This is a genomic window from Blastocatellia bacterium (genome assembly GCA_025055075.1).
GTDB lineage: Bacteria > Acidobacteriota > Blastocatellia > HR10 > HR10 > HR10.
Window position 1 is genome coordinate 1 of record JANWYV010000001.1, and the last position, 57,671, is coordinate 57,671.

Annotated in this window: 49 protein-coding genes and 1 tRNA gene (1 of these 50 running past the window's edge); 20 read left to right on the forward strand and 30 right to left on the reverse strand. The window is 61.2% G+C overall.

The genetic code is table 11. The features are described 5' to 3' along the window. The coding region (locus tag NZ746_00005; protein ID MCS6815741.1) for a hypothetical protein at positions 1-2,337 on the forward strand (2,337 nt) is incomplete at its 5' end. A 4-nt stretch (positions 2,338-2,341) separates the two neighbouring features. On the opposite strand, the gene NZ746_00010 is transcribed toward NZ746_00005, so the two are convergent. Together NZ746_00010 and NZ746_00015 are read right to left on the reverse strand one after the other, a co-directional pair. After that, the gene (locus NZ746_00010) at positions 2,342-3,088 is read right to left on the reverse strand and encodes a TlyA family RNA methyltransferase (protein MCS6815742.1); all 747 of its coding nucleotides are present in this window, start codon (positions 3,086-3,088) and stop codon (positions 2,342-2,344) included. Continuing rightward, positions 3,069-4,685 carry a M20/M25/M40 family metallo-hydrolase gene (locus NZ746_00015; protein MCS6815743.1) on the reverse strand — a complete coding sequence of 539 codons (1,617 nt, stop codon included), beginning with the start codon at positions 4,683-4,685 and terminating at the stop codon, positions 3,069-3,071. Before NZ746_00015 ends, NZ746_00010 begins: the two co-directional genes overlap by 20 nt. A gap of 244 nt (positions 4,686-4,929) precedes the next feature. Here NZ746_00015 and NZ746_00020 point away from each other — a divergent pair, with 244 nt between their 5' ends. The 3 genes from NZ746_00020 to NZ746_00030 all read left to right on the forward strand — a co-directional run bounded on the left by NZ746_00020 (position 4,930) and on the right by NZ746_00030 (position 6,806). Continuing rightward, positions 4,930-5,475 (forward strand): sigma-70 family RNA polymerase sigma factor, encoded by a 546-nt coding sequence (locus NZ746_00020; GenBank protein MCS6815744.1) that lies wholly within the window; start codon positions 4,930-4,932, stop codon positions 5,473-5,475. A gap of 17 nt (positions 5,476-5,492) precedes the next feature. Then, entirely contained in the window at positions 5,493-6,194 is a 702-nt protein-coding gene (locus NZ746_00025) for a zf-HC2 domain-containing protein (GenBank protein MCS6815745.1), read from the forward strand. A gap of 69 nt (positions 6,195-6,263) precedes the next feature. Then, positions 6,264-6,806, forward strand: a complete 543-nt coding sequence (locus NZ746_00030) for a Spy/CpxP family protein refolding chaperone (GenBank protein ID MCS6815746.1) — start codon at positions 6,264-6,266, stop codon at positions 6,804-6,806. 37 nt (positions 6,807-6,843) lie between these two features. Here the strand turns inward: NZ746_00030 and NZ746_00035 are convergent, their stop codons facing one another. Then, on the reverse strand, positions 6,844-7,665 hold the full coding sequence (locus NZ746_00035; protein MCS6815747.1) for a hypothetical protein: 822 nt from the start codon (positions 7,663-7,665) through the stop codon (positions 6,844-6,846). A gap of 264 nt (positions 7,666-7,929) precedes the next feature. Between NZ746_00035 and NZ746_00040 the strand changes: the two genes are divergently transcribed. From NZ746_00040 to NZ746_00050, 3 genes are all read left to right on the forward strand, one after another. Further along, a complete protein-coding gene (locus NZ746_00040) occupies positions 7,930-8,697 on the forward strand; it encodes an ABC transporter permease (protein MCS6815748.1) in 768 nt (255 codons plus the stop codon). 84 nt (positions 8,698-8,781) lie between these two features. Further along, on the forward strand, positions 8,782-9,894 hold the full coding sequence (locus NZ746_00045) for an MlaD family protein (GenBank protein MCS6815749.1): 1,113 nt from the start codon (positions 8,782-8,784) through the stop codon (positions 9,892-9,894). Positions 9,895-9,949: 55 nt separating this feature from the next. Continuing rightward, positions 9,950-10,990, forward strand: coding sequence for a c-type cytochrome (locus NZ746_00050; protein MCS6815750.1), 1,041 nt, complete (start codon positions 9,950-9,952; stop codon positions 10,988-10,990). 42 nt (positions 10,991-11,032) lie between these two features. Here the strand turns inward: NZ746_00050 and NZ746_00055 are convergent, their stop codons facing one another. Together NZ746_00055 and NZ746_00060 are read right to left on the reverse strand one after the other, a co-directional pair. Next, entirely contained in the window at positions 11,033-12,268 is a 1,236-nt protein-coding gene (locus NZ746_00055) for a glycine C-acetyltransferase (protein ID MCS6815751.1), read from the reverse strand. A 32-nt stretch (positions 12,269-12,300) separates the two neighbouring features. Beyond that, entirely contained in the window at positions 12,301-13,464 is a 1,164-nt protein-coding gene (locus NZ746_00060) for an alcohol dehydrogenase catalytic domain-containing protein (GenBank protein MCS6815752.1), read from the reverse strand. A 159-nt stretch (positions 13,465-13,623) separates the two neighbouring features. Between NZ746_00060 and NZ746_00065 the strand changes: the two genes are divergently transcribed. Beyond that, positions 13,624-15,216 carry an AarF/ABC1/UbiB kinase family protein gene (locus tag NZ746_00065; protein MCS6815753.1) on the forward strand — a complete coding sequence of 531 codons (1,593 nt, stop codon included), beginning with the start codon at positions 13,624-13,626 and terminating at the stop codon, positions 15,214-15,216. Here the strand turns inward: NZ746_00065 and NZ746_00070 are convergent, their stop codons facing one another. The 3 genes from NZ746_00070 to NZ746_00080 are packed head-to-tail and all read right to left on the reverse strand — an operon-like array spanning position 15,217 to position 18,833. Next, positions 15,217-17,661: a PBP1A family penicillin-binding protein gene (locus NZ746_00070; GenBank protein ID MCS6815754.1), complete on the reverse strand. Its 2,445-nt coding sequence runs from the start codon at positions 17,659-17,661 to the stop codon at positions 15,217-15,219. After that, complete coding sequence (locus tag NZ746_00075; protein MCS6815755.1) at positions 17,658-18,173, reverse strand: MogA/MoaB family molybdenum cofactor biosynthesis protein; 516 nt, start codon at positions 18,171-18,173, stop codon at positions 17,658-17,660. The genes NZ746_00070 and NZ746_00075 overlap by 4 nt, the downstream gene beginning before the upstream one ends. A gap of 15 nt (positions 18,174-18,188) precedes the next feature. Continuing rightward, positions 18,189-18,833, reverse strand: coding sequence for a hypothetical protein (locus NZ746_00080; GenBank protein ID MCS6815756.1), 645 nt, complete (start codon positions 18,831-18,833; stop codon positions 18,189-18,191). Positions 18,834-18,885: 52 nt separating this feature from the next. Between NZ746_00080 and nagA the strand changes: the two genes are divergently transcribed. Beyond that, positions 18,886-20,100: an N-acetylglucosamine-6-phosphate deacetylase gene (gene nagA / locus NZ746_00085; protein ID MCS6815757.1), complete on the forward strand. Its 1,215-nt coding sequence runs from the start codon at positions 18,886-18,888 to the stop codon at positions 20,098-20,100. Positions 20,101-20,128: 28 nt separating this feature from the next. On the opposite strand, the gene NZ746_00090 is transcribed toward nagA, so the two are convergent. Further along, entirely contained in the window at positions 20,129-20,809 is a 681-nt protein-coding gene (locus tag NZ746_00090) for a class I SAM-dependent methyltransferase (GenBank protein ID MCS6815758.1), read from the reverse strand. Continuing rightward, positions 20,784-22,298 (reverse strand): oligosaccharide flippase family protein, encoded by a 1,515-nt coding sequence (locus tag NZ746_00095; protein MCS6815759.1) that lies wholly within the window; start codon positions 22,296-22,298, stop codon positions 20,784-20,786. The genes NZ746_00090 and NZ746_00095 overlap by 26 nt, the downstream gene beginning before the upstream one ends. Positions 22,299-22,382: 84 nt before the next feature. On the opposite strand from NZ746_00095, the gene NZ746_00100 reads away from it, so the two are divergent. From NZ746_00100 to NZ746_00110, 3 genes are read left to right on the forward strand one after another with little or no spacing between them, the layout of a single operon-like run. Further along, positions 22,383-22,691 carry a non-heme iron oxygenase ferredoxin subunit gene (locus tag NZ746_00100; GenBank protein MCS6815760.1) on the forward strand — a complete coding sequence of 103 codons (309 nt, stop codon included), beginning with the start codon at positions 22,383-22,385 and terminating at the stop codon, positions 22,689-22,691. A 16-nt stretch (positions 22,692-22,707) separates the two neighbouring features. Then, on the forward strand, positions 22,708-23,385 hold the full coding sequence (gene tenA, locus NZ746_00105; protein ID MCS6815761.1) for a thiaminase II: 678 nt from the start codon (positions 22,708-22,710) through the stop codon (positions 23,383-23,385). A gap of 9 nt (positions 23,386-23,394) precedes the next feature. After that, positions 23,395-23,913 carry a hypothetical protein gene (locus tag NZ746_00110; GenBank protein ID MCS6815762.1) on the forward strand — a complete coding sequence of 173 codons (519 nt, stop codon included), beginning with the start codon at positions 23,395-23,397 and terminating at the stop codon, positions 23,911-23,913. A gap of 40 nt (positions 23,914-23,953) precedes the next feature. Here NZ746_00110 and gatB read toward each other — a convergent pair whose 3' ends face one another. Then, entirely contained in the window at positions 23,954-25,438 is a 1,485-nt protein-coding gene (gene gatB, locus NZ746_00115; GenBank protein MCS6815763.1) for an Asp-tRNA(Asn)/Glu-tRNA(Gln) amidotransferase subunit GatB, read from the reverse strand. A gap of 41 nt (positions 25,439-25,479) precedes the next feature. Further along, on the reverse strand, positions 25,480-29,088 hold the full coding sequence (gene dnaE, locus NZ746_00120) for a DNA polymerase III subunit alpha (GenBank protein ID MCS6815764.1): 3,609 nt from the start codon (positions 29,086-29,088) through the stop codon (positions 25,480-25,482). Positions 29,089-29,288: 200 nt separating this feature from the next. Between dnaE and NZ746_00125 the strand changes: the two genes are divergently transcribed. Further along, positions 29,289-29,627 carry a P-II family nitrogen regulator gene (locus NZ746_00125; protein ID MCS6815765.1) on the forward strand — a complete coding sequence of 113 codons (339 nt, stop codon included), beginning with the start codon at positions 29,289-29,291 and terminating at the stop codon, positions 29,625-29,627. Between the two features lie 49 nt (positions 29,628-29,676). On the opposite strand, the gene NZ746_00130 is transcribed toward NZ746_00125, so the two are convergent. The 4 genes from NZ746_00130 to NZ746_00145 all read right to left on the reverse strand — a co-directional run bounded on the left by NZ746_00130 (position 29,677) and on the right by NZ746_00145 (position 34,086). Next, positions 29,677-30,459, reverse strand: a complete 783-nt coding sequence (locus NZ746_00130) for an enoyl-CoA hydratase-related protein (protein MCS6815766.1) — start codon at positions 30,457-30,459, stop codon at positions 29,677-29,679. 83 nt (positions 30,460-30,542) lie between these two features. Continuing rightward, a complete protein-coding gene (locus NZ746_00135) occupies positions 30,543-31,433 on the reverse strand; it encodes a 3-hydroxybutyryl-CoA dehydrogenase (GenBank protein ID MCS6815767.1) in 891 nt (296 codons plus the stop codon). Positions 31,434-31,539: 106 nt separating this feature from the next. Next, positions 31,540-32,892 carry a carboxypeptidase-like regulatory domain-containing protein gene (locus NZ746_00140; GenBank protein ID MCS6815768.1) on the reverse strand — a complete coding sequence of 451 codons (1,353 nt, stop codon included), beginning with the start codon at positions 32,890-32,892 and terminating at the stop codon, positions 31,540-31,542. Between the two features lie 12 nt (positions 32,893-32,904). Continuing rightward, the gene (locus tag NZ746_00145; protein MCS6815769.1) at positions 32,905-34,086 is read right to left on the reverse strand and encodes an acetyl-CoA C-acetyltransferase; all 1,182 of its coding nucleotides are present in this window, start codon (positions 34,084-34,086) and stop codon (positions 32,905-32,907) included. 221 nt (positions 34,087-34,307) lie between these two features. On the opposite strand from NZ746_00145, the gene NZ746_00150 reads away from it, so the two are divergent. Together NZ746_00150 and NZ746_00155 are read left to right on the forward strand one after the other, a co-directional pair. Continuing rightward, positions 34,308-36,701, forward strand: a complete 2,394-nt coding sequence (locus tag NZ746_00150; protein ID MCS6815770.1) for a TonB-dependent receptor — start codon at positions 34,308-34,310, stop codon at positions 36,699-36,701. A 339-nt stretch (positions 36,702-37,040) separates the two neighbouring features. Further along, entirely contained in the window at positions 37,041-39,287 is a 2,247-nt protein-coding gene (locus tag NZ746_00155; protein ID MCS6815771.1) for a carbohydrate binding family 9 domain-containing protein, read from the forward strand. 402 nt (positions 39,288-39,689) lie between these two features. On the opposite strand, the gene NZ746_00160 is transcribed toward NZ746_00155, so the two are convergent. Next, a tRNA-Met gene (locus NZ746_00160) sits at positions 39,690-39,766 on the reverse strand. Positions 39,767-40,250: 484 nt separating this feature from the next. Here NZ746_00160 and NZ746_00165 point away from each other — a divergent pair. From NZ746_00165 to NZ746_00175, 3 genes are read left to right on the forward strand one after another with little or no spacing between them, the layout of a single operon-like run. Then, positions 40,251-41,057 (forward strand): hypothetical protein, encoded by an 807-nt coding sequence (locus NZ746_00165; protein MCS6815772.1) that lies wholly within the window; start codon positions 40,251-40,253, stop codon positions 41,055-41,057. Positions 41,058-41,100: 43 nt separating this feature from the next. Then, positions 41,101-42,162: a butyrate kinase gene (buk, locus tag NZ746_00170; protein MCS6815773.1), complete on the forward strand. Its 1,062-nt coding sequence runs from the start codon at positions 41,101-41,103 to the stop codon at positions 42,160-42,162. Then, on the forward strand, positions 42,159-43,118 hold the full coding sequence (locus NZ746_00175; GenBank protein MCS6815774.1) for a phosphate acyltransferase: 960 nt from the start codon (positions 42,159-42,161) through the stop codon (positions 43,116-43,118). The genes buk and NZ746_00175 overlap by 4 nt, the downstream gene beginning before the upstream one ends. A gap of 12 nt (positions 43,119-43,130) precedes the next feature. Here NZ746_00175 and NZ746_00180 read toward each other — a convergent pair whose 3' ends face one another. The 8 genes from NZ746_00180 to NZ746_00215 all read right to left on the reverse strand — a co-directional run bounded on the left by NZ746_00180 (position 43,131) and on the right by NZ746_00215 (position 51,664). Then, positions 43,131-43,508, reverse strand: coding sequence for a hydrogenase maturation nickel metallochaperone HypA (locus NZ746_00180; protein MCS6815775.1), 378 nt, complete (start codon positions 43,506-43,508; stop codon positions 43,131-43,133). A gap of 35 nt (positions 43,509-43,543) precedes the next feature. Next, positions 43,544-44,110, reverse strand: coding sequence for an archaemetzincin family Zn-dependent metalloprotease (locus NZ746_00185; GenBank protein ID MCS6815776.1), 567 nt, complete (start codon positions 44,108-44,110; stop codon positions 43,544-43,546). Positions 44,111-44,122: 12 nt separating this feature from the next. After that, complete coding sequence (locus tag NZ746_00190) at positions 44,123-45,484, reverse strand: sigma-54 dependent transcriptional regulator (GenBank protein ID MCS6815777.1); 1,362 nt, start codon at positions 45,482-45,484, stop codon at positions 44,123-44,125. Continuing rightward, a complete protein-coding gene (locus NZ746_00195) occupies positions 45,481-47,181 on the reverse strand; it encodes an ATP-binding protein (protein MCS6815778.1) in 1,701 nt (566 codons plus the stop codon). Before NZ746_00195 ends, NZ746_00190 begins: the two co-directional genes overlap by 4 nt. 8 nt (positions 47,182-47,189) lie before the next feature. After that, positions 47,190-48,782: a Ni/Fe-hydrogenase cytochrome b subunit gene (gene hybB / locus NZ746_00200; GenBank protein ID MCS6815779.1), complete on the reverse strand. Its 1,593-nt coding sequence runs from the start codon at positions 48,780-48,782 to the stop codon at positions 47,190-47,192. A gap of 54 nt (positions 48,783-48,836) precedes the next feature. Next, a complete protein-coding gene (locus NZ746_00205; protein MCS6815780.1) occupies positions 48,837-49,667 on the reverse strand; it encodes a 4Fe-4S dicluster domain-containing protein in 831 nt (276 codons plus the stop codon). 278 nt (positions 49,668-49,945) lie between these two features. After that, positions 49,946-50,644, reverse strand: a complete 699-nt coding sequence (locus tag NZ746_00210) for a hypothetical protein (protein MCS6815781.1) — start codon at positions 50,642-50,644, stop codon at positions 49,946-49,948. Between the two features lie 3 nt (positions 50,645-50,647). Continuing rightward, positions 50,648-51,664, reverse strand: coding sequence for a glycine cleavage system protein H (locus NZ746_00215; protein ID MCS6815782.1), 1,017 nt, complete (start codon positions 51,662-51,664; stop codon positions 50,648-50,650). 169 nt (positions 51,665-51,833) lie between these two features. On the opposite strand from NZ746_00215, the gene NZ746_00220 reads away from it, so the two are divergent. After that, positions 51,834-51,995, forward strand: a complete 162-nt coding sequence (locus tag NZ746_00220; protein MCS6815783.1) for a hypothetical protein — start codon at positions 51,834-51,836, stop codon at positions 51,993-51,995. Positions 51,996-52,019: 24 nt separating this feature from the next. After that, the gene (locus NZ746_00225; GenBank protein ID MCS6815784.1) at positions 52,020-52,826 is read left to right on the forward strand and encodes a C-GCAxxG-C-C family protein; all 807 of its coding nucleotides are present in this window, start codon (positions 52,020-52,022) and stop codon (positions 52,824-52,826) included. A 107-nt stretch (positions 52,827-52,933) separates the two neighbouring features. On the opposite strand, the gene NZ746_00230 is transcribed toward NZ746_00225, so the two are convergent. The 5 genes from NZ746_00230 to rapZ form a co-directional block, all read right to left on the reverse strand. Next, on the reverse strand, positions 52,934-54,226 hold the full coding sequence (locus NZ746_00230) for a glycosyltransferase family 4 protein (protein ID MCS6815785.1): 1,293 nt from the start codon (positions 54,224-54,226) through the stop codon (positions 52,934-52,936). A 10-nt stretch (positions 54,227-54,236) separates the two neighbouring features. Continuing rightward, positions 54,237-56,105 (reverse strand): PEP-utilizing enzyme, encoded by a 1,869-nt coding sequence (locus NZ746_00235; GenBank protein ID MCS6815786.1) that lies wholly within the window; start codon positions 56,103-56,105, stop codon positions 54,237-54,239. Next, on the reverse strand, positions 56,102-56,389 hold the full coding sequence (locus NZ746_00240) for an HPr family phosphocarrier protein (protein ID MCS6815787.1): 288 nt from the start codon (positions 56,387-56,389) through the stop codon (positions 56,102-56,104). Before NZ746_00240 ends, NZ746_00235 begins: the two co-directional genes overlap by 4 nt. A gap of 6 nt (positions 56,390-56,395) precedes the next feature. After that, entirely contained in the window at positions 56,396-56,809 is a 414-nt protein-coding gene (locus NZ746_00245; protein ID MCS6815788.1) for a PTS sugar transporter subunit IIA, read from the reverse strand. 135 nt (positions 56,810-56,944) lie between these two features. Continuing rightward, positions 56,945-57,671 carry the 3' portion of an RNase adapter RapZ gene (gene rapZ, locus NZ746_00250; protein MCS6815789.1) on the reverse strand. 149 nt of this gene lie beyond the right edge of the window, so 727 of the gene's 876 nt are visible here — the last part of the coding sequence; the start codon falls outside the window, past its right edge — the gene reads right to left on this strand; its stop codon occupies positions 56,945-56,947.

Consider the following 57,671-nt stretch of genomic DNA (forward strand, 5'->3'; position numbering starts at 1 on the left):
GAGAGCGCGCGATACGACCGCCCTTCAGAAGCGCAGCAGTTTTATGCGCGGAAGCGCCTGCCGCCGGGGATGACGGCCCTTCCCGTGGAGAAATATCTAGAAGCACTTCGGCGCATGGATGAAATGCCACGGTATGCGACGGCGCTGGGCGTGAGCTTGCCGTCGCGGCGCGAGATGGCGCTATGGGGCGAATATGTGGCGCTCTCGGTTCTCGGTTCGTGGGAACCCCTTGGGCCAGGGAATGTCGGTGGACGCACGCGCGCTTTGCTCATCCATCCCGCGAATCCGCGTATCATGTATGCCGCCGGTGTCTCGGGCGGCGTATGGAAGACGACCGATGGGGGGCAAATGTGGGTGCCCTTGAACGATCTCCTCCCGAATCTGGCCGTCTCGGCGCTCGCCATGGATCCACGGAATCCCGAGGTCATCTATGCCGGAACAGGCGAGGGGTATTTCAACTACGATGCCGTGCGCGGAGCGGGCATTTTCCTGACAACCGACGGTGGGCGTACGTGGGAGCATTTGGCGAGCACGAGGAACGTGAACTTCTATTATGTGAACGATCTCATCATCAGCCCGAACGATCCCCGACGCCTCTATGCGGCGACGCGCACGGGCGTGTGGCGTTCGACCGACGGTGGGCGAACCTGGCAGCGCGTTTTAGCGGCTGGAGGGAGCGATGGCTGCCTTGACCTGGCGCTTCGAACGGATCAACCGACGGACTATCTCTTTGCTTCCTGCGGGAATTTCTCCCGCGCGGCCGTCTATCGGAACGCGCGAGCCGAAGGAGGCCAGAATTGGACTTTGGTCCTCTCAGAACCAGGAATGGGACGCACTTCCCTTGCGATCGCGCCCTCGAATCCGAATGTCATCTATGCCCTGGCGGCCAGCCTCGTCGAGGGGAATTATCAGTACGGGCTGCACGCTATATATCGTTCGACGCGAAGCGGCGATCCCGGCACTTGGGAGGCGCGCGTGCGCCAGACGGATGCCAATAAGCTGCATACGGTCTTGCTCTCGAATCCGGTCTATGCGTTCTTGAGCGAATGTGGTTTCGGCTCCAGCGAATGGATCAATCAGGGGTGGTATGACAACGTGATCGCTGTTGATCCCCGCGATCCCGAGCGCGTGTGGGTGGGGGGGATTGATCTGTTCCGCTCGGATGATGGGGGGCGGACATGGGGACTGGCGTCGTATTGGTGGGTGGAGCCGAATCATCCGCAGTATGTGCACGCCGATCATCACGTCATCGTCTTTCATCCGCAGTACGATGGGGTGATAAATCGGACGATGTTCGTGGGAACGGATGGAGGGATCTTTCGCACCGAGGACGCGCGCGCGCCGGTCGCTCGGGGATCTACGGCTGCCTGTCGGCCAAGCAGTAGCGTCCGATGGCAATCGCTCAACAATAATTACGGCGTGACGCAGTTCTATCATGGCATGCCGCTGCCGGACGGGGAGACATACTTCGGAGGGACTCAGGATAATGGAACGCTTCTGGGCAGCGATTGGCGAGGCGCGAACGCGTGGGTGGAGATCCTCGGCGGCGATGGCGGATACGTGGCCGTGGATCCCCAGAATCCCAATGTCCTGTATGCGACGAATCCGTTTGGAGACATCGCGAAATCGGGCGACGGAGGTTTCTCCTTTCGCTCAGCGACGCGCGGGATCGAGGACGAAGGCTTTGAATTCATCGCGCCTCTGGCCATGGACCCCAGCAATCCACAACGGCTGTGGACGGGGGGATATTACCTCTGGCGCACGAACAATGGTGCGGAGACGTGGGAGCGCGCGAGTCGCTTGACGCCGGGCAATGGCTCGGTCACGGCGATCGCTATCGCGCCGACCAATCCGAACATCGTTGTCGCGGGCATGAGCGACGGCTATATCTTGCGTACCACGGATGCCCTCCGAGCGAAGGCGACGACGGCATGGGCCTCGGCGCGCCCACGCGCGGGGTTCGTCTCCTCCTTGGCGTTTGATCCCACGAATCCTCGTATCGTATACGCGACCTATTCGACCTTCGGTGGAACGCACGTGTGGAAGAGCACTGATGGTGGGGCGACCTGGCGCGATCTCGATGGACGGGGAGCTGGACGCTTGCCCGATCTCCCCGTGCACGTCCTCGTCGTGGATCCGGATGATCCGCAGCGGCTCTACATCGGAACAGATTTGGGCGTCTTCGTGTCCGCGAATGGCGGCCTCTCTTGGGCGGTCGAGAACACCGGTTTCGCCAACGTCGTGACCGAGGCGTTGGCGATCGGACGCGTCAGGGGCGCTCCGTACCTTTTCGCGTTCACGCATGGACGTGGAGCGTGGCGCGTTCGGCGCCGGTGAGCGCTCAGTCCTCGGTCACGCGCCGCAGGTAGATGAAGAATTCCTTGTTCCCCTCACTCCCGAGGAGCGGCGATTCGATCACGCCTAAGCAGCGAAGCGCCAACTCCTGCTCGGCGAAGCGACGTATTGCTTCGATGACGCGCTGATGCTTCGCTGGGTCTCTCACGATCCCCCCTCGGCCGACTTCCCTACGACCGACCTCAAACTGTGGTTTGATCAAGGCGAGGATGGCGCCCGAGGACTTCAGAAGGGGAACCATTGCCGGCAGGACCTTCGTTAGCGAGATGAACGAGACATCAATGGTGATGAGATCGAACCGCACAGGGAAATCCTCAGGCTTCAAATACCGCGCATTGACGCCCTCGCGAACGACGACGCGCGGGTCCTGACGCAGCTTCCAATCAAGTTGTCCCCGTCCGACGTCCACCGCGTAGACACAGCGAGCGCCATGCTGCAGGAGACAATCGGTGAATCCTCCGGTCGAAGCGCCAATATCCAAGCAGAGGAGTCCCGAGACATCCACCCCGAACGCGTGCAACGCGGCTTCGAGCTTCAGACCCCCGCGGCTGACATATCGAAGCGGAGGGCCGTGGACCTCGATGCGCGACTCTTCGGGGACGCATTTCCCCGGCTTATCCACGCATCGACCATCCACGAAGACTTGTCCGGCGAGGATGAGCGCTTGCGCGCGCTCGCGCGTCTCGGCGAGCCCTCGTCGGACCAAGAGGCGATCAATTCGTTCGCGCCCCATCCATGGGTTGATCTACTCGGAGCCGATGCTCCCGATTCGCGATGCGCCAGGCCGTCGCGAAGACGAGCCGCCCGATCCGAGCCATCTTCTCGAAATCGAGCTTCTCCGTGTCGTCCGTCGGCCGATGATAGTCCTCATGCAGGCCAGTGAAGTAGAAGATGACGGGGATGCCCTTCTGCGCATAGTTGTAGTGATCGCTCCGATAGTAAAGCCGCTGCGGATGATCCTCGCGATTGTATCGATAGTCGAGGATGAAACGTTCGGTGTCGCGATTCGTTTGCTCGCTCAACTCGTGCAGTTCTCGGCTGAGTTTGTCCGAACCGATCAGATAGATGGTATTGGCATCGGACAGCTCGCGATTTGCGGGATTCGTGTCGTTAGGCGCGCGACTGCGTCCCACCATGTCTAGGTTGAGATTGGCGACGATGGCAGTCAAGGGGACCGTGGGGTGCGTGACGAAATATTTCGACCCGAGCAGGCCCACTTCCTCAGCCGTGTGGAAGATGACGAGGATCGAGCGCTTGGGCCGTTCGCCGATCGTGAACGCTTGAGCGATTTCGAGCACAGTCGCCGTTCCGGAAGCATCGTCGTCGGCGCCATTGTAGATCTGTCCGTCGCGCGTCTGCAAATGATCGTAATGGGCGCTCAGCAGGACATATTCGTTCCGCCGCTCGGGATCGGCACCGTCTAAGATGCCGATGACATTGGCCGCCTGTTGGCGATGGGTCTCAAACGTGATTCGTACCGAAGCCGTGAGCCCCAGTGGCCGTGAAGCCGGGATCTCCGGAGACGTCGCGAGACGTTCGAGCGTGAGGCCGAGCGCGCCCAGCACATCCTCCGTCAGGCGGGTATCGGCCACGAGAACGGGGAAGGAGGACGCCATACGAGCATCCTCTTCTGCGAGCGCGATACGCGGTGCAAGACCTGCTCCCCGAAATCCCCGCACGCCGCCAGCGCCCGGCGTATCGCGGAGGAAGAGAAGACCAGCCGCTCCGCGCGCTCGCGCGGCTTCGATCTTGCGTTGGACGGGATAGTCTTGCGCAGTCAGGGCGCGTCCCTCTCGCGCGAGCGATGGAAGGCCGCCCAGTAGAGCGACAGCGATCTTCCCGCTCACGTTCACCTTCGCATAATCGTCGTATCCCCACTCGGGGAGCGAGACGCCGAATCGCACGAAGACCAATTCCGCCTGAAGGTCCACTGGCCCCGTTCCACCAAAGATGACGAAGTCCGTCCCGTACGCATACGTCCGTTTCCCCGCAGGCGTGGTCATCTCCAGCGCGGTTTGATCCGGGAGCAGGCGCCTCACGACGATGTCGAACGCTTGGAAGAACGAGCCGTCGGCAGCGCCGCCGCGAAAGCCATAGCTTCGCAATCGAGAGGCCAGATAGCGTGCGGCGATATGGATCGAGTCGCTCGCCACGTAGCGCCCGCCCAGTTCGTCCGAGGCCAGGAATTCCACGTGACTGCGTAATTCGGCCGGCGTGATGCTCTCCATCGCCGCCGCTGGTGGAAGCGGGAGGGTCGCCGATGGTCGAATCCCCGCTCCCAAACTGAGGAACACGAGCAGCAGGACAACGTGGCGCTTCCAGTGAGGCATAGCTTCGCTCCTTCCCACGAAAGTCCCTGTCGCCATGAAGACGATATTATAGGCGAGGATGGGAAGGGGATCGAGGCTTGGGCGAGCATATTTTTCAGGCTTTCTTCGTCGGCGTTCCGTCTAAGGAGATGTGGATCCAGTCGGAGATCGGCAAGTGGGAAGCGTCGTGAGAGCTAGGGATCACGCCATGGACTTTTCCATGCGAAATGCCTCGCGGATAATAGAGGGGAGCGGAGCCGAAGACGTGGAACTCAGCGATGAATGCATCGTCGAGCGAGTGCGCAATGGAGAGGCCGAGGCCTTCGAAGCGCTTGTGAAACGATGGGAAGATCGCATCTATCGCCTCGCCATGCGCTTGCTCGGGCATCCGGAGGACGCGCGCGAGGTGACGCAAGAGACGTTCCTGGCGGCGTTCCGAAAACTGCATCAATTTCGCGGGCGCGCGCGATTCTCGTCGTGGCTCTATCGCATCGCGCTCAATTGCTGTTACGATCGGCTTCGGGAACGTCGCGTTGAGCCCCTTCCTTTGGAGGAAGCTGATGGGGTCACCACAGAGGAGCGGGTGCTCGGCCAGATCCACAGAAAGCAAGTCGCCGAGCGTGTCCGCCGGGCTGTGCACGCCTTGCCCATCGAGATGCGGCAGGTCCTCATCCTGAAGGAGTACGAGGGGCTGACTTTCGAGGAGATCGCCGAGATCCTCGACATTCCGGTGAGCACGGCCAAGACGCGATTGTATGCTGGACTGGATCATTTGCGGAAACGATTGGAGTGGTTGAAGGATGCCTTGTGAACGAGGAGCAAGAGGCTATGAACGAGGAGAAGACACCATCCACCATGTGCGAGATGAGCGAAAAGCTCATTGGATATCTCTACCAGGAGTTGAGCGCTGAGGACGCCTCAGCGTTCGAGGCGCACGTGAAGACCTGCGCGCGGTGCGCGCGAGACCTGCGCGATTTCGGGCGCGTGCGTCGAGCGCTCGCCGAGTGGCGGATCGCATCGGCGCCGCACGCTTCAGTGGAATTGGAACGGGGAGCCGCGCGGCCTCGTTTCCGACAAGCCGTGCATCAGCTCTTGCTCACGATGCCAACTTGGGGGCGCGTGCTGCTGGGTGGCGCGACAGCCCTTCTGTTGCTGGCGCTCTTCAACATTCAGGTGGAATGGATGCCCGGAGGCGGCTTCCGGTTCAGCGCTAGTCTCTTCCCATCCCGCATTCTGGCACCCACGCCTTCCTCGGAGATGTCCTCGCGGGAGCGTCAACAGATAAGACAGCTTCTTGAGGCCGTCCTTCGCGACACCGAGCGGCGCCAACAGGAGGCGCTCGCCGTGAGTGTGCGCGAGTTAACTGAACACTTGCGCCGGGAACAACGCGCGGCCTTGGCCGAATTCCTCAGAGATTGGGAAGAGCGGCAACGAACCCAATGGGCTTCAATGCTGAACGAACTGGAACAGCGCCGGTATGGTGCATTGACGTTTGCCGATCTCTTCTTCCCCGGAAACGATGGGAACTGAAAAGATCCTCGCGGTCTCCAGCGCATTGGCCGCGCGCGCTCGGATCGCGGGGGAATCGGAGGTGAACGGATGAGATCGCAGGTTTTCGTCCTTCTCCTTCTCCTCGGGACATGGGGAGGAGCGATCGCGCAACAGAGCGATCAGCCGCCAGCTCCCCTACGGAGAGCAGGCGTTCCGAGTGCGGCGCCCGTCGTCGGCTCGCAGGAGCCGCTGAGACAGATCGTCCTGACCCGATTGGCGATCCTTCGCTTGCTCAACTTGAGCCAAGCGCAGCAGCAGCGCGTCCGCGAGATTCGTCGGCGTTATGCGGCGCAACTGCTGGAGCTGCGTCAAGCCGTCGAAGAGCGTCGGGATGCCCTGCGCGAAGCGATCTACGGCGAGACGCTCGATCCGCAACGCGTCGAGCACGCCTTGCGCGAGTTCTTGGAACGGCAAGCCGCTCTCCTCCGCTTGGAGACGCAAGTGGAGCTAGAATTCCGGCAGGTCCTGACTCCGGAGCAATTGGCGAAGTTCCGCGAAATTCAAAATGAAGAGCTGACCATCCGACGTATGCGGCGCGAGCTGCGTCAGCGCGAGGAACGACTCCGCGAGCGGCTCAGACGCGGATCGTGAGGCACGCAGCCTCGATGTCCGAAAATGGGCTCCTCCGTCACGGTGCGCTTTGTGCCCTGAAGCGATAGAGGCGCTCTACGAAATACGTGGTGGCCGGACTGTCGCTCTCGCGAGCAGCCATCCTGTACTCGAACTTTATGGCTCGCGTGTCGGGCTCATACCCAAAGGCTGTGGCACTGCCTGAAGTGAAACTCCGTCCTCCAGAACCCGAGGTATGCAGGTATCCGATCTCCACGATACCGTCTCCATCGAAATCATCCAAGAGCCGCCCGGGACTGAAAACTTGTCCCTGTGGTGGGAAGTGCGGTTGGGGTGGCGGGATGAGCGTCACGAGGTAGGGCTTGTTCGGAAACAACGGGCAAGGTAGAAAGTCTATAATCGGCTGGCCCCCTGCATCGGTGATCTCGCACCGATCGTTGACCCAAAACCGATTTGCCACCTGCCCTGAAGTCAGTTCGTACACTGTACTGAGATACAGGCCGTTGGGCTGCCGCTCGAGGGTATAGGCTAAAGCCGGAGGAAGCGGTCTTTCGCTCACGAGCACTCCAGTTTGGGGATCCCGATCTCTATGCCATCCTCCGGTAACCTCCACGCGATAACTTCGGGCGGTGAGCAGGCGTTGACCGGGAGCTGGGTATGGAGTCGTTGCCGCCGCCGTGCACCAGAGCCCGACGAGAAAGTCCGAAATGCCGGAGCAGTAATATGCAGCGAACTGCTGCAAGCACATTAGATAAGCGCGCGCATCTCCGCCCTGTAAATACTGAACGCAGTAGGCATGAGCGTGTTGCCTCACTTGCTCGTAGGGACCAAAGATAGGTGCCTGAGCGGCTGCCTTCGCATGTTGAACCGAGACCGACACCGAAGATCCCGTCAGGAGGATTGTGACAGCAAAACTTGCTGTTACGATGCGGGATAGAGCTTTTCGGAAGCAGTTCACGATCATCGCCTTTCCCTCCGCGACCAGTGCTCCGCACAATGATGGCGTGACACGCTGATTTTGTCAATCGAAACGCTCCTTCAAGGTGCGGACGCTGGGGAAGCTCTCTCCATCCCCGACGCCTCGAACTTCGATTCGCCGTCCTTGACGCTGCGCGCGGCCATCGGCGATATTTCTAAGTCGCTGATGAACGCGATCACGCTCATCCTGTACGAACTCCAGGAATCCACGCTCATGGCTTGGCGGGCGTTTCGCTCGCTCTTCACCCGTCCCCGCTATTTCCGCGAGATCATCAATCAGATGGATCTGATCGGCGTCGGGAGTCTCGTCATCGTATTGCTGACGGGATTCTTCACCGGGGCTGTGCTGGCGTTGCAGACGGGCACGACGATGGCTTCGCTTGGAGCCAAGGGGTTCACGGGGCGGCTGGTCGCGACGTCGCTGGTGCGAGAATTGGGGCCGGTGCTGACATCGCTCATGGTCGCCGGGCGCGTCGGATCTGGGATCGCCGCGGAGTTGGGCTCGATGCTCGTCAGCGATCAGATTGATGCCATGCGAGCGTTGGGGACGGATCCCATCCGCAAGCTCGTCATGCCGCGTATGGTCGCGCTACTGGTGATGGTCCCCGCGCTGACGGTGATCTCGATCATCGTGGGGACGGGAGGGGGATTGGTCGTCGCCATCTCGCTGCTTGGATTGCCGTACGCGCAGTACATCAGCTCGGCCAAGGAAGCCTTCAAGCTCAACGATCTAATCGGAAGCTTGATCAAGGCGCTCATCTTTGGCTTCATCATCGCCGTCGTCGGGTGCCGCAGTGGGCTGAAGACGAGGGGAGGGACGGTGGGCGTGGGGCGTTCGACGACGCAATCGGTCGTCGTGGCTTCGATCTTGATCTTGGTCGCTGATTTCTTCATCACGCGAGCTTTGCAGATCTTCTTGCCGCCGGGCCAGTGAGCGGGAGAGCAAGCTTCGGAGGTCTCGCGCGGCGTCTCCTCCTGTAGGGACGCTCGCGCCAGGCCTCGAACGAGGAGGCGTGCTATGGCCACACGGAAGAAAGTGACGCTCGCCGATCTGAAAGTGGGAATCCTCGTGCTCGCATCCCTGGTGTTCCTGATCTTCATGATCTTGACGGCCAGTGGAGGGATCGCGCTCTTCGAGGAGGAGTTCATCGTCAAGGCGCGCGTCGCGGAGGTGGACGGGCTCATCCCGGGGAACGAAGTCCGACTGGCCGGATACCGGATCGGAAATGTGAAGGAGGTTCGCTTTGCGCCGGAGCTTCCCGATCGGCCTGAAGATCCGAACACCATCGAGATCATCATGCGCGTGGATCCGAGGATCGCCCGCGAGCGCATCCGTTCGGACTCGGTCGTGACGTTGGGCTCGATCGGGCTTCTGGGCGATAAGGTCGTGGAGATCACTCCGGGGACCAAGCACGGGGCTCCGATTCAGAGCGGCGCCTACTTGCGAAGCACGCCGGGGACGAACATTCGGAAGATCATCTCCGGCGTGGATCCCCTCGTCGCCGACTTGGCCGATACAGCCGAGCAGATCAAGCGCTTGGTCGCGGGGATCAACGAGGGGCAGGGAACGCTCGGCAAGCTCATCCGCGACCCGAAGCTCTATCAGGACATTGATCGCACGGTCCTCGAAGCGCAGGAATTGGTTCGTCGCATTCGGGAAGGGGAAGGCACGATCGGGAAGCTCATCAACGATCCCACTCTCTACACCGACCTGAGGCGAACGTTGACGCGGCTGGAGCAGCTCACCCGCGATTTGCGCGAAGGGCAGGGGACGATTGCTCGACTCATTCGCGAGCCGGAGGTATATGAGAAACTGGATCGCACGATGACTCGCCTGGATGAAATTGCCGCGCGCATAGATGTGATCGCGGCGCGCATCGAGCGCGGCGAGGGGACGATCGGACGGTTGATCAATGATCCGACGCTGCACGAGGAGACCAAGGCGACGATCACCAATCTCAAGAACATCACTGAACGGATGGACAACGGCGAGGGGACGTTCGGCGCTCTGTTGCACGATCGTCAGCTCTACAACAACCTGAACGCGCTCTCGTCGGAGTTGGTCCGATTGATCTACGACTTCCGACAGAATCCGGGGCGATTCCTGCGCATCAAGGTCTCCCTCTTCTGAAGGGGGAAGGCCTCGCACGCACCGAGGAGCGCGGATCTCTCGGGGAGGAGGACGTATGGGACGAAAATGGATCGGTAGTCTGATCGCCGTCGTGGGGATCATCGTTGTCGGCGTGATCGTCTATCAATGGCGATCCGGAGAGGCGGAATTCGAGCCTGAGATTTTACCTCTGCCGGAGGGGCTTCAGGGCTACGAGGAGATGAAGATCCCGCCGGATAATCCGATGACGCCGGAGAAGGTGGCGCTCGGTCGCCAGCTCTTCTTCGACAAGCGATTGAGCGCTGATGAATCGCGCTCTTGCTACTCGTGCCATCTCAACGAGAAGGGATTGAGCGACGGATTGCCCACATCCCTCGGGGCGCTTGGCAAGCGGCTCCCGCGCAACAGTCCGACGCTTTGGAACATTGGCTACCATCATGAATTCTACTGGGACGGACGGGCGCCGACATTGGAGAGACAGATCTTTGCGGCGTGGACCGGAGGGAACATGAGCGCCAAGCCCGAAGAGGTGGCGGCCAAGTTGAATCAGATCGAGGGGTATCGGCGGCAATTCCGAAAAGTCTTCGGCACCGACGCTACGCCGGATGCCATCGTCAAAGCTCTGGCCGCTTATACGCGCACGATCATCGGCGGGAACACGGCCTGGGATCGTTGGCGCGCGGGCGATGAGAACGCGATCAGTGAGGAAGCGAAGCGCGGGTGGGAGATCTTCCAGCGGATCGGGTGCACGAATTGTCACGATGGTTTGCTCTTCACGGATCTGCAGTATCATAACGTGGGGATCGGCATGGATAAGCCGAATCCCGACCTCGGGCGGTACAACGTCACCAAGCAGGATCGAGATCGCGGCGCTTTCAAGACGCCCACCCTGCGGGATGTGGCTCGATCGGCCCCGTATTTTCACGATGGGAGCGTGGCGACGCTCGAAGAGGCCGTGGACATCATGTTGGCCGGCGGGAAACCAAATCCGTGGCTCGATCGCGCGAATTTGAAGCCGGCGAAGATCACTCCCGAGGAACGACAAGCGCTCTTGGCCTTCCTGCGTTCGTTGACCGAGGAGGGGGAGTTGAAGGAACCACGGCTCCCACAGAAATGAATCTTCGCGCGGAGGGCGCGTGCCCTCCGCGCCTTCCTGGCCTCACGGGATCACTCCAAAGCGCCGACCGACCTTTTGGAACGCCTCCAGCGCGCGGTCCAAATGCTCGCGCGTATGCGCGGCCGAGATCTGCGCCCGCAATCGCGCTTCCCCTTTCGGCACGACCGGATACCACAGCCCTTTGATGTACACGCCCTCCTTGAGCAATTCCACGCTCATGTCCATGGCGAGCGCCGCCTCGCCGAGCATGATCGGGACGATGGGATGCGTGCCCTCCAGGATCGTGTAGCCGAGGTTCTTGATCTCTCGGCGGAAATAGGCCGTGTTCTCATGCAAGCGCTCGACGAGCGAGGTATCGGTCATCAGGAGGTTCAGCGCTTCGATCGAGCCCATGACGACGGCCGGGGGCATTGTGTTGGAGAACGTGTAGGGGCGTGACTTCTGCCGCAGCAGCTCGATCAATTCGCGCTTGCCAGCAATGAATCCTCCACAAGCGCCGCCGAGCGCCTTACCGAACGTCCCCGTGATGACGTCTACCTGCCCGAAGACGCCCAGCTCTTCCGCCGTTCCTCGCCCACGTGGACCGAGCACGCCTGTCGCGTGAGAGTCATCCACGAAGAGGAGTGCATTGTGCTGCCGCGCGAGCGCAATCAATTCCGGGAGCGGTGCCAGATCACCTTCCATAGAGAAGACGCCATCGGTGGCGATGATCTTGATCCGGTACCCCGCTTTCTCATCGGCCTCCAGCATCTCTCGCAGCTGCGCGACATTGCGATGCGCATAGACCTTCGCCTCGGTCGTGCGAGTGATGATGCGGCAGAGGCGAATGCCGTCAATGATGCTCGCATGATTGAGCTGATCGCTGTAGATGACGTCTCGATAATCCGTGAGGCCGAAATCGTTCGCCAGCAATCCGGCGAAGAACGCTTCGTTCGCCGCGAAGCAGGAGGAATGCAGCACGGCATCCTCGCAACCGACGAATTCGGCGATCTTCTGCTCCAGCTCCAGGTGAATCTTCTGCGTGCCGCAGATGAAGCGAACCGAGGCCAACCCATAACCGTATTCGCAAAGGCCGCGCAACGCCGCTTCTTTGACCTTCGGGTGATTGGAGAGACCCAGATAATTGTTCGAGGCGAGCATCACGACCTCGCGCCCATCCACGCGCACGACGCCATCTTGCTCGCTCTCGATCGGGACCTCGAATTTGTACGTCTTGCTCATCTTGATCTGTTCGATCTCGCGGGCGATGAGTGCGTAGAGTTCGCGGATGGTGGCCATAGCTCCCTCCTCAGGATATTTCCGACGGCCGTTCACCCGGCGAAATCGCTCGGATTCGGCGTGAAGATGAGCTTCATGGCGTGGCCGGCGAGTAGTGTCTGAAACGCTTCCTCATATTCGCTCAAGCGATACGCGCGCGGGGCGACGAGCCATCCCAACTTCTCCTTGAGGCCCAACCGATCGCTCCGCAGCAGCTTCAGCATCGTCTCCCATGTATCAAATAGGCGCCGGCCGAAGATCCCCTTGATCGTGACGCCCTTCCACACGACGAAGTTAGCGAAATCGAAGAGGACGGGTTCCTTCGGAATCCCCAACAGGACGACCATCCCACCATTGCGCACCAGCTCGAACGCATCGCGATAGGCTGATGGAGCGCCGGACATCTCCAGAACGACGTCCACGCCCTGGGCTTCCTTCTCCAGACGGCGCACCTCGCGATACAGATCGGCTACCGAATGGGCGACGTCGAAGCAGAAATCCGCGCCGAAGGCTCGGGCCAGCTCGAAGCGATGCTCGACGTCCACCTTCTCCGTGACATAGATGCGCGTGGCGCCGTAGATGCGCGCCAACAGCGTCGCCATCAACCCGAGGGGCCCAAGCCCCAGGATCGCGACGCTTTTGCCGCTCACTTCAGCCATCTGAATCGTGTGCACGGCGTTCCCCAGAGCATCCAGGAACGCACCCAGCCGCGGCGGGATCTCCGAGAGATCGCCGCGCTTGCCAAGCAGGATCACATTCCGACGGGGCACGACGACATATTGCGCGTAGCAGCCGTCCAGATGCACGCCCTTCACGCGCACGTTCACGCAGATGTGCTCATTTCCCATTCGGCAGAGCGCGCAGTGACCGCAAGGAATGTGCATCTCCGCCGTAACGTAGTCGCCCCGTTCCACGACGAGGTCCGAACGCAGGCCGAGAGTCTGGAGCGCTTCCGCGTCCTCTCCGACTTCTTCGACGATGCCACAGAATTCGTGACCGATGATGATGGGGCGGTAAGCCTCCGGTCGATCCAGATACCGCTGCATCTCTTCGATGATGGCCGGATTCTGCGTGCTCAGATAAATGCTCTTATCGGTGCCGCAGACGGAGGCCGCCAGGACTTTGATCTTCACCTCCCCATGTCCGACCTCCGGTTCCGGCACCTCCGTCCAGGTCAGGCCGTCGGCGTGGAGATCATCTTTCCTCAAGCATTCCATGCGTCGTCATCTCTCCTTCCGCACGGCTTTTTCGCTCCCCCGCAGAATTATAGGGGGGAGTGCGCGAAAAGCCAATGGGATCGCCGATCGGGATGCTCGCCAGCGATTTTCAGGCTATACTTGAGAGCTTCTTTCAACGCATCAGGAGGACATGGCCGCGTGCTTCGAAGATGGTCGCGAACGGACGGGACGAGCCGGAAGGAACTCGCGCCGCGGGCGAGGGAAGAACCGACGCGCGCGTCGCGCGCTGAGGGGCCGAGCGTCGAACGAGGACATTCGCTCGGCTGGCGCGGATGGTGGCGCGCGGTGGAAATTCTGACGGTCGCCCTCTTCTTCGCCGCCTATCTCTATCTGGACGCCCTCGCGGCGTGTGATCCACACAAGGTGCGCGGTCGCTTTCGGCGCGTGTTGCGATGGCTCGCGCGCCGCTTCCTCGCGCAAGGGGTCCTTCAGCGCGAGGAACGCTTACGCGCGCAGGCCGTGTGGCTGCGGAATCGGCTGGTGAAGCTCGGCCCCACGTTCATTAAGATCGGCCAAGCCTTAGCCACCCGCGCCGATCTTCTGCCGCTGCCGTACATCCAGGAGCTGACGCGGTTGCAAGACGAGGTTCCGCCATTCCCCCAAGCGGAGGCGGCGCGCATCTTGGAGGAAGAACTCGGCGCCCCCGCCGAGCGACTCTTCGCCTTCATCAATTGGGAACCGATCGCTTCCGCCAGTCTCGGTCAGGTCTACTACGGACGGCTGCCTTCAGGCGAGGAGGTCGCCATCAAAGTCCAACGTCCCCGCTTGCGCGAGGCGATCCACGTGGACCTGATGATCCTTCGACGCATCGCCCGCTTCCTCAAGCGATACCCTCAGCTCTTTCGCGGCGTGGATTGGACGGGCGTGTTGGATGAGTTCGCCGTCACCATCTTCGAGGAGATGAATTATCGCCAGGAAGCGCGGCATGCCGAGCAATTCCGCGAGAATTTCCGACGATGGCGGGACGTCTACGTCCCGAAGATTTACTGGGCCTATACGACCGAGCGCGTCCTCACCATGGAGTACATTCACGGCGTGAAGGTGACCGACGTGGAGGAACTGCGGCGACGCGGATTCTCTCCCGCGCACCTCCATCGGCTCCTAGCGCGCACGTATCTCAAGCAATTCCTCGAGGACGGATTCTTTCACGCCGATCCGCATCCGGGGAATTTGCGCGTCATGCCGGATGGACGCTTGGCCTTCTTCGATTTCGGCATGACGGGGCGCATTGATGCGCGGCTGCAAAGCTTGATGATCGAGGCCTTCTTCCACATCGTGAACCGCGACGTCTCGGGCTTGGTGGAGGATCTCATCAAACTGGGCTTTCTCGATCCGAAGGTGGACCCGCGCCTCATTCGTCCCCTGGTCGAGGAGTTATTCCGCGAGTACCTCGGGCTGAAGCTGAGCGAGATCAAATTCAAGGAGCTGACCTACGACCTGGCCGAGGTGGTCTACGAATATCCCTTCCGCATCCCCACGCGCTTCACGTATATGATCCGCGCTCTGATGGAGCTGGAGGGGATCGGGATTGCCATTGATCCGGAATTCAACTTCATTGACGTGGCCCGCCCCTTCGCGCGGGAGTACTTCTTCAAGCGCGAGGCCCGCCAGCTTCGCGCGGCGCTATTGAACCGTCTGCTTCGAGGGGAGAACGGTGCGCTTCGCTTCGACCAACTCTGGCGTTTCGCCAAACTCGCCGTGCGCGTCTATCTCGATAAGCTGAAAGTTTGATCAAGGCCGCAATTCCCCAAATCGGCCCGGACGTCTCTTCTTCGGGTCTTCCGGTGGCGGTTCAACGGGTTCCTGCAGCGGCTTGAGAATGAGATCGGGGATCTTCTCCTTGAGGGTTGGTTCGCCTTGGCGATCGGGCGGACCGGTGGGCTCAGCTATCAGCGAGGGGAGAGGGGAAGGGGCGACTGCAGGAAGCTCGCGAATCCCCAGCGCCTCGCGCACCTCTCGCTCGGTCTGCTCTCGCGCTGCTCGAATCCATTCGGGCATTTCCATGATCAGCTCGAACGCTGTGGGCGTCTTGTCCTTGAGATACTCGCGCATGAAGTCAATCCAGATGGGCAATGCGGCGACCGAACCCGTCTCCTTCGGACCGAGGCTGCGCTTCCGATCGCTGAAGCCAATCCACACGCCCGTGCATACCGTCGGGGTGAAGCCGATGAACCATGCGTCGGTGAAGTCGTTCACCGTTCCGGTCTTGCCCGCAATAGGCCACTCTTGGAATTCTGCGTAGGCGCGGATGCGAGCCGCCGTGCCGCCGTTCACGACGCCTTGTAGCAAGCGCACCATCGTCGAAGCCACGTATGGATCGAGCACCTGTTCCGGCGGCGGCGCTTCCCATCGCTCCAATTCGCGCCCATCGCGATCCACGACGCGACGGATCATGTGAGGGACGACGCGTCGGCCTTGGTTGGCGAAGATCGCGTACGCGGCTGTCATGGCCAGCAAAGGTTCCTCAGTCGCGCCGAGAGCTGAGGGGAGGAAGGGCGCCATCGGGTTCGGGAGACCCAAGCGTTCGACCATGCGGACGGCCCGCGCGATGCCGATGCGTTGCAGGATGCGCACGGCGGGAACGTTGCGCGATTCCGCGACAGCTTGCGCGATGGTGATCGAGCCTTTGAACGTGTGATCGTAATTCGAGGGGGCCCACTCCCCAATCTGCAGCGGCGCATCCAAGACGCGATCGTCCGGCGTCAGTCCAGCCTCCACGGCCGCCGCATAGATGAACGGCTTGAACGCCGAGCCCGTCTGTCGTAGGCCCTGCGTGGCGTGATTGAAGCGCATGCGGGTGAAGTCATATCCGCCGACCATCGCTTTGATCTCGCCAGAAGGAATCTCCAGCGCGACCAATGCGCCCTGAACCTCGGGCATTTGCAAGAGGGTGACCCGCATCGTCTTCGTCTGCTCATCGAGGCTCTGCACCTGGACGATGGTGAGGTCTCCCGGACGCACGAGCTGTGACAGAGGGCGTCCCCACGGCGCATCGCGTTGGGTCACGCGCGCTGTATATGGCCCCACGCGCACCACTGCTTCTCCCGCGGCGACCGAGAGGACCAATCCCGGATAGTATTCGCCGATCTCGAATCCCCCCTCCCAATCCGGATGGCGATATGTGGTCAGATCCTTGCCTTGATCGAGGACATTCTCCGTCGGACCGCGCCAGCCATGACGGCGATCGTACGCATGCAGCCCGTTGCGCACAGCACGGACGGCTGCGCGTTGCGCGCGAGCGTCTAGCGTGGTGTAGACCTGCAATCCTCCGGCATGCGTGCGCCGCGTCCCATATTTCTCCTCCAGGTATCGCCGCACTTCTTCGACGAAATAGGCGTACGGCGAGCGGGCATTGGAGAAGCGATTGCCCTCGGCCAGCCGAATGGGACGAGCCATCGCCGCACGCGCCACCTCGCGGGAGATGTATCCCTCCTCGGCCATCTTCTCCAGGACGAGATTCCGGCGAGCGAGCGCCGCCTGTGGGCGCGTCACGGGCGAGTAGAGTTGTGGCGCTTTGGGGAGCGCCGCCAAAAGCGCTGCCTCTTCGAGCGTCAGCTCCCGGGCCGATTTCCCGAAATAGTACTGAGCCGCCGCTTCGACCCCATAGGCGTTGCCGCCGAGATAGATCTGGTTGCAATACAGCTCGATGATCTGCTCCTTCGTGTAATACCGCTCGATGAGGAGCGCCAGCAGCGCCTCCTTCAGTTTCCGCGAGTACGTCCGCTCCGGATTCAGGAAGAGCATCTTGGCCAATTGTTGCGTGATCGTCGAGCCGCCTTGCACGGTCTCACCGGCGCGGAGATTCGCGATGAAGGCACCGAGGATACGAATCGGATCAATCCCCGTGTGCTCATAGAAGCGCGCATCCTCGATGGCGATGAAGGCATGGCGGACGTGTGGAGGGATTTCGAAATAGGAGAGTGGCAGGCGGCGTTCCAGATAGAACTCGCCGATGACGGTCCGGCCATCATCGGCATAAACGCGCGAGAGGACGCTCGCTTGGTAATCGCTGAGCTGGGCGACCATGAGAGCGTATTCGGAGTGGTCGAGCGCGTAGGCGACAAGGGCGCCAGAGAGACCGCCGCTCAGCGCCGCCAGTAGCAGCAGCGAGATGATCGGACGGCGGCGCCAAAAAGCCCGCACGCGCGATGACGGCCAACCTTTCCGCTCGTTCATGCTCCTTCTCCCCTTCGATGCGGCGCGAGATCGTCGTGCGTGGCTTCTCCGGTCAACGTCTCCAAGGCGTGCCGAAGAACGCCACGGATCACGGCGAACCCTTCGCGCGCGCCGCGAACGCTCCCCGGCAAGTTGATGATGAGCGTGCCCGCGCGGATGCCCGCGATCCCTCGCGAGAGCATCGCGAACGGTGTGCTTTCGAGAACGCCTCTCAAGCGAATGGCTTCCGGAATCCCTGGGACCTCGCGCTCGATGACCTCGCGGGTCGCCTCCGGCGTCTGATCCCGCGGCGAAAGCCCTGTTCCGCCTGTCGTGAGGATGAGGTTCACGTCAGCGCGCTCGGCGTAGTCCACGAGGCGTCGGGCGATCATCGGCCGATCATCGGGCAAGATCTCAGCGGCGACGATCTCCGCGCCCAGACGTTGTAACTCTTCGACGAGCGCCGGGCCAGACTGATCCTCGCGCTCACCGCGTGCCGCGCTATCGCTGATCGTCAAAACGACGGCTCGAATCTTCACACACCCTCCTCACGCAAGGCTCGTGCGCTCGTGGCCCTCAGCAGCGAGAGCCACAGATTTCCCTTCGAGCGATCTTTCAGCGGCGACGGCTTCCCGTTGCGGCTCGGTCCATTCCAGACCGAATCGTCGCCGAAAATCGGGAGTCTGCTTCCTCAGCTCCACCCAAATCTCGAAGGTCTCCGGAGAGGAAGCCCAGAGCGCGAACCATTCGGCGATCTCCTCTTTGACGACGCGCGCTCGCTCTTCCTTCGCGCGGCGCGCAGCCGCACGGGCTCGTCGCCATCCAAGCCGCGCCAACGCTCGCGCATAGGCGATCCCTCTTCCGTCGCCGCGCTCCCTGAAATGGCGATAGAGACGACTCAGCTCTCGCAACGATTGCTCCGCACGTTCCAGCGTATCGAATTTCAAGACCCCCTCGAACTGGCGGGCATATTCCTCTTCAAACACGGGCGTGGTGAACGGCCCGCTCAGGGAGACCCGATATCCAGCATCGCGAAGGACCTCCACGATGTATCCGTCCGAAGGGCACTCCGCGTCGCCCAACTCTTGGCGCAGCCGCGCCTTCAGATGGACCAATTCCCTCTCGCCGATCTCTCTCCAGGCCATCTCCTGGCAGAGGCGCAAGATCGCTTCCTTCTTCTTCCCGCGGCTCATGGTGCTGCGTCCGAATAGCATTTTAGCGGAAACCGGCCTAAAATGGCACGCTATGCGGACGTCACGGCGCATCTTGCTTCACGGCGGTCGTCTCGTACTTCCGGATCGTCTTCTGGAGCCGGGATGGGTGTTGATTCAGGGAGATACGATCGTCGAAGTCTCTGCGGCTGAGGAGTTGCCTTCCGCGGACGAGCAATTCGATGTGAGTGGGCACTTTGTGGCACCGGGGATGGTGGATCTTCACATCCACGGTTCTGCGGGCGTGGATGTGCTCACGGCGACGGCCGATGATCTGCACCGGTGGGCGCGTTTCCTGCTGCGGCATGGCGTGACGCGATTCCTTCCCACGACTGTCCCGGCCGATCCCGCGCAGTATGCTCGCGCGCGTGAGACGCTGATCGAGTACGCGTCGGAACAGGATCGAGATCCCGCGGCGGCGCTCATCCTCGGCGTGCACTTCGAGGGGCCTTTCGTCAATCCGCGTCGGCCTGGCGCGCTGAATCCGCGCTACTTCCGGACGTTTCGGTCCCTTCGAGATGTGGAGGATTTGCTGGCGTGGGATATACCGGCGCGTCCCTTCGTCCGGATGATGACGCTCGCGCCCGAGATCGAAGGAGGGTTCCCGCTCATCGAGGAATTGCGACGGCGCGGGTTTCGTCTCGCAATCGGTCATAGCGAAGCGCCGTTCGAGGTGTGCGAAGCGGCTGCCAAGCTTGGGGTCACGCACATCACTCATTTTCCGAACGCGCTCGCGCCGTTGCATCATCGGCAGCTTGGCGTCGTTGGATGGGCTTTGCTCGACGAGAGCGTCACGCTCGATCTGATCGCTGATGGTCATCATCTCGATCGGCGCATGGTCGCGTTGGTGAGAAAGGTCGCGGGCGCGGAGCGCCTCGCCCTGATCAGCGACGCCATCGCGGCTGCCGGTTTAGGAGACGGCCAGTACGAGATTTGGGGAGAAACGATTCGCGTCGTGAACGGACGAACTGAAAATGCGGCCGGCGCTCTGGCCGGATCGGTCATCACACTGCTGGATGCCGTGCGTCATCTCGTGCAGTGGGGCGTCCCATTGCCGGATGCGATGCGCATGGCGACGCTCGTGCCGGCGCGCGTGCTCGGCGTGGCGGAGACCGTCGGCACTCTCCAGCCCGGAAAGAAAGCCGATGTGCTCGTCTTGGACGCGAACCTCTCACCTCGACTCGTCGTGCGCGAGGGGGAGATCGTCCATCTCTCGGAGGAGTCGTCTCCGTCGGTCGGGATCTCGTGATTGACCGAAATGGCTTTGCGAAGGACGCCTATTTCTCCGCCACCAGGAGATGGTTGATCGGATCTCCAGCATCCGGCCAGAGGCGTTCGCACGCGCGAAAGAAGAGGTTCGCCAGTGGCATCAGCCGATGTAATCCGCGGCGTGAGCTGAGCGCGTTGGCGAGCGCTTGGCCAGCGAGCGTCCAGGCTCCCCCTTGTGCCTTCATCCAGAGGACGCGCAACCCGTTTTGCTGCGCCAAATGAACGAGGCCGAAGCGCGTGAAGCGATAGTAATCGTGCGGCTCCTCATGCACGCGCCAATATTGTGGAGCCGTGAGGATCACTCGCCCCCCGCGCTTGAGCACGCGCCAAACCTCGCTCATCGCGCCCGAGGGATCCGGCAAATGCTCGAGCACTTGGAGCATGAGGACAGTATCGAATGTCTCTGCGGGAAAGGGCAGTCGCAGGGCGTCGCCTATGACATCGGGGAGATGCTCCTGCCAATTGCGATCCAACCCCACGTATTCCTGGATCATCGGAGCGAAAAGCTCGCGATACGGTTGATTCCCGCAGCCGATGTCCAAGAGACGACCTCGCGCCCATGCTCGACACTCGCGGAGATCCGCCAAGAGCGCGCGCATGAGAAGATAATCGGCGTCGCGCCAGCACGTCGCTGCGCGGGTCCGGCGCTTTTGCTGGCTGCGTTCATCGCCGACGTTCGCTCTCGACATAGGCTGTTCCGCGCATCGCTCGAAGAAGCAGGGGGAGGCTCGCGCGCATCTCCACCAGCAGCGCCTTTCGTTCGAGGAGGAGCAGAGACGCCGCATACAGGAATAGCCCGAGAGCGACGAACGCCAAAAGCGAGGCCAGACCGCTCACTGCGCGTTCAGCGAGCACGCGGAGCAGAACGAACGTCATCACTCCTGCTCCCATCGGGCGAACAAGCGCATAGGCCAAGTTCACCGATGCCGTGGTCGCGAGCGCCCGGATGAGCCAGAGCACTGGAACCCAAACGCTCACGCCATAAGCCATGGCCACGCCCGTGAATCCATAACGCGATGTCAGTAGCAGCGCCGCCACCCAATCGCTCACCGTCCACACAATGAGGATCTTCAAGGCCTCGCGCGGACGTCCCCGGGCGTTGAGCGCTGCAATCAGCGGCGTCGTCAGCGTGCCGCCGAGCATCCGCACAGCGAAACCATAGAAGGCCGGAATGGCCGGCGCCCATTTCTCCGTGTAGAGGAAGGCCACGATCCAAGGGATCAATCCCGCCGCTACCGCGAGCAGGGGCGTCGTCAGGAGCATTAGCGCTCGCAGCATCTTCTCAAGCATCTGGCCGAATGCCTCGCGATCCTCTTGCGCGCGCGAGAGAGAGGGGAAGCTCACGCGGCCGAGGGCTTCCGTGAACGCTTGACTGACGTGATAGGCCACTCCATGTGCCCAATTCAAGAACCCCACAGCGCGCGGGCCGAAGAGTGGTCCAGCCAAGAGCGAAGCGATGTGGTCGCGTAGAAGCGATGTCCACGTCCCCACTTGAAAGGGCGCTCCGAATCGGATCGAAGCGCGTAGCGCGGTGCGATCCAGGGCGAATCCGAACGGCCATCGAGCCACCGCCAGCAGAAAACCGGCGCGCGCGCTCTCGCTCGCCAGAGCCGCTCCTACGAAGCTCCAGACGCCGAAACCACTATAAGCCAAGGCGAGGGCCGTGAGGTGAAAGATCAGGAGCGTCGTGATCTCGATCCAGGCCAGGCGCGGATAGGCGAGCGCCCGTTCCAGCAGCATCAGAGAGATCGAGCCGAGAACGCCGATCGGCAGAACGAGCGCCAACCATGGAATGACGTGCCGCGAGGCCTCGCTCAAGCGGAAGATGGTGGCGATGGGCGCGTTCGCTCCGAGAAGCAGCAGGACCAAGCTCACGGCCAGGAGGAATCGCACTGTGAACGTCGTGCGCAACTCGACGAGAGTCGGCGGATCGCGTTTCTGAATCAGCGCCGCCGTCAGTCCGAAATCAGTGAAGAGCGCCGCCGTGGAGACGAAGAAAGTCGCGATGGCGTAAGCGCCGAAATCCATCGGCGCGAGCTGCCGCGCCAAGAGGATGTTCGCCAATAGGCGCAGCGGCACCGTGATGGCGTGCCGGAGGAGCATGGCTCCAGCTCCCCGGATCGTGCGCTCCGCAAGTGCTGTGAGCCCCGCTGTCCGATCACCCGCGTGGACGTCCATGCGCTCTTATCCTAGCACACCGGTTGAAAGGGGCGAAGAAGTCGCCTATGATTTCCCCTTCACTCTCGGCGAGGGAGGCAGCCTATGGGACAATTCGTCAAAGTCGCGCGAGTGAGCGAAGTGGCTCCGGGCGAGGCGCGGCTCGTCGAGATCGAGGGACGGCGCATCGCCCTCTTCAACCTGAATGGGACGTTTCATGCCATTGACGATGTGTGTCCGCATCGAGGGGGGCCCCTCTCCGAGGGGACCCTCGAAGGAGAGATCGTCGTATGCCCGTGGCACGGCGCGCGCTTCCGTATTTCGACCGGTGAGGTCCTCTCGCCTCCAGCGACGCACGGCGTCACGTGCTATCCCGTGCGCGTGCAAGGGGAGGACATCGAGATCGAGGTGTGATTCGTCGAGGAGGACAATGGTGGAGCGGCGCGAGACCTTCACCGAACGTCTTTGGAGCGAGGTCGCGACGATTTTTCAGGCGATTCTGGCGCATCCATTCTTCGCGGGCTTGACCGAAGGGACGTTGGAGCGCACGCGGTTCGAGTTCTACGTCGTTCAGGACGCGCTCTATCTGAGGGAGTTCGCGCGAGCCCTCTCGATCATCGCGGCCAAGGCACCACGCGAGGAGGAGATCATCCTGTTCAACGAACACGCGGCCGGAGCCCTGCGCGTCGAACGCGCATTGCATGAGAGCTTCTTCTGTGATCTGGGACTCTCCGAGGAGGTCGTGCGCGCGACGCCCTTGGCGCCGACCAATCTCGCGTACACGAGCTATCTCCTCGCGGTCGCTTATGGACGACCGTTCCATGAGGGCGTGGCGGCCGTGCTCCCATGCTACTGGATCTATTGGGAGGTGGGGAAGGCGCTCGAAGCTCGCGGCTCGCCCGATCCGCTCTACGCGCGATGGATTCGCACCTACGCGAGCGAGGAATTTGCTGAGATCGTGCGCGCCGTTTTGGAGCTGACCGATCGCTTGGCGCTTGCGTTCTCAGCGGAAGAGCAGGAGGCGATGCGGCGCCATTTCCTGACGACGAGCCGCTACGAATGGATGTTCTGGGACATGGCCTATCGGCTCGAAGCTTGGCCGGTATAAGTGGTGCAGATGAAGACGCTCATCATCGCCACGCTTGGGGCTTGGCTCATGGGGAGCCTCGCCATCGCGTTCGTCGCCACCCAGAATTTTCGCGCGGTAGAGCGCGTCCTGCGTGCGGCTTCCGGGCAGCCGGAACTCGCGCGATATATCGAGCGATTGGGAGCGGCCGAGGCCCGCACGCTCTTGCGCCATCTCGCTTCGGAGATGAATCGCTTCTACTTCCAGGTTTGGGGATGGAGTCAATTGTTTCTGGCGCTCGTCGTCCTCGTCGGACTCTGGGGAGGGGGAATTCACGATCGCATCGCGCAGGGATTAGTCCTGGTCATGATCGCCATCGTTCTCGTCGCCGTCCTCTATCTCACCCCGGAGGTCATGGCGATCGGGCGTCGGCTGGACTTCGTCCCGCGTGATCCACCGCCGCCGGACTTCGCGCGCTTCCGGCGCCTGCATGCGGCGTATACGTTGCTCGATCTCGTGAAGTTGGGCATGGGAGCGATCGTCCTCTTTCGTCTGGCGCGGCTGCCGTAGTCAGTCTCTGGAGAGGCGACGGCTGAAGCCACGGCGTCGCTCACCCTTCCGTCAAGAGCTTACGAAGGAGATCGTTGACGAGCTGCGGATTCGCCCGCCCTTGTGTCTCTCGCATCACCTGGCCGACGAAGTAGCCGAAGAGTTTCTCTTTCCCCGCGCGATATTGTTCGACGTAGGCAGCGTTGGCCTCCAAAACGCGTCGGATGACAGACTCCAGATGTGCGGGATCAGTGATCTGCACCAGTCCCTTCTCTCGCACAATGACCTCGGCCGATTGTCCGGTGCGGAACATCTCGTCGAGAACGGTCTTGGCGATCTTGCCGCTGATCGTCCCCTCGGCGATCAAGCGAATCAGCCCGGCGAGCTTCGAGGGCGTGACCGGAGAAGCGAAGGGCTCGATGCCAGCCGCTTTCGCCAACCCCATCAGTTCGCTCAAGATCCAATTGGCCGACGCGCGCGCATCGCCCGTCTCGCGCACGACGGCTTCATAATAATCGGCCAGCGCGCGCGTGCTCGTCAGCGTCGCCGCGTCCTCGATCGAAAGGCCGTAGTGTTGCATGAAGCGCCATTTCCGATGGTTCGGCAACTCGGGCAGCTCGCGCCGAATCTCCTCGATCCAATCCTCGCTCACGACGAGCGGAGGGAGATCGGGTTCCGGGAAATAGCGGTAATCGTGGGCCTCTTCCTTCGAGCGCATCACGTATGTGCGTCCCTCGGCCTCATTCCACAGGCGCGTCTCTTGCACGATCTCGCCACCATTTTCGAGGACTTCGATCTGCCGGTTGATCTCATACTCCAACGCGCGCTGCAGGAAGCGAAACGAATTCAAGTTCTTCAACTCGACTTTCGTGCCGAGCGTCGTCGTCCCGCGTCGACGCACCGAGACATTAGCGTCGCAGCGCAAATTCCCCTCCTCCATGTTCCCCTCGCAAACGTCCACGTACTGGAGCGCCTGCCGCAGATATTGCATGTAGTCATAGGCCTCCCAGCTGGAGCGAAAGTCGGGCTCGGAGACGATCTCGATCAACGGAATGCCGCTGCGGTTGAACTCGATATAGGACATGCGATCCGAATCGGGCATGCCATCGTGGATGGACTTGCCAGCATCCTCTTCGATATGCAACCGGCGGATGCGAAATCGCTTGCGTCGCCAGGCGATGGGGCGTCCGTGCTCATCCCGCTCGGCCGTGTCGATCTCCACCTCGCCGTGTTCGGAGAAAGGCTGGTCGTACTGCGAGATCTGGTATCCCTTCGGGAGGTCGGGATAGAAGTAGTTCTTCCGCGAGAAGACCGAGACGCGGTTGATTCGACAGCCGAGCGCGAGCGCAGCCTTCGCGGCCATGCGCACGGCTTCGCGATTTAAGACGGGAAGCGCGCCCGGAAGCCCTAAGCAAACGGGGCAGGTATTCTGATTCGGCGCCTCCCCGAACTGTGTCGAACACGAGCAGAAGATCTTCGAGCGCGTCTTCAGTTGCGCGTGAACCTCCAACCCGATAACGGCTTCGTATTCTTCCCGCCTCGCCATACGTCCTCCATTCTAGCACGAGGTCGTTCGCCCAACGAACCTCACGGCCGACGCCCGTTCACGAGCCGAATCTCGCAGCTGCCGAGATGCCGCCGAATCTCCGCAAGCGCCTCGGGCGATGGCGTGATCTTCACGAAGGGGTTCGGTCGGACCCGCACCAGAATCCCTCGCGCGCATTCGACCTCGAAGAGGACGTCGGTCGATCCTCGATGACGATCGAGGACGCCGTAGAGCAGGTCCACTTTCGCTGGTGTCACGGTCTCGGATTTCACCCGAATGATCACCAGTTTCGTCATGCGCGTTTTCAGGTCTTCGAGTGTCAGGATCTCTTCGGCGACGAGTGTCGCCGCGTTCTCCTCCAGTTCGAGCTTGCCGCGCACGACCACCAAGGCATCGTCGCGCAAGAGACCGTTCGCTCGGCTGAACGTCTCAGGCCAGACGAGGACCTTGAGCGAGCCATATTGATCCTCCAGGGTGAAGATGGCGAAGCGATCGCCGCGCTTGGTCGTCTTGATGGCGAGCGCCGTGACGATGCCCGCGATCGTGATGGTCCGACCGTTCAGAGCTCGCGGTCGCGAGAGATGGGAGGACGATAGGGCCTTATCGGCGTCCGACTTCTCTTCGGCCTCGGGATCTGACAGTTCGCCATCCGACGCGTCCTCCTTGAAGTCGCCGACGCCGAAGAGTTGCTCGGTCGTCGTATCGGTGTAGAGCGCGATCTCCTCGGCGTATCGTTCTAGAGGATGTCCGGTCACGTAAAAGCCCAAGGTCTCTTTCTCTCCGGCCAGGCGTTCTTCCAATGGCCATTCGGGAAGATCGGGGAGCGGAGGCTCCAAATCGGACGTCCCGCCTTCGGCCGAAGGGGCGAAGAGCCCGAACTGTCCGATCTCGCGCTCGCGTCCTCGTCGAGCGCCATACTCCAACGCGCGATCAATAGCGGCGAAGAGTTGGCTACGACGGGCTCCCAGTGAGTCGAACGCTCCGGCCTTGATCAAGCTCTCCAAGACGCGCCTGTTCAATACCCGCGGATCCACGCGCGCGGCGAAATCGAAGAGCGAGCGAAAAGGGCCTCCAGCTTCACGAGCCGCGATGATCGCTTGTACGGTGGAGAGACCGATCCCCTTGATGGCCGCCAACCCGAATCGAATCTTCTCCCCTATTGGCGTGAAACCCTCGCGACTCAGATTCACATCGGGCGGCAGGATCTCGATGCCGCGCGCGCGCGCCCGGTTGATGTACTTCACAACCTTATCCGTGTTGTTCAGCTCGTTGGAGAGGACGGCGGCATAAAAATACGTCGGATAGTGCGCCTTGAGATAGGCCGTCTGGTACGCGAGATAGCTGTAAGCCACCGCGTGCGATTTATTGAACGCGTAGTCGGCGAAGCCTTCCAGTTGCTGCCATAATTTCTCCAATTTCGCCCGGTCATGACCGCGCGCCATCGCCCGTTGCAAGAATGCTTCGCGATGGCGATCCAATTCCTCTCGCTTCTTCTTCCCCATCGCGCGACGAATCAAGTCGGCCTCCCCAAGCGAATATCCGGCGAGCTTTTGAAAGAGGGCCATGACCTGCTCTTGATAGATCGGGATGCCGTAGGTGCTTTCGAGCACTTCTCGCGCTTCGGGGAAATCGTAAGTGACGCGCCGCCGGCCCTGCCGCCGCTCGATGAAATCCTCCACCATGCCGCTGTCGAGCGGCCCCGGGCGGTAGAGGGCGTTCAGGGCGACCAAATCCTCGAAGCATTCGGGCTTCAATCGTCGGCACAATTCCCGAATCCCCTCTCCCTCGAATTGAAAGATGGCATCGGTATCGCCCTCGGCGAAAAGCTCCAACGTCTTCTTGTCTTCGAGGGGGATCTGCGAGAGATCGAGCCGTCGTCCTTCCGCCGCCTCGATCATCTTCACGCAATCGTCAATGATCGTGAGCGTCGTCAGAGCGAGGAAGTCCATCTTCAGCATCCCCGTCTTCTCCAGGTCCGCCAGAGCAAATTGCGTGGTGATCTCGCCCTTGGGCGTCTTGTAGACGGGGATAAGGTCGTGCAGGGGGTAAGGTGAGATCACAATGCCCGCCGCGTGGATCGAAGCATGGCGCGCGCATCCCTCCAATCGGCGGGCCAGATCAATGAGTTCGCGCACCTGCGGGTTCTTCTCGATCAGCTGTCGCAGCTCGGGCGTCCGCGCGATGGCTTCCTCGATGCTGACGTTCCGTCCCCGAACCGGCGGAGGGATGAGCGAGGCGACCTTCTCCACGTCGGCATATTTCATGTCGAGCGCGCGACCGACGTCCTTGATGACGGCTCGCGAGGCGAGCGTCCCGAAGGTGATGATCTGGCAGACGTTCTCCCGCCCATAGAGCTGACTCACATAGGCGATCACCTCCGGCCGCCCGCGCATGCAAAAATCAATGTCAATGTCGGGCATCGTGACGCGCGCCGGCGAAAGGAAACGCTCAAACAGCAGATCGTACTGGATGGGATCCACATCGGTGATCCGCAAACAATACGCGACCAAACTCCCGGCGGCGCTCCCTCGTCCTGGCCCCACGGGAATCCCCCGTTGCCGCGCGTAGCGGACCAGATCCCACACGATGAGGAAATATCCGGCGAAGCCCATCTGCTTGATCGTCTCGATCTCGTACTCCAGGCGCTGTTCATAGGCCGAGAGGGGATGCTTCAATTCGCCGCGCGCCGCTTTCTCACGCCATTGCTCCATTCGCTCGGCGAATCCATCCCGCACGACCTTCTCGAAATAACTTTCGGTCGTGAACCCCTCCGGAACGGGGAAGACGGGCAGATAGCCAATGCCTGGCGGCTTGGGCAGCTCTAAATGGCACATCGCGGCAATCCGCACGGTGTTCCGAAGCGCCTCCGGGAACTCCGTGCCAAAATGCTCCCACATCTCCTCGGCCGATTTGACATAGAGCTGGTCCGATTGGTAGCGCAGCCGGTTCGCGTCTTTGATCGTCTTCCCTGTCCCAATGCAGAGGAGCACGTCATGCGCGCGCGCATCCTCGCGCGTGAGGTAGTGGCAATCGTTCGTGACCACGAGCGGAATGCCCGTCTTCCTGGAGATCTCATTGAGCATTCGAATGACGTCGCGTTGTCCCGGAATCCCGTGATCCTGAATCTCCAGGTAATAGTGGCCCTTGCCGAAGATGTCTTGAAACTCGGCAGCCTGACGCACGGCCTCATCCATTTTCCCCTGAAGGGCGAGCGCTGCTGGAACGCCCGACAGGCAGGAGGAAAGCGCAATAAGCCCCTCATGATATGTGGCGAGCAGCTCTTTATCGAGACGCGGTTTGTAGTGAAAGCCCTCCAGATAGGCGAGCGAACTGAGTTTGACGAGATTGCGATACCCCGTCTCGTTCTGCGCGAGCAAGATGATGTGATAGATCGTCCTCTCCGGACCCGCCGACCGCTCTCGCCGATCGCCGAGCGTCAGATACGCTTCCATCCCGAGGATCGGCGTGACCCCGACCTCCCTCATGGCGTGATAGAACGAGATCGCCCCGAAGAGATTCCCGTGATCGGTCATCGCGACAGCGGGCATCCGCAGCTCCGTCATTCGACGCGCGAGAGCCCCGATTTGAATCGCCCCATCGAGCAGGCTGTAGTCTGTGTGCAGGTGCAAGTGCACGAATTCCTTCGCCATCGCCCTGCCCCCCAAGCCCATGTGTTCGGCGGCCTCTACTATACCAAAGTCTTGTGGTCGGTCGTCAAGGAGCACTTGACGAGCTTCTCCGCCCTCTTGGCATCGCGGCGAAGGCTTGTGAGCTATTGGTGGACGCGCTAGCATTGGTTGCTCGACGGCGAGCGTTCGAGCGATAGCCTCCATGTCGAGTGGCGAGGATTATGAAATGCGTCATCGCGTTCATTCAACCCCAGCATGTGGAGCGGGTCCTTGAGGCCTTGGATCGTCTCCCTGTGCGCGGGCTCTCGCTCACTGAGGTTCGCGGGTTCGGTCGCGGGCGGGCTCAACTTCTGCGCGAGAGCCCTTCCGGGACCGTGCGCCAGTTCAGCGCGAAGGTCCGGTTGGAGATCGTCTGCCGCGATGCCGAAGCGGAGACGATCGCTCGGACGATTCAACAAGCTGCGCATACGGGACGTCCCGGCGATGGGAAGATCTTCATCGCCCCTATCGAGCGAGCCATCAGCATCGTGACTGGGGAAGAGGACGACGCCGCCCTGTGAGCGCGCGAGCTTCGCCGCTCTTCGCGGCCGAAGTGTCAAGCAAGAGCGATCAGCGGCCTTTGAATTGAGCCGGCCGTTTCTCTAGAAACGCGCGCGTCCCCTCGCGGAAGTCCTCACTCGCGGCACAGAGCCCGAACAATGTGGCTTCCAGAAGGAGCGCTTCCTCCAACGGCATTTCCAATCCAGCTGTGACAGCCTCCAAGCAAAACCGAACGGCCAACGGAGCGTTACTGAGGATCTGACGCGCGATCGTCTCAGCCGTCGGCAGCAACTCCTCGCGGCTTGTGACGCGATTCACCAGACCGAGCCGATAGGCCTCTTCGGCGGAAATCATCTCGCCCGTCAACAGCAGTTCCAATGCGCGCCCCTTTCCGATCAAGCGAGCCAGCCGCTGCGTCCCTCCATAGCCGGGGATGAGCCCGAGCTTCACCTCGGGTTGCCCCAGCTTCGCGTTCTCCGAGGCGATGCGAATCGTGCACGCCATCGCCAGCTCGCACCCTCCACCAAGCGCGTAGCCGTTGATCGCCGCGATCACCGGTTTCCCCAACCGTTCGATGAACGAAAGCAACTGTTGCCCGAAGCGAGCCATCGCTCGACCGCCGATGGGCGTTTGTTCGGCCAATTCGGCGATGTCCGCTCCGGCCACAAAGGCCTTATCTCCTGCTCCCGTCAGGATGACGACGCCCACGTCATCGTCGTGAGCGATCTCGTGAAAGACGGTCCATAGCTCGTGCACCGTCGCCGCGTTCAAGGCATTCAGTTTCTCCGGCCGATTGATCGTGACATAGCCGATTCGCTCCCGCTTCTCGTACAGGAGATATTGATACGCCATACGGCCCTCCTTACCTGCTTCCCACGCCAATGCCGACATTGGTCTCGGCTCTCTGCCCACGGAGGGTCGAGGCCGAGATCCGCTCATCGCAGCTTCATCGGCTTCGGATTCTTCGGATCCGTGTAGTCGTAGAAACCGCGTCCCGTCTTCCGCCCATGCCATCCGGCGAGCACCATCTGCTTCAAGAGGGGCGGGGGCGCAAAGCGCGGATCCTTGTACTCCTCGTACATGATATTGGCGATGTAATAGGTCGTATCCAAGCCGACGAAGTCCAAGAGCGTGAATGGCCCCATCGGATGATTGCAACCGAGCTTCATCGCCGCATCAATGTCCTCGATGGACCCGACGCCTTCTTCAAGCGCGCGCACGGCATCTATGAGGTACGGGACCAAGAGCCGATTGACGATGAATCCCACGCGGTCCTTCGCGCGCACGGGCGTCTTCCCCAAGCTCTTTGCGAATTCCGTGGCGCGCGTGATAACCTCCTCATCAGTGAAAAGCGAGGGAATGATCTCCACGAGTTTCATCAGGGGCACGGGATTGAAGAAGTGCAAACCCAGGAATCGCCGTTGACGCTCGGGCGTCAGAACGGTCGCCATCTCGGTGATCGAGATCGAGGACGTGTTGCTCGCCAGGATCGTCTCCGGTCGACAGATCCGGTCCAACTGCGCGAAGAGGTCCTTCTTCGCTTGAATGTTCTCGATGATCGCCTCGACGACGATATCGCAGTCGGCGTAATCCTCCAGGCGAAGGGTTCGCTTCAACCGGGCGAGCGTCTGCTGTTTCTGTTCAGCGGAGATCGTCCCCTTCTCGACGAATTTCGAGAGCGAATCCTCGATGCGACCGAAGCCTTTTTGCAAGATCTCCTCCGAGACATCAGAGACGAGTGTCTCATATCCGGACATGGCGGCCACTTGGGCGATGCCCGAGCCCATGAGGCCACAACCGATAACGCCAACCGTTCGGATCGTCATAGCCTTATCCTCCTTCGTTCGCGACTTCTCCCATTGTGCACGCAGCCTCGCTCCGATCGGTGCGGGATCGATCGGAGGCGAGAGGCTTTCCGCTGATCTTCGGCTTTCAGAATGACGAATGCCGACGGGCGCGCAGTCCCGACGGCAGCGTGGGGGAAGGAGTCGGCGGACAAATCGTGATTTGGTACGCCCTCCCGCTGAGGAGACGAAGCCGATATCGTCCTTGCGCGTCGGCCTCCGTCGCTGCGGTGAAAGCGGCATTTGGCGTTCCACTGAGCGTGCTCGTAGTAGCGAAGACGAATGCGCGAGCGACCGGCTGGCCCCGTTGATCGGTGATCCGTCCCGAGAGGGTGACGAAAGAGGGAAGCGAGGGCAGAGTGAAATTCTGCGTCGTGTCCGCCGTGAGCGCGCGTTCGAGGAAAGAAAAGCTGAGCCTGGGATTCGTCTCGTCATTGGGATCGAGATCTACCTCCGCGTTCAGCCGATACGTTCCCGGCACAAGCAACAGCCGATACGCACCCGTTGCGCTCTCTTCGGGGATCCGGGTCATCGCAGATACCACGGGGAGGTCAAACCTCACCGCCCCACTCTCACAAGCCCACTCGGCATCCGAAGGGAGCTTTGCGAGATCCGCTGTCGCGATGGCGATCACTTGGGCCGGGACAGCGGGCGACCCCGTCGCTCGCGTCACCCTTCCGGAGAGTTCGATCGCTGCCGGGAGCGTGAAATCCCGCGTGCTCGAGGCGCTCACGCTAATTTGCCCTAGGCGAACGGATGTCCAATCCGCGTCCTCTCTCTCGGGATCGGTGATCCAGGCCGTGACCGTATACGATCCGGGCAAAAGTCGCGCTCGGTATGTCGGATCAAATGGCACCAGTGCAGAGACGTTTCCATCAGCAGAAGAAAAGAGGAGGAAACCTTTCGCGGGAAATCTGCCGGCGCTCGTAATCCGACCCGAAAGGGAGATGAGCCCCGGAAGTTGAGGGGGCGTGATGTCCAGCGTGCGATCGGCCGTGATCGCGACCGTCCGAGAGAGATCCGAAACGACCTGCAACACTGCGCCCTCGCCCGCCTCGGAGTCCTCGAGGATCAAGCGTCGAAAATACAACCGATAATTCCCAGCCGGGAGCACAATCCGATAGGCCGCCGTCAGACCAGCGATGGAAAAATCCACCGTGATCTCTCCGGAGAAGGTGCGGTCGTTGGATCGCGCGAGCACCGCACTCCCCATGACCGAGAGGGGATCGTCCACCAGGATCTTCCCCGAGAGGACGAATCCGCTCGGAAGCGCGACATCGAGCGTGGTGTCGCGCGTCACATCCACGTCCGTTCGCCGAGCCCCTAAGAGCGATCGTTGAGCTTGGGCGAACGCCCCGATGGAACAGTAGAGGAGAATGAGGCTGCTGATGAAAAGCCGGCGCACTCGTTCATCTCGTTTCGAGCGTCTTCGATCGTGCATAGATCAGCTCCTTTAGGCGAAGGCTTCGACGATGAGCGCGATGCCTTGTCCTCCACCGATGCACGCGCTCGCAAGTCCGTATCGTTTTCGACGGCGACGCAGCTCCAGAAGCAGCGTCAGCACCAGCCGCGTGCCCGTCGCCCCCAAAGGATGGCCGAGCGCAATGGCCCCGCCGTTGACGTTCGTCCGCTCGCGATCGAGCGCGAGCGCCTTCTCCACGGCGAGATATTGCGCCGCAAAGGCTTCGTTGATCTCGATGAGGTCCATATCCTCCAGCTTCAATCCGGCTTTCTTCAAAGCCTGTTGCGAGGCCGGAACCGGACCGATGCCCATAATGGCTGGATCAACGCCTACAATGCCCCAGGAGACAATGCGTCCAAGAGGCTTCACCTCACGGGAGCGAAGTGCTTCTTCATCTCCAAGAACAACGGCCGCGGCCCCATCCACAATCCCCGAAGCATTCCCCGCCGTCACACATCCATCGGGGGAGAAGACGGGCTTCAATCGGGCGAGCGCTTCCAGCGTCGTATCCGGACGCATGTGATCGTCGAAGTCAAAGAGTTCACTCCCTTCTTTGGTCTTCAGCTCGATGGGAACGATCTCCTCGCGAAACTTCCCGGCCTGGCGCGCGGCAGCCGCTCGGCGCTGACTGAGCAGGGCGAACTCGTCCTGTTCCTCGCGCGAGATGTTCATCCGCCGAGCCAGATTCTCCGCCGTCTGCGCCATCATGTATCCGCAAGAGCTGTCGTACAAAGAGGCCCAAAGGTAATCCTCCAACTGCGCATGACCGAGCCGCACGCCCCACCGTGCACCGCGCACAACATACGGTGCTTGGGACATAGATTCCATCCCTCCGGCCAGAACCAAATGCGCTTCTCCTAGGAGGATCATGTGAGCGCCGCTGATGATCGCTTGCATGCCCGAACCACATAGCCGATTGACCGTCAGGGCTGGACGATCAATGGGCACGCCCGCCTTCAAACCCACATGCCGCGCCCCGTAGATCGCGTTGCTCGACGATTGAAGGACGTTGCCAAAAATGACGTGATCAATCTCCTCAGGAGCGACTCGCGATCGGTCGAGGGCGGCACGCGCTGCGATCGCTCCGAGCTCGATCTCCGTGAAATCCTTGAGTCGTCCTCCGTATTCTCCCATGGGCGTTCGAGCGCCGCCCAAGATGAAGATGTCTTTCATCATCGCTCTCCTTCCACTCGCGCGGTTGCTAAGCTAACAGACGTGAGCAGCGATGTCAAACGCGTCGCTTCTTCCGACCGGCGGAACTCGCGTCGCTCGTCAGAAAAGGGGATTGACAGCGGGACGGATTCGGGCTATAATCCCCTCCTTGGAAATTGAAAATGGTTTTCGATTTCTTAAAGCGCGAAACCGCGCCGATCAATTCGCGAAGGAGGGGAGTTATGTCTCGAATCTGGGGGATCGTGGGGCTCATGGGATGCCTAGTCTACGGGGTCGGATTCGCCCAAGGACGTATGGGAGCCATCGTGGGGCGTGTGACCGATCAGACGGGAGCGATCGTCCCCGAGGCCATCGTCCAACTTTGGGAGCCGACCGCTGGCATTCATCGCATCGCTCGCACCGATGGCATCGGTGATTTTGGCTTCGACCATCTCAATCCCGGGCGCTATCGGATCCTCGTCTCGGCCGATGGGTTTGCCTCTCAATCTCGTGAAGTCGTCCTCGCGGCCGGAGCTCGTTTGGAGCTGACATTCGTGCTCTCGCCGCGGCCGATCGCGGAGGAGGTCGTCGTCTTGGCGGGGACCATCGTGGATACGCCGGAGACGCTGCGGCGAATTCCCGGATCGGTTGAGATCCTGGATCGGCAAGTGCTCGATGCGAGCCACGTTTTCACGATCAACGAAGCTTTGCGTAAGGTCACGGGCGTGTTCGCGCGCGACGAGGAGGGGTTCGGCCTGCGCCCGAATATCGGCATTCGCGGGCTGAATCCCACGCGCTCGACCAAGGTGTTGCTTCTCGAAGACGGCATCCCGCTGACCTATGCGCCCTATGGTGATAATGCCTCGTACTATCATCCGCCGGTGGATCGGTTCGAGAGCATCGAGGTCATCAAAGGATCGGGGCAAATCCTCTACGGTCCGATGACCATCGGCGGCGTTATCAACTACATTACGCCGAATCCTCCCGAGAAATCACGCGGCGCTCTGACGCTCATGGGGGGCAATCGTGATTATCTCGACGGGCACCTCAGCTATGGCGGGACGTGGGGCGGCACGGGATTACTCCTCGATTACATGCGCAAGCAGGGCGAGGGCTCGCGCGACAACACGCGCACGGGGCTCAATGATGCGAACCTCAAGCTCGTCACTGCGCTCGGCTCCAAGCACGCCTTGACGATCAAGGGCAATTACTACGGCGAGAACTCGCAGGTGACCTATTCGGGTTTGCGGCTCGACGAATACCTCGCCAATCCGCGTCAGAATCCCTTCCTCAATGATCGCTTCGTGGGAGATCGGTACGGAGCGTCCGTCACTCACGCCTATATCCTGAAGAACGAGGTTGTGCTCACGACCAGCCTTTACGGCTCGATGTTCTTCCGTGATTGGTGGCGACAATCGAGCAATTCCAATCAGCGCCCGAATCGGCGCGGCGATCCCGGTTGCCGCGGCATGGAAGATCTTCTGACGACTTGCGGTAACGAAGGGCGATTGCGCAAATATTACACCTGGGGGATCGAGCCGCGCATTCGGGCCTTCGACCGAATTCTCGGCATTCGGGGCGAAACGGAATTTGGTTTTCGCGCGCACTTCGAGCGGCAGGATCGTAGACAGATGAACGGCCAAGCGCCGACGGCTCGCACAGGCGCACTGGTCGAGGACAATGAACGGAAGAACCAGGCGTACTCGGGCTTCATTCAGCATCGGTTTCTGCTTGGCCGGTGGACGCTCACGCCGGGCCTGCGCCTGGAGCACGTTCGCTATGAGCGCACGAACCGGTTGGCTAATCGCGGCGCGGGCGCGACTGGGCGCACGCATCTGACGGAGGTCATCCCGGGCATCGGCATTACGTTCGCTCCGGCGTCTCACACGACGATCTTCGGCGGGGCGCATCGCGGATTCGCTCCACCGCGCACCGAGGACATTATTGACAATGCGGGGGGAACGATCGATCTCGATCCCGAACGGAGTTGGACCTATGAAGTGGGCGTGCGAAGCTGGCCCGTCTCCGGCCTGAAGCTGGAGGCGACGTTCTTCCGCATGGATTTCGAGAACCAGATCGTTCCGGCGAGCGTCGCTGGCGGCATCGGCGCAACGTTCACCAACGCGGGAGAGACGCTCCATCAGGGGATGGAATTCACCGGCCGCGTGGATATGGGCTCGCTACTCAACATGACGCACAACGTCTATGTCCGCACTGCTTACACCTATATCCCGACGGCGAAGTTCGTCGGCCGGCGATTCAGCAGCATTCCGGGATTCAGCACTGTGAGCGTGAGCGGGAATCGGCTTCCCTATGCGCCGAAGCATCTCATGAATTTCCAGCTCGGATATGCGCATCCGCGCGGATTGGACGCGCTCCTGGAGGCCGTTCATGTCAGCGATCAATTCGGCGACGATTTGAACACGATCGCGCCGACGCCCGACGGTCAGCGAGGGCTGTTGCCCGCGTATACGATCTGGAATCTGACGCTGAACTATCGCGTGGAATCGCGCGGTCTGACGTTCTTCGTTACGGTGAAAAACCTCTTCGATCGCTTGTACATCGCTGACCGAACGCGCGGGATTTTGCCAGGCCCCCCGCGACTCGTGCACGGCGGTTTGCGCTTTCAGTTTTGAATAAATCGCGAGGGGGGAGCCATTCGCTCACTCATTGTGGCCCCTACCACGGGTGATCCTCACAACCGGGGTAGGGAATCCCCCCTCGCCGGGTGATCTTGCTGAAGCGTTCGCGAGCGATCGTTCCTTGTCGCACTCGGGAGCAAGGCCTCCATGTTGGCGAGAGGTCGCTTCGTGTGAAGTCTGTCGTTCGCCTCTCGCCCTCAGTCACTCCATGAGTCATGAAAAACGAGGGTTCCCAAACGGGCTCGGTTGACGACGGAGCTGGTACCTGCTCATACTTTTTCCTGTGGATCGTATGTCGGTGACAAGCTCGAGTCTCTTGAGGGAGAGTGCGGTGTGGGACGTCCGCGTGGTTATGTAGGACTCTTGGTGGTCGCGATCCTGGCTTTCTTTGGCCACGGGCTGGCGGAGCAGAATCGCACGATGGAATCCGGTCATCCTCCCTTACGCGTCGCTACGATCCGGCGGTTCGATGCTCAGGTGAAAATTGATGGTCGGTTGGACGAGCCGGTATGGGGCGAGATCGAGCCGATCCAGGATTTCACCCAAACGGAACCCGACGAGGGCAAGCCTGCGACCGAACGGACCGAAGTTCGGATTTTTTACGATCACAACAAGCTCTATTTCGGCTTTCGGTGTTTTGACTCGGAACCGAACCGGATCATCGCTCGCCTGGATGCTCATGATGCCCGTACTTTTTCCGACAGCGTGGATATTCTCTTGGACACGTTTCATGATCTTCGCACGGGCTATTTTTTTAGCGTCAACGCCCGGGGGGTTCAATTCGACGCCATCGTGTCGGAGACGACGGGGGGCGGCTCCGGTTTTGGTCTGTATGACGGAACGTGGGATGGGTTGTGGGAGAGCGCTGCGACGATTGATGAACTGGGTTGGGTAGCAGAAATTGCCATTCCGTTTAAGATCCTTCGATTTCCTCGAAGGTCCCCGCAGACATGGGGGATGAATCTCGGTCGGGTGATCGTGAGAAAGAATGAGGTCGTACGTTGGTATCCGGTCGCCCGATTTGATCGAGTGATGAAGCCGTCCAAGTCGGGCGTTCTCCAGGGGCTGACTGAGATTCAGCCCGGACGCGATCTGGAGATCATCCCCTTCACCCTTCAGCCAGGGCGGTTTCGTACGACCATTCCTACAGTCTCTGGCTACCATCCGACCGCCGGAGTGGATGTGCGCTATGGCCTGACGGCCAATCTGAAGGCGAATCTGACGATCAATCCCGATTTTGCTCAGACCGAGGCTGACGAGATCAACATCACGCTCTCCCGCTTCGAGCTGTTCTTCCCGGAGAAGCGGGCGTTTTTCGTCGAAGGGTCGAACTTCTTCCGCACGCCGCTTCGACTCTTCTTCTCCCGGCGAGTGGGCCTGCGAGTGCCTGATGGATCGGAGCAGCGCATCGCCGCCGGAGCAAAAATCACTGGCAAGATCGGACGATACAACCTAGGTATCCTTGAAGCCCGCACCCGCGATCAGTTTTTCCTCGATCCCAGCTCAGGCCAGAGACGGCTCAGTCCGGGGGCCAATTTCTTCGTCCTGCGCCTGCAGCGCGACATCTTTGAAAAATCGGCGCTCGGATTCATCACCGTGAATCGAGATCAGCCCGAAAGCGACTTCTCCCATTCGGTGCGCGCTCATGGAATTGATCTCTCGCTTGCCCGAGGCCGACACATCACTTTCTCCTCGCAGGTGGCGGTGAGTCAAAATCCGGGCGTGCGGGCGAGCTTGCTCGAGCAAGCTGGGGCGATTGCCGCGTTCCGCTATGATTCCGATAAGTTTGAATACGAGGTTGAGGCGAAGTACCTGGGTCGCGATTTCGATGTCAGCGGCATCGGCTTCGAGCCTGAGACAGGTCGCGTGAGCGGACAGATGAGTTTTACCTACAAGCCTTTTCTCAATCGCTTCGGCATCCGGCAGATCTTCCTGGAGCCCAACTACGATCACGTCGCTTTGGTGACGGGCGAGCACGACGATTCGGGCGCCGATCTGCGCCTGCGGGTGCAGTTCAAAAACTTCTGGTCGGCGCGGGCCGTCTATTCCTACGACCGGGTGCGATTCTATGAGTTTGTTAATCAAAAACGGCTCAACCGGATGAGAGTCTACATCATGCCTCGCGTCATCCTGGGCCTGACGACCAACGAAAATCGGCCGATCTCGCTGAGTCTTCAAGTTGTTCGGCGAAAGTTCGTGGACTTTCGCGACAACTATTACGGTCGGGTCTGGTTCTACGAAATGGGATTGAATGCGCGACTGGCCGGGCGCACCAAGCTCGAACTGCGGGGCCAGCTCTTCCGCGAGTCTTTCATGAACGGAAAACTGGAGGAGAATCGCAGTCTCATCCTAGCCCGTATTGGTCACCAATTCACACCCAAGCTGCGCGCCCGGGTGCTCGCCCAATTCAACAATGACAATCGGCGCAACCAGTTTAACCTCAATTCCCTCATCTCTTACGATTTCACTGCCCGCAGCGCCCTAGCCATCGGCTATAATGCCGAGACGATTTCCCCGGAACGACGCTTTCACATCGGGCGCGAATTCTTCGTGAAATTCTCCTACGTACTGGCCTTTTGAAGAACCTGGGGGGCAACGAGAGGGCGACGCGCAGAAAGCCAAGGGCTTTGCGGTGGGGCATCCACGAATGCGTTGGGCTCGGGAAGTGGTTTCGACCTGGCACGTAGGCTTGTATCTCACAAGGCATAAACCAGCAGACCTGAGGATGGGGTGGAGCCGAATAGTACCAAACGCTTCCCAATCGCCCCGGCGCTGGATGATTGGGGACGGATTCGGCGTTCAGGGGCCCCATCTCGGTATGATGTGGCGCACGGCGAGATTCGTCACGTCAAAGCTCAAGACGCTTACGGCGGGTGTGGCGGTCATTCGTCTGACACCAGCCGGTCGAATCTGCTCTCCATTGTGCATGGGGACATGCGAAAGGGAACGCGAAATCTGGCGCTGCGAGGCCAAAAAAAAAGTTGGTTGCGGGGGCGGGATTTGAACCCGCGACCTTTGGGTTATGAGCCCAACGAGCTTCCAGGCTGCTCCACCCCGCGTCTGATGTTTCCATGACGGAATTATAGGAGTGGCCCCTTCACCTGTCAAGGAACGAGGAGCGTTCAGGCGCTGCGAACACTCACGCGGCGGGGTTTTTAACCCACTCCGGGGATTTTCCCCGACCTGAGAGAAATCCTTCGCGTGCTCCGAGCGTTCCATTTGTGGGTGAGGCTCCCTCGAACTGTTGGATGAGGAATCGAATGGCGGTCCTGTCAAGGGCCAGCCGTGGCGTCTCAACTTCGGCACAAGGATTGCTACATCGTCATTGAGAGAGGAGTGTTGGTGAGATTATGTGGGGTGAGTTTTGCGCGAACCGGGATCTGGCAGGGGAGGAGAGGGCCTGCGCGGCGACGTTCGTTGAACGCTGTCGGCCATTCTCGTCGAACCCGTTCGTTGTGGACTCCGCGTTGATTTCAGCTCTGGGAGCGCGCGTCGGTGCTCACAGAAGTGGAGCCCACAACGTCTCGGATGGAGGAAACGATCATGCGGATCCTTGTCTTCGTTCTCGGTCTTGGGATCGGGGGTGTGCTTCTTGGAGCGCACTCGGGGATCTCATCCCCTTTCGGGGGCGGGCCTCAATCGCCGAATAGTTGCGTGAATTGTCATCAGGGGATCACGGCTCCGCTTGAGCTGAGCCAACGTTACTACGATTGGCATCTCTCGATTCACAAAGAGAAGGGGGTCACCTGCGATGCTTGTCATGGGGGCGATCCGCAGGCGCGGGCGGCTCAAGAAGCTCATCGTGGGGTATTCCCCTCATTTGATGAGCGGAGTCGCGTATATGGGAAGAATCAGATAGAGACTTGCGGAGTGTGTCATCGGGAAGTGCGTACCGCTTATGCGACGAGCGCACATTATCTGAAACTCAGCTCGGCTGGCCTTGGACCCTTCTGCAGCACGTGCCATCCCGACATGGCGAACGCAACGGTGCGCAGCGCTACCGACATCGGCGCGCTTTGCAACCGATGTCATGGCACGGAAGGTGGGCTTTTGCCACCGAATCCGCAGATTGTGAAGAGCGCACAGGAGACGCTGCTCAGCCTCAGCCGGGCCAACGGCGTGATCATCTGGGCGGATCGCCTCGTCGAAGCGGCTCAGGAGAAGCGGCTTGATGTCTCCGGAGAAATTCGAGATTTAGAAGTCGCGCGCAAGCTCCTGGCGGAAGCCAAATGGGAGTGGCATGCGTTCCGCTTCGAGCCCGTGCGGACGAAGGCCAATCGAGCGTTCGAGCAGGGGACCAAGGTGAAGGATCGGCTCATGCAAAAGGTCTATCCGGGGCCGCGCCTATAGGTTGCAACGGTGCGACCACGAGCTCGGGCAGGGAGAGCGGGCGATGAAGATCTTCGCCATTAATCCCGGATCGACTTCGACTAAGATCGCGCTCTTTGAAGACGAGCGCTTGCTGCATGAGGAGACGATCACGCATCGGGTCGAAGACCTGGAACGATTCGCCACCTTATGGGAGCAACTTCCCTGGCGGCGCGAAGCGATCGCGCAAGCTCTCGAGCGATGGGGGGAGCGTGGCGAGAGAATTGCTGTCGTCGTCGGGCGTGGGGGACTCCTGAAGCCCGTCGAGGGCGGCGTCTACCGCGTCACTGAGCGCATGTTGGAGGATGCACGCCGCGGCGTTCAGGGCGAGCATCCCTCTAATCTCGGGTGCGTGCTCGCTTGGGAGTTCGCTGAGCGATGGGGAGCCTTAGCCGTCGTCGTGGACCCAGTCTCGGTAGACGAATTTGAACCCTTGGCGCGCTATTCGGGACACCCGCTTATTGAGCGGCGGAGCCTCTCGCATGCGCTCAGTGCGCATGCGGCGGCGCGGGCCATGGCTGCGCGGTTGGGAAAGCCCCTCTCGCAGACGAGCTTCGTCATCGCGCATTTGGGTGGGGGAATTTCCGTGGCCGCCGTTAGAGGCGGACGCATCGTGGATGCGAACGACGCTTCCAGCGACGGTCCGTTTTCACCGGAACGTACAGGCTCGCTCCCGCTTCAACCCTTCATCACGCTGTGCTTCTCCGGGAAATTCACCGAATCGGAGATGCGGCGTTTGGTCATGGGGCGCGGCGGACTCGTGGCGTATCTGGGGACGAATGAGGCGACTGAAGTTGAACGCCGCATTGCCGAGGGGGACGCCTATGCCCGCGAGGTCTATGAGGCCATGGCCTATCAGATCGCGAAGGAGATCGGCGCGATGGCGACTGTGCTGCGAGGGCGTGTGGATGCGATCCTCTTGATCGGAAGCTTGGCGCGCTCGACGCTCCTGACCGATTGGATTCGCGAGCGCGTCGCGTTCATCGCCGAGGTCGTCATCCTGCCTGAAGAATGGGAGATGAAAACAATGGCCGAAATGGCGCGGCGCGCGCTCATGGGGGAAGAACCGGTGAAGGAGTACGTATGAGCGGCACGATGATCACGTGCCTCGATGATCTTCTGGAGCATGCTCGGCGTCTTCCGCGACAACGCGTCGTCGTCGCCGGTGCTGAGAATCGCGCGGCATTGGAAGCCGCCGTGGAGGCGGAGTCGCGCCTGCCTCTCGAGAGCGTGTTCGTTGGAGATCCCGATCAGCTTCAGGCCACGGCGCGTGCACTCGGCCTTCCAGGAATTCCTGAAGCGCGCCTGATCCCGGCGTGCACATCGGAGGAGGCCGCCCGCCGGGCTGTCGCCGTCGCCCGCCAGCATGGAGGGATTTTGCTCAAAGGCTCTCCCGACACGAGCACGTTCCTCAAAGCAGTTCTCGATCCCCAGGAAGGCGTGCGCACCGGTCGCGTGTTGAGCGACGTGTTGCTCTTCGAGGATCCGGTGCATCACCCGTATCGCATGCGCATGATCACCGATGGGGGAGTGATTCCGAACCCCGATCTCTCGCAGAAGATCGAGATCATTCGGAATGCCGTCTCAGTAGCTCACGCCTTGGGATGGGAGAGGCCGCGTGTCGCTGTGCTCTCAGCGACGGAGAAGATCCATCCGGTGCTCCCCTCGACTCTGGAGGCGGCCATCCTCGCGAAGATGAACGAACGCGGGCAAATCCCCGGATGCGTGATCGAGGGGCCACTCTCGCTCGATCTCGCCATCTCCCCGGAGTCGGCCGCGATCAAGGGGGTGACGTCTGCCGTGGCTGGTCACGCCGACATTCTCGTGTGCCCGAATATTGAGGTGGCCAATATCCTGGCCAAAGGGATCATCTATTTCGCCGGGCGTCGCGTCGCGCATGTGGCCGTTGGGGCCGCCGTGCCGGTTTTGATCCCCTCGCGTTCGGATCGTGCGGAGGCAAAACTCCTTTCGATCGCGCTCGGGATGCTCATGAGCGCGTTCGAGGCGGCGGGCGTAACACCCAATGGGCCTTCACGCGAGTGAGCGCCCTCGCCCTCACGCGTGCGAAGCGTTGGAGAAATTCACGACCGCCGCGTTCTTCCGGCGGACATCTAAGATGGCGAATTCCCCTCCGCCGAGCACTTCGCCGCCGAGCGCCCCGCAGCGCGGGCATTCGCCGAGGGCTTCGTCGGAACGAAACGTATGATGGCAGAGGGTGCATCGAAAAGTCATTGGGACGATCTCCAACTCCAAGCGCGCGGCTTCGACCGGAGTCCCCAGCGTCAAGCGCTCGAAGGCGGCGCGAAAGCGTTCGGGTGCCGCACGCCCGATCCCTAGTCGCACGCGCACGCTCATGATCTTTCGATACGGATCGGTCGCGAACGCCTCCTCGAGGCGCTCCAGCAGGGCATGGATCAATGCGACTTCTCGCATGGTCGTCTCCTCATCGCGCCTTACGACGGGCAAGATCACGAGGCCTTCGGCGCGCTCGCCAGGCGCGCGATGGCTTCTCGCACGATGCGCCCGCAGGAGGCGCAGAAAGCGTTTGATTTCAAATCCACGTGCTCGATGGAATTCGAGAAGTGCATGACGCACTCGAAATCCGAACAGTGGACGAGACCGAATGTATGGCCCAACTCGTGCAAGGCTTCCTTCTCGCACCGCTCGAAGAAGAGCCGACGGTCTTCCGGCAGCCCGTAAAACCGTTGATCGAGGCGATAGATTGAGAGCACGGCCGCCGTTCCGCCAAGCTGCGCCTCGCCAAAGACGAACGTGAGGATGGGGATGAACAAGTCCACATCCGTCACGCCGAGAACCTTCGCAGCCGGATTGCGGTGCCCGCGGATCAACTGCGCGAGCAGCTCCGTCGAATGGTACTGTTGCCGGAGGGGATGATAGGCCGCTTCCAGCTCGACGGGATGATTCCGAATGTGACAAGACACCGGGAGCGTCTCCGGCAGGACGAGCGCGAGGAAGTCGAGGACTTCCGCGTCCACGTTCCCAATCGGAACCAGTTCGATGAGCGCGCGCCCCACGGCCTCTCCTCATCATCGCGGCGAATCGGGTTTGAGCTGATACTTCCGGATCTTATTGTAGAGCGTCACGCGATCAATACCGAGCAAGCGAGCCGCTTGCGAAATATTCCACCCCGTCTCCTGCAGGATCCGCGCGATATGCTGCCGTTCGACTTCAGCGAGCGTTTTCCCAACTGCGGACTCTCGCGCCTCGTTCACGTAGAGGGGGAGGTCTTCCGGCTGGATCTCGCGCCCGCGGCAGACGAGCACGGCGCGCTCGATGGCGTTCTGCAGCTCGCGCACGTTCCCTGGCCAATCGTATTGTTGCAGCAGCGCCATCGCCGCCGTCGAGATGCCGTGAACCGGCTTGTTCATGCTCCGCGCGAATTTTTTGAGGAAATGCTCGGCCAGAAGCGGGATGTCCTCTCGTCGCTCGCGGAGCGGCGGGATGGTGATGGAGAAAACGTTGATCCGATAGTAGAGGTCCTCGCGGAACTTCCCTTCGGCGACCAAGGCCTCCAGGTCCTTGTTGGTCGCTGCGATCAGGCGGAAGTCTACGGAGATGGGCGTGTTGCCCCCGACGCGGAAGATCTTCTTCTCCTCGAGAACGCGGAGCAGATCCACCTGCGTCTTGAGGCTGATATCGCCGATCTCATCCAAAAAGAGCGTCCCCCCGTCGGCCAACTCGAATTTCCCCTTGCGCCGATAATGCGCGCCGGTAAACGCCCCTTTCTCGTGTCCGAACAGCTCGCTCTCGATGACGCCCTCGGCCAGGGCGCCGCAGTTGACGATCACGATTGGCATGTAACGGCGCGGGCTATTGGCATGGATGGCGCGGGCGACCAGCTCCTTCCCCGTCCCACTCTCCCCGCGGATGAGGACCGTCGTATCCGACATGGCGACGAGCCGGATCTGTTCGAGCACGCGTCGGATGGCCGGACTCTGCCCGATGATTTCGTGAAACAGCTCCATCTCCTGAAGGCGCTCGCGTAGCCGAATGTTCTCGGCGACCAATTGCTTTCGTTCGACGGCGTTTCGAATGACGTGCTCCAATTGATCGGGATCGAAGGGCTTCACGATATAATCGTAAGCGCCTTGCTTCATCGCCTCCACGGCCGTCTCGACCGAGGCGTAAGCTGTCATGATGATGATGGTGGCGTCGGGAGCGATCTCCCGAATGCGTCGCTGCAATTGCAGGCCGTCCATTCCGGGCATCTTGATGTCGATGAGGAAGAGGTCGTAGCTGGATTCGGCCAGCTTCTGCAAGGTCTCCTTTCCCGATCCCGCGACGTCCACCAGGTACCCCTCTTCGCGGAACCAATTTCCCAGGGATTCCCGTACGACGGCCTCATCGTCCACGATCAAAATGCGGACTTTGTCCTTGGGCAAGGTCATAGGGCGTTCCTCCCGCTCTGGCCGGCGCCGCTTGGGGCAGCCGTGGAAGAGAGATCGAAAGCGAGGTCAGCGCGTTCCTCCTCATGGGATGGCGGGGTGAGCGGCAAGTGAAGCGTGAAGGTCGTCCCCTGTCCGAGTGCCGATTGCACGTGGATCTCCCCGCCGTGTCGGTGGAGGATGCTGAGCACGACCGAAAGACCGAGGCCAAGGCTCCCCTCTTTCTCTTTGGTCGTGAAGAAGGGCTCGAAGATGTGCCGTTGCGTCTCCTCGTCCATTCCAACGCCGTTGTCGCGGATCGCGATTTCGACGCGCTGAGTCTCGGGGAGGAACCGCGAGCGGACCTCGAGCACCCCCTCTTCCGGCTGCATCGCTTCGCAGGCGTTGATCAAAAGGGCGACCAAGGCTTGTTGGATCTGTTGGCCATCGCAGACGATGGGGGGAAGGGAAGGATCGAGGTGTACGTTGGTCTGCAAGCTCATCAGTTCGATCTTGTGCTGGATCAAGCGCAGCGATTGATGGATGAGCGCGTTGACGTCATGCGGTTGAAAACGCGCGCGCGAGGGGCGCACAAATTGCAAGAGGTTCTTCACGATCTCCCCGCAGCGCGCCGACTCATTGGCGATCAACTCCAGATATTGGCGCGCGCTCGCAAGGTCCTCGGCCGAGAGCCCGTGATCCCGCATCTTCTTGAGCAAGAGTTTCGCCGTCGTGAGGATGCCGGACAAGGGATTATTGATCTCATGCGCGACGATGGCCGCGAGCTTCCCGATGGAGGCCATGCGCTCGGCATGTAGCATTTGCTCATGCGCGCGCCGCAGCTCGGCCGTCTTCTGGGCCACGCGTTCCTCCAACGTGCGCGCCCAACTCAACACTTCCTCGTGAGCGCGCTTCAGCTCCTCAGTCATCGCGTTGAAAGAGGCCGCCAATTCCCCGAGCTCATCGCGCGAGGTGAGGGGGATTTTGTAGTCGAGGTCGCCAGCGGCGACACGTTCGGTCCCCTTCTTCAGATGCTTGATCGGAACATGGATCATCGTCACGGTGACGGCCACGACGACGAGCGCGACGAAGAGGAGGCTTATCAAGAAGAGGCGAAGGAGTTGACGCTGGCCCTCCGCAATGGCGGCGTCCACGGGAGCGAGCGAGAGCGTCACGTCCAGCACCCCGAGTACCGATTGCGCTGCTGTGTGCGCGTGGCACGGAGCGGTGTAGCACCCCGGCTCATTCTCGATAGGGTTGATGAGGCCCAAGATGCGCTCCCCGCGATCCCCCACGTACACGCGGACGCGATCCGGACGCTCCAATCGAGCGAGCGGCTGCTCCTGGGCATGGCAGGCGTAGCAGGCCTCGGCGCGCTTGTCCACGAACGTATTCATCTCGCGCGCATCAGTGGAGAAGCTGATGCGTCCCTCCTTGTCGAAGATGCGAATCTTGTGAATGCCGGGTTGCGCGCCGATGGTGAGGAGCGTGTGGTAGATCTCATCACGGTGGTTCTGCAGCATGCTGTAGCGCAGCCCTCGCTTGATGACATCGCTGGTGCGGTCGGCGCTCATGATGGTCATCTGCTCCAGATCGCGCTTGTGGAGCTGCAGGGTTTGGTATCCGAGAAGCGCGAAGACGAGCGCCATGCTCGCGATGAGCCAGAGGGCCAACTTCACGCTCACGCTCGACATCCATCGGCGAACGCCGTCTTGCTTCATCCCTCCTCCTAGGGCCGATGACATGCCGTGCAGTCCTCCTTCACGCTGAAAGAGGTACGCCCGTCGTGGCATCGTCCACAGTGTCGTTCATCGTGCAGATCGCGAGCGGGGGATGGCGCTCCCCTCCCAGATGCCTTCAAGATGCGGAACGGCTCATGATGGCAGACCGTGCAATTGGGTCGCTCCCAATTGAGGTGCGAGGCATGTCGGAAGGTGACCGGTCCGGGACTCGCTTCTCCTTGGGGGAACGTGATGTCCGGAGGGACTTCAAACCGCTCCAGACCTTCGGCGATCTCGGGCTCACTCTCCTCGCCGGAGGTCGCGGGAGCGAACATCCGCTCGCGATATTGCAGACCGCTGTAGGCCGACCCCATGGCGCTGACGAAGAAGATCCCGCCGAGGATCAGCACAAGAGGCGTCGTTCCGATCCACGGTCGTCGCAGGACGGCCACGGCCGGAGGCTCCACCAAGGTGGGCGCCGGAAGGCGTTCCATCTCCGGGAAGACGGGCAGATACTTCACCGCCAGCCCAAAGAACGCGAAGCCCAAGGCGACGATCATCAACGTCACCGAGAGCTCCGTCCAACTCGGGAAGTACGAGACGCCGGAGGAGGCCTCCATCCCCGTGATGCTCACATTCAGCCGATTCATGATGAAGCCCAAGACCACCAGGACGGCAGAGACGAAGAGCCCGAAATGATCCATCCGGATGCGGCGAATGCTGAGCAAGAGGATGGGACCAATCACGCCCATCAGCGTCTCCGCCAAGAACATTCGCCCTTCGTAGGTCGGTTCCAGGGCGCGCGCGAGCACATCCCGTCTGGCCAGGTCTTGGACTCTCAGGACCAGGTATACGGCCAGTGCGACGACGGTCACTTTGCCCAGATCGGCGAGCAGATCAATCTCCAGCCGTTTCCGAAACGCGCGGTAGCTCAAAAAGGACTCGAAGATGGTCATCGCGCATCCGAGCGCGATCGCCGAAATGAAGAAGAAGACGGGCAGGAGCGGCGAGTACCAGAGCGGATGCAGCTTCTCCGGGACGATCAGATAGAGCGATCCGAGCGAGGATTGGTGGAGCGTCGAGAGGATGACGCCGAGGATGACCAATGGCACCGTCAGCGCGTGAAGGATCCGCAGTGGCCTCTCAAGCCTCAGGCGCTCGAACACCATCGGGCTGAACTCCAGCGCGAGCACCGTCGTGTAGAGCATGACGCACCACGCAACTTCGAACATCACCGAGTGCGGGTTCCACATGACCAACGGGTGCCAGATACGATAGGGGCGTCCCAAGTCGAAGAGTAAAGCCACGATGACGAGCACGTATCCGAGGAACGCGGTGAGAATCGTGGGACGAATGATCGGGCGAAACCGCTCGATGTTGAAGATGTAGACGACCGCGCTGAGGGTGAATCCGCCGGCTGCCAGGGCTACTCCGCAGAGGACGTCGAACCCAATCCACAATCCCCAGGGGAAGGCGTCGCTCAGAGCTGTGCTTGCCCCCAGGCCGCGGGTGAACCGAATGACCGTGCTGTAGAGGCCAGCACCCAGGATGACGATAAACACGAGCTGCCAAAAACTCGGTCGGCGGAAGCTCCATCGCATAGCCTTCTTCCTCACCAGATCGCTTGCCCCACGCGCTCGACGCGCGCGGGCAGATCACTCCTCTTCCTGTGAGGGACCGACAAATCCGGACGCCGAGGGATCGCGCGAGACTTCCTCAGAGGCGCCGCGCCTCTTCCGCTCTTCGCGTTCTCGGATCTGGACCTCTCGACGCCGATTCGTGATCCACCAAATGCCGCCCAGCAGAACGCTGCCGACGACGACGAAATCAGGGATCTTCTGTAAGACCTGCCACGTCAGCAGCGGCAGCGGTTCCGATAGCAGATCGGTGCGATAGCCGAGGCGCTCGAAGGGGACGTCCGAAAGAAGCAACACCGATGTGCCGCCGACTTCCTCCAATCCGTAGATCCTCGGCACGTATTTCTGGGGGCGGGCGCGGATCCGCGCGCGAGCTTCCTCGATCAACGCCTGGCGGTCACCGAATTTCGTCGCTCCCGTCGGACAAACTTCGGCGCATGCCGTGGGGCGCCCGGCCGCGAGGCGATCGGCACAAAGGTCGCACTTTCGAACGCGGGGCAGGACCTTCCCCCATTCGTACTTCGGAATATCAAAGGGACACGCCAGCATGCAATACCGACACCCGATACAGCGCGCCTCATGATAGATGACCGGGCCGGTGGCCGTCTTCTCCAACGCGCCAACTGGACAGACGGAGACACATGTGGGGACTTCGCAATGCATGCAGAGTTGGCGAATGAATCGCCCCCCACGCTTCTTCACGACCGTATAGGTTCGATCCGAGAGCTGATCGTCTAGAAAGTGCGCCACCGTTCGCGGGAGCCGGTTTCGCTCCTTACACGCTTCGTAGCAGGCGCCGCACCCAATGCACAGGGTCACGTCAAAGAGAAGACCTTTTTTGCCGCCCATACGCGCCCTCCCTTCTAGAAGGATGCAAGTTTCATGCCGCGGATGGAGTGCGAGGGGTTCCCCGGGGCTCACTTCCGGAAGCTTTCATTTCAAGGACTTGCAGGGAATGGTCGCTCCCTTCTCTTCTCCCGAGGGAGCGGGGGTGGGGCAAATCCCCCATCTGGAGCCGTTCCACTGATGTCTGAGGCACGAGCCCATATGCCACTGGCTCCGGGATAAGGAGCGGCTGGCGCGCGCTTCCTTGCGGATGCCAGAAGCGGCGCCTTTTGCCGCTCCCCTTATTCTACCGACGGGCTCCGCAGGAACGTCCGCGTGAATTCCGCCCAGCCAACTTCATCCAGCGTCTCCAGGAGACCTTCCGCCCACTGTCCACCGTCCTGCAGGACATGCCCGAGAGCCGGTTGCAGCATCGGACGCATGGTCAAGAACTCCTTGAGCCGTTCGATTTCCGAGCGGAGCCATGCCCGCGCTTCTTCCGCGACGAACAGATGGCGCAGATGCGCTGCCAGGTTCATCGGCTTCAGCGCGCACACCCATCCCTCTTCATACGGGTCCATCCGCCCCGTCTCGGGAAGGCGCGCGAGGTTCTCGTTGATGGCGCTCACGACACCAGTGATCGGTGCGCGGAAGACGGCTCGTCGGCCATTTTGCAGGACGACGAACAGCGGATCACCGCGCCGAACGACGGAGCCGACTTTCGGCAGCTCCACCGCGTCCACGCGACCGATCGCTCGACGCACGAACTCGTCCATGCCGATCAGCGTCCGTCCGTTCGGTTCCAGGCGAACCCACGTGTGTCCTTCGTCCAGGAAGAGGCCAGCGGGGACCGAGACCGTTTCCAACGCGAGCGCCGGGAAGATCTCAGGACGCGGCGTCACTCGCCTCAGAGCTCGTCTCTGTCGAGCTTCAGCCCATTGGACGAGAGAATCCACAAGGATGAAACCGATAATCGTGAGAATGACGAAGAACGCGACCATAGGTCACCTCCTGTGTCGAGACTTCCTCTCGGGCGCGCTTTTTGAGCGCCCGGCTTGTGGATGTAAGAATCGCGCGATCACCTGCGCCCACCCCGTGGGGCCGAGCTGTTCGATGAGCGCTTCCCTCGCGGGAGGGGCGAGGAGATCGCGCTCGGAAGGTGAAACGGGAACGCCCCCATCTTGGAGCGTGCGGCCGGCGAGGGCTTCTGGGGGCGTTCCCATGGTGCACAAAGCCGCGTGAATCTCTTGGTGTAGCCTGGCGACCTCCTGCTCATACCAAGCGAACGCTTGCTCCCCGTAGAGCAAGTGTCTCAATCCCTCCTGCAAGCGTTCCGGTTGAAGGATCAGCATCCATCCCTCTCCGTAGGGATCGTGATTGATAAGGGAGGGATACCGCTTGAGTTTCTCGTTAAGCTGACGGACCACCCCCGTCATGGGAGCTGGCACGGCGATCTCCCCCGCCTGGTGCACCAACGTGCCGCACGGATGTCCGGCGATCACCCGTGCGCCGACCTCGGAGAGCTTCACTTGATAAATGCGTCCGAGAAGCTTCTGCCCGAAATCATCCAAGCCAATCCGCACGTTCCCTCGCCGCTCGATGCGTGCCCATAGATGGGCCGGATGGTAGAAGAGCGCTTCTTTCATGTGAAATCCCTCGCGGACGAAGGTGAGATCACGACCCGCGCTCTGCTCATGGAGAGGGTCTCGCTGCTCTTTGCAAAGCGGGCATCCGGCGAGCCCATGATCCTCAACCCGATCGTACACGATTCGTTCCGCGGGGACTCGTCGTGCGATCCTCTCAGCCACGGCTCCTGCCGTCTGTTCTCGAAAAGCGCGATCGAAGGGGCACTGTTCGCATTCGTAATCTCGATCGCAGAGCTTGTAATCCACAATCCCCGCCAGCATCCACACGCATTTGAGCAAAGCCGAATCATATTCGCCTTCGAAAACCACGGGGGAAGCAGCGCCTGTGGCTCCTGCCCATCGCTTTCGCATCCACTTGTTCGCTTCTGGCTTCATGCTCCCTCCCTCATCCGTCGAGAACATATGCAATCAACGTGCCCCGCGGCAGCGTTCTCCGCTGTCTGGGAAACCCATTGAGCAACAGGAGAATACGCGTCTCCCGCTCAACTGTCGGATTCGCTCCTCCCCGCGAGCGTTGAATTTTTCAACGCCACACGGAGGATAGATGTTGGAAGTCATGGCGCATCGCGCGCTTAGCGATGTTGAGGAGTTCAACGGAACAGTTGCGCTTTTCAACAGGCAGCTGAGCCGTCCGCGCGCTAACTCTAGAGGAATCAAAGGTGCCTGTCTCGGCACGCGGCTTGCTGAAAAGGCATGGCGGAAGTGATAACGCGAGGAAGGAGGGGGTGCTATGAATTCAAGGAAACTCACGCGAAAGGAATTCCTGACGTTGACGACCAAATGCGCCGCCTGTGCGGCGGTAGGCGTGGCTGGAGTGAGTCTCGTCGGCCGCGAGGGAGAAGCGCGGATGGAGCTTCCTCCCTGGCCGTGGCCCTACAAGAAGATTGATCCCGAATACGCCCGGAAGCTCGGGCACGAGGGATACTGGGACAAAGGTTACGGATGCGCGTATGGTGCGTTTCGCGCGATCATTCTCCCGTTGCGCGAAACCGTCGGGTACCCATACACGCTCATTCCGCCCGAGATGATGATTTGGGGGCATGGTGGCGTCGTCGGATGGGGCGGAACTTGCGGAGCGCTCCTGGGCGCTGCGGCGGCCATCAACCTCGTGTGCGATAAGCCGACGGCCGATCGGCTCATCCATGAATTGCAGGGCTGGTACACGCAAGTGCCTCTGCCGACGGACATCAGCAATGAGTACGCCCAGACCGGGAAGTTCTTCGTCCAGAGGTACACGCGGCCGCTGCCGCAGAACGTCGCGGGATCTCCCTTGTGCCACATCTCGGTGACCAAGTGGTGCCGAGATTCGGGATTCCGGGCCACGTCGCTCGAGCGGAGGGAGCGATGCGGCCGGCTGACAGGGGATGTCGCGGCTTACACGGCTGAGCTTCTGAATCAATGGGCCGACGGCAAGTTCCAAGGCATCTACGTTCCGCCAGAGTCTATCGCGACGTGCCTCAGATGCCATGGCGATAAGGGCATGGACGATGTGAGAGCCAGGATGAATTGCGTGCAGTGCCACACGCCGCATCCGTGAGGCCCGTTCATCCCCCGCGCGCGCCGCATCGCGCGGGGGATGCCCTCTTCATATGATCCGGGAAGGCGTATGAGGGCGAGAAGCCCTTTCGAGGAGGAGATCGCCACTCACGGGGTGGGTGAAATCGTTTGCCCTCTATCGGGCGAATCACTGGATGCGCGAGCAATGAATGTACGTTCGTCTGCTCGCGATGCAAGCAGAGTCAGATAGAGCTCTCGCATGCGCCGGATGAGTTGGTCGGCTTGAAAGTGGGCGAGGGCGAAAGCTTGCGCGGCGCGGGCGACGCGCGCAGCTTCCTCAGGATGGTCGAGGACATAGAGGATTCGCCCTGCCAGTGCCTCCGGATCCTTCGAGGGAACGAGCCATCCGGTCTCTCCGTCGCGAATGAGATCGGGCGTGCCTCCGACGGCTGTGGCGATGACGGGCCGAGCCGCGGCCATGGCTTCGATCACGGCCACCGGCGTTCCCTCGTTGAGGGAGTTGTTCACGACCAAATCTGCGTCGGCGTAGACGCGCTCCAGATCCTCTCGCCAACCGAGGAACGAGACATGCCCGCGCAAGGGAGGATGACAACTCGCCACTTCAAGCTGAGGACGCAGCTCCCCGTCTCCAACAAGGAGGAGATGAGCATCAGGCCTGTGTTGGAGGACGCGGGCGAAGGCTTGAAAGAGCAGGGCATGGTTCTTCACCGGCACGAGCCGACCGACCGAGCAGATGAGCGGAATCGCTTCGGCCAAACCCAGTTGACGGCGAAGTTCGCCGCGAAAGCGATCGCTCTCGGCGAAGCGATCGAGTTCCAGACCGAGCGGGATGACGACGATCTTCTCAGCCGGAGCAATGCGATAGCGGATCAGCTCCTCTTTGAGGGTCGGGCTGATCGCGATGATCCGCGTCGTCCAACGGGCCAATCCTCGCTCAAGCGTGCGGAAGAGCCGAGAGAGGAGAGGGTGAAAATACGAGTGGAACGTGTGTCCATGAAACGTGTGCACGATGATCGGGACACCCGCGAGCCGAGCCGCGAGTCGGCCTAAAGCCCCGGCTTTGGAAGCGTGCGTGTGAACGATCTGCGGACGCAATCGGCGAAAGAGACGAAGAAGTTGGAAGAAGGCTCGCCCATCTTCGAGGGGACGCAGATCGCGCCGAAGGGATTCGAGCACGAGCGGCTCCACGCCGCGAGCGCGAGCGTAAGCCAGCAGATTCCCCTCGCGCGGACCCTCCCGGCCGATGATCAGCGTGGAGTGGAAGCCTTCCCCGTTGAGCCCGGCCGTCAGCAGGATGACGTGAAACGAAGGGCCACCGATGTTCAATCGAGACAAGACGCGCACGATGCGGATTGGTGCTTCAGCGTCTGTCGTGGGGCGAGCGGATCGGGACTTCTCGCTGCGGTTTTCGAAGCGCATAGGTGGGATCTTATTGGGGATCTCGAGGGGGCGGAGCGCTTCCGTTCAACAGTGCTTCATCGAAGACCTCAAGGTGCATCTCCTCAAGGCCTCGCAGCACGAGCTGTCGCACCTCGATGCCGCGCGAGGCCGTGAGCGCCTTTTGAGCGAGGTCGCGCACGCGCGCTAACTCGCACTGTCGGATGAGATCGCGGATGAGGGGAATGGCGCGCGGGCGCATGCTCAGGATGCGCACGCCTAGGCCGAGCAGCACGAGCGCATGAAGCGGATGCGCGGCCATCTCCCCGCAGACTTCGAGATCGAGGCCCGCGCGTTCGGCCGCGCGCATCACATGATGCACAGCGCGCAGCACGGCCGGATGAAGCGGATCATAGAGATGTGCGACGCGATCGTTGTCGCGATCCACCGCCAAGATGTATTGGATGAGGTCGTTCGTCCCCAGACTCAGGAAATCGGCCGCCGTCGCGAGTTCTTCCACAAGCCAGACGGCCGCTGGCGTTTCGATCATCACGCCCAATGGGAGGCGATCGGGGACTTCAAACCCTTCGGCGCGCAGCTCGCGACACACGGCATCGAGCACATGGCGCGCTTCGTGGACTTCCTCCACCCTCGTGATGAGGGGGAGGACGATGCGAAGATTCCCGAATGCCGCGGCCCGCACAATGGCGCGCAGTTGTGTCCTCAGGACTTGCGGTCTATTGAGAGAGAAGCGAATGGCGCGAAGCCCAAGTGCGGGATTGCGTTCATGGATCCACGGCTCCCGATCGTCCATCCCCGTCCGCACGAGAGGCTCATCGCGAAGCGCTCGATGGCTCCCGAGCGCCGCCATCTGATTTTCGTCCCAATCCACTGTGCGAATGACAGCACCCTCCGGTCCGGCCGCCTCGGCGACCTGGCGATACGCTCGCCATTGCATCTCTTCTGAAGGCAGCTCCGGAGCCGCTTGCAGGAAGAGGAACTCTGTGCGCAACAATCCAATGCCACACGCGCCAAAATGCCGAGCGTCCTCCAACTCCGAGAGCCGTTCGATGTTGGCGCGGACAATGATGGACACCCCGTCGCTTGTCGTCGTCGGCAGCGGTGCGCGTTCGCGCAGCAGGAGCCATCGGCGTTCGCGCTCCTTCTGCTGCTCCTCGTATCGGCGAATGACCTCTTGTGCCGGGTGCACGAAGACGAGCCCTTGGGTCCCATCCACAAGAAGGAGCGCTTGGTTTTCGATGAGGGCGAGCGCGCCGTGAATGCCGGAGACAGCCGGAATGCCCAGACCGCGCGCGAGAATGGCCGCGTGTGAAGTCCATCCTCCCGTGCCGATGACCAGCCCAGCGACGCGCTGCGGATCGAGTTCTCCAAGGAGGCTCGGCGGAAGTGTCTCCCCCACGAGGACTGCGCCTTCCGGGAAGGCGTACGCATCGCGCTCTCCGACGAGCACGGTGAGCAACCGATGGGCCACGTCCTCGATGTCGCTGCCGCGCTCGCGCAAATAATCGTCCTTGATCTCCGCATAGATGGCCAGGATGCGATCGGTGACCAACTTCACGGCCCATTCCGCATTGATCGCGTTTGTGCGGATGAGCATCTCGATCTCTCCCAGGATCCCCGCATCTTCCAGCATCAATCGCTGCGCGTCCAGGATGTAGGCGTGTTCTCTCCCCAGAGCGTGTTCCATGCGCTGCCGCAGCGCCTGGAGCTGTTCGCGAGCGACGGCCACGGCCGTTTGGAATCGCGCCACTTCCGCATCAACCTCATGAGGGGCGAGCGATCGTCGGAAGACCAAGCGCCCGCGCCGTGGCAAATGCACCGCTGGACCCCATCCCACTCCCGGCGAAACGCCCAATCCACGAAGGACGATCTCCGGACGCGTCGCGCGATTCGCCGTCACGATGTCGCTCCTCCCTCCTCGCCGAATTTCGATTCGATTAACCGACAGATGGCCTCGACCGCTTCCTCCTCGTCGTCTCCCGACGCGATGACGTCCAAATACGTCCCCGCGGAAGCCGCCAAGAGCAAGACGCCGAGAATGCTCTTGGCATCCACGGTCTGTCCATTATCGCACCGCGCGAGCGCGATCGTGCTCTGGAAACGATTGGCGACGTGCACGAGCTTCGCCGCCGCCCGCGCGTGTAGCCCCAGACGATTGGTCACTTGCACGGTTCGCCGTTGCATCCTCGGCTAACGTTTGGTGGGGGTGAGAATCTCGCTGGCCAGGTAGATGTTCTTCTGCCCTTGCTCCTTGACCTTTCGCGCTACCGTGAGCAGATCGTCGTTCGGATCCTGATCGGCGAGCTTCAGGATCATCGGCAGATTGACGCCAGTGACGATCTCCACCGGTTCGCTCCCCAAGAATGTAGCGGCGAGGTTGGTCGGCGTCCCGCCGAACATATCCGTCAGCAAGAGCACGCCCCGCCCGCTATTGACGCGAGCGATCGCTTGGCGAATCGTCTCGCGCGCCACCTCGACGTCATCGTGCCAACCGATGGAGACGGCCGTAATGTGGCTGATTTCGCCGATGATCATCTCGGCCGCGTTCACCAACTCCGTGGCCAATTGCCCATGCGTGATGACGACGCCTCCAACGAGTCCCATGGATGCCCCCTTTCCTCACAGAGAGATCACCGAAGCAATCCCTCCACGCGCCCGGCGCGCTTCATCTCTTCCGCGCGCCCTCCTAATTGTACCTCACGGCGTGCGCGCCCGTCCTCGACGAGGCAGGCGACGCGCTCACGGTTTGTCCACATCGCGGTGCGCGACGCGAATCTTATATCCGTCGCGCCGCAGCGTGCGGGCTAGCTCCTCGACGATCATCACCGAACGATGGCGTCCCCCCGTACACCCGATCCCGATCGTCACATAACTGCGGCCCTCGCGTTGATAGCGCGGCAGGAGAAAGCGGAGGAGATTCTCCAGATGGGCGATCGTCTCCGCGGTGTCCGGCTGCGCATGCATGAAGGCGACGACTTCGGGATCTTGCCCCGTTCGCTCGCGCAACTCGGGCACAAAGTGTGGGTTCGGCAGAAAGCGTACGTCGAAGAGTAAATCCAGTCCGGGCGGAACGCCATGCTTGAATCCGAAGCTCACGAGCGTGACCGTCATCTCCAACAGGGCGTCGGTCGTGCCGAAGCGCTCGATCACATAGCGGCGCAGCGTGTGGACCGTATGCTCGGACGTATCAATGATCAGATCCGCCCGGGCGCGAATCTCCGCCAGCAACTCTCGCTCTCGCGCGATGGCCGCCGAGAGATCCGTCTCCGCATCGGCCAGCGGATGCGGGCGGCGCGTCTCCGAGAAACGGCGCAGCAAGACGTCGGGGCTCGCCTCGAAGAAGACGATCTTCACGTTCGTCCCCTGCCGCCGCAGCTCATCGTACAGGCGAGGGAAGTCCGGCAAGAACTGTCGCTCGCGGATGTCAATGACGATGACGGCCCGTTTGAGCGTCTCCAGAGAGCGC

Coding starts and splice junctions, on each gene's coding strand:
- NZ746_00090 (MCS6815758.1), bottom strand. CDS start 20,809: ATGTCGAGAGCGAACGTCGGCGATGAACGCAGCCAGCAAAAGCGCCGG.
- NZ746_00175 (MCS6815774.1), top strand. CDS start 42,159: ATGAGCGGCACGATGATCACGTGCCTCGATGATCTTCTGGAGCATGCT.
- NZ746_00010 (MCS6815742.1), bottom strand. CDS start 3,088: ATGGGGCGCGAACGAATTGATCGCCTCTTGGTCCGACGAGGGCTCGCC.
- NZ746_00140 (MCS6815768.1), bottom strand. CDS start 32,892: ATGCACGATCGAAGACGCTCGAAACGAGATGAACGAGTGCGCCGGCTT.
- NZ746_00030 (MCS6815746.1), top strand. CDS start 6,264: ATGAGATCGCAGGTTTTCGTCCTTCTCCTTCTCCTCGGGACATGGGGA.
- gatB (MCS6815763.1), bottom strand. CDS start 25,438: ATGGCGAGGCGGGAAGAATACGAAGCCGTTATCGGGTTGGAGGTTCAC.
- NZ746_00215 (MCS6815782.1), bottom strand. CDS start 51,664: ATGAAGCCAGAAGCGAACAAGTGGATGCGAAAGCGATGGGCAGGAGCC.
- NZ746_00240 (MCS6815787.1), bottom strand. CDS start 56,389: ATGCAACGGCGAACCGTGCAAGTGACCAATCGTCTGGGGCTACACGCG.
- NZ746_00040 (MCS6815748.1), top strand. CDS start 7,930: ATGAACGCGATCACGCTCATCCTGTACGAACTCCAGGAATCCACGCTC.
- buk (MCS6815773.1), top strand. CDS start 41,101: ATGAAGATCTTCGCCATTAATCCCGGATCGACTTCGACTAAGATCGCG.
- NZ746_00145 (MCS6815769.1), bottom strand. CDS start 34,086: ATGAAAGACATCTTCATCTTGGGCGGCGCTCGAACGCCCATGGGAGAA.
- NZ746_00025 (MCS6815745.1), top strand. CDS start 5,493: ATGAACGAGGAGAAGACACCATCCACCATGTGCGAGATGAGCGAAAAG.
- NZ746_00095 (MCS6815759.1), bottom strand. CDS start 22,298: ATGGACGTCCACGCGGGTGATCGGACAGCGGGGCTCACAGCACTTGCG.
- NZ746_00110 (MCS6815762.1), top strand. CDS start 23,395: ATGAAGACGCTCATCATCGCCACGCTTGGGGCTTGGCTCATGGGGAGC.
- NZ746_00245 (MCS6815788.1), bottom strand. CDS start 56,809: ATGGGACTCGTTGGAGGCGTCGTCATCACGCATGGGCAATTGGCCACG.
- NZ746_00205 (MCS6815780.1), bottom strand. CDS start 49,667: ATGGGCGGCAAAAAAGGTCTTCTCTTTGACGTGACCCTGTGCATTGGG.
- NZ746_00045 (MCS6815749.1), top strand. CDS start 8,782: ATGGCCACACGGAAGAAAGTGACGCTCGCCGATCTGAAAGTGGGAATC.
- NZ746_00060 (MCS6815752.1), bottom strand. CDS start 13,464: ATGGAATGCTTGAGGAAAGATGATCTCCACGCCGACGGCCTGACCTGG.
- NZ746_00015 (MCS6815743.1), bottom strand. CDS start 4,685: ATGCCTCACTGGAAGCGCCACGTTGTCCTGCTGCTCGTGTTCCTCAGT.
- NZ746_00230 (MCS6815785.1), bottom strand. CDS start 54,226: ATGCGCTTCGAAAACCGCAGCGAGAAGTCCCGATCCGCTCGCCCCACG.
- NZ746_00080 (MCS6815756.1), bottom strand. CDS start 18,833: ATGAGCCGCGGGAAGAAGAAGGAAGCGATCTTGCGCCTCTGCCAGGAG.
- NZ746_00135 (MCS6815767.1), bottom strand. CDS start 31,433: ATGACGATCCGAACGGTTGGCGTTATCGGTTGTGGCCTCATGGGCTCG.
- NZ746_00225 (MCS6815784.1), top strand. CDS start 52,020: ATGAATTCAAGGAAACTCACGCGAAAGGAATTCCTGACGTTGACGACC.
- dnaE (MCS6815764.1), bottom strand. CDS start 29,088: ATGGCGAAGGAATTCGTGCACTTGCACCTGCACACAGACTACAGCCTG.
- NZ746_00130 (MCS6815766.1), bottom strand. CDS start 30,459: ATGGCGTATCAATATCTCCTGTACGAGAAGCGGGAGCGAATCGGCTAT.
- NZ746_00165 (MCS6815772.1), top strand. CDS start 40,251: ATGCGGATCCTTGTCTTCGTTCTCGGTCTTGGGATCGGGGGTGTGCTT.
- NZ746_00190 (MCS6815777.1), bottom strand. CDS start 45,484: ATGACCTTGCCCAAGGACAAAGTCCGCATTTTGATCGTGGACGATGAG.
- NZ746_00150 (MCS6815770.1), top strand. CDS start 34,308: ATGTCTCGAATCTGGGGGATCGTGGGGCTCATGGGATGCCTAGTCTAC.
- hybB (MCS6815779.1), bottom strand. CDS start 48,782: ATGCGATGGAGCTTCCGCCGACCGAGTTTTTGGCAGCTCGTGTTTATC.
- NZ746_00125 (MCS6815765.1), top strand. CDS start 29,289: ATGAAATGCGTCATCGCGTTCATTCAACCCCAGCATGTGGAGCGGGTC.
- NZ746_00180 (MCS6815775.1), bottom strand. CDS start 43,508: ATGCGAGAAGTCGCATTGATCCATGCCCTGCTGGAGCGCCTCGAGGAG.
- NZ746_00195 (MCS6815778.1), bottom strand. CDS start 47,181: ATGAAGCAAGACGGCGTTCGCCGATGGATGTCGAGCGTGAGCGTGAAG.
- NZ746_00050 (MCS6815750.1), top strand. CDS start 9,950: ATGGGACGAAAATGGATCGGTAGTCTGATCGCCGTCGTGGGGATCATC.
- NZ746_00100 (MCS6815760.1), top strand. CDS start 22,383: ATGGGACAATTCGTCAAAGTCGCGCGAGTGAGCGAAGTGGCTCCGGGC.
- nagA (MCS6815757.1), top strand. CDS start 18,886: ATGCGGACGTCACGGCGCATCTTGCTTCACGGCGGTCGTCTCGTACTT.
- NZ746_00210 (MCS6815781.1), bottom strand. CDS start 50,644: ATGGTCGCGTTCTTCGTCATTCTCACGATTATCGGTTTCATCCTTGTG.
- NZ746_00220 (MCS6815783.1), top strand. CDS start 51,834: ATGTTGGAAGTCATGGCGCATCGCGCGCTTAGCGATGTTGAGGAGTTC.
- NZ746_00070 (MCS6815754.1), bottom strand. CDS start 17,661: ATGAACGAGCGGAAAGGTTGGCCGTCATCGCGCGTGCGGGCTTTTTGG.
- tenA (MCS6815761.1), top strand. CDS start 22,708: ATGGTGGAGCGGCGCGAGACCTTCACCGAACGTCTTTGGAGCGAGGTC.
- NZ746_00055 (MCS6815751.1), bottom strand. CDS start 12,268: ATGGCCACCATCCGCGAACTCTACGCACTCATCGCCCGCGAGATCGAA.